Source organism: Algoriphagus sp. AGSA1, from assembly GCF_021390545.1.
Classification (GTDB): domain Bacteria; phylum Bacteroidota; class Bacteroidia; order Cytophagales; family Cyclobacteriaceae; genus Algoriphagus.
Genome location: NZ_JAJUWR010000032.1, coordinates 1 through 57671, shown reverse-complemented (window position 1 = coordinate 57671; position 57671 = coordinate 1). Strand labels below are relative to the sequence as shown.

Here is a 57671-nt window from a genome sequence, read left to right as displayed (position 1 = left end):
GTCTCCTTCAACAGAAAGGGAGATTACATTATGCATATTATCCACTTTTCGAAGGGTAGATTGATGCAAAGCAACGTAGTCACCTGTATTGAAGGCGTTGGCTTCCTCTTCGCCATTTAGGAAACTTGCCATGGTAACTTTATTTAATTTATAAAGCGATTCCATTCTTGGGTGTGGCGAATATTGCTTCCCATAAGTGTCAACAAAAAGTCTAGCTAAGTCAATCTTTAAATTGTCGTTAATCTGAACTGGTGTACCTCCTAAAACCCTGTATCTATGGTTAATTGCTTCGAAACCAAAGTTTATATTTCGCATGTTTATGTGAATCCATTTGTACTCAAGATGACTACCAACAAATGTGAAATACTCGTCCAACATGTCTTTTTCTAGTTGGTTGTAGTGCTGATTAATCTGGGTAGGAAGAATGCCTTTCAATTCTGCCATTTTATGAATAGAGAAAGAATGTGTTTGCGCATTCCGAACATATCTTACAGCAATAGATGTAATTCTGGGAGTATTTCCTTGAGGTAAGTTGAAAAAGCTCTCACATGAATAGTGAATAACCAAATATTCAGCAGGGTTGTCACTTATATGCTTAAGCACCTCCTTTGCCTTTTTCCTTTTCTTATTTCTTTCAGATGCCTTCGACATGTTACTTTTTAATTATTCTTGACCTAACAGCTCTATGATTCAGCCCTGATTTAATTGTCAGTTCCAAAAATGAGTTCATCAAATTGTCAAGTCTTTTCATCTTTTCTTCATCTTCTATCCATACGTCAACTACAGAACCTGCACCTCCTAGAAGTTCTGCCGAAACCACTTTTGCTTTGAACATATCCTTATCCTCTCTTTGGACAGCCGACAGTATTTGTATCACCCAATGCGCCTGGGTTGTATATGCCGAATCACGAAGAATTTCATATATCTCAGTCAAGAGAGTAGTAAATCCTTCTATATTCTCCTTTTTGAAATCTATGTTATATGTTTTCTTAAATAATCCGAACATGTTTTTTAATTAACCCCAATCGGGTCAGGCAAGGGAATTTCACCCTCACCTTCCCACAGAACTCCCGAATAGCGGGACAGGCTGTGCGTGAGACTCTCATCCGCCGCGGCGGACTCTTCATGCCTGCCTGGTCGGCAGACAGGTTTATAAATCGCTTGGTACTAAAAGTACTTAAGGTTGAACCAATTTCCAATGCTTAAACAAGCCTTGCATTAGATTTCTCCATAGATCCAAATTTGCAATTTGTTTGGTCTTGGGCTAACTGCTCCTGCACATAAGCGGACGATCATCCGTTGGAAAAGACATCATTTTGACCTTTATTCACCATTCAAGGCACACAGCGGTTTCATGGTTGGCTTTGCAATCCGCACGAAAACCTAGCTGTTAGGCTTTGTTTTGTATTCATTTATTATTGCATCATCCCATACCTGGGCTTCTATGTATTTATCATACTTGAATCTTTCCTCAGCTTGGCATTTTTTCTCCGATGGCATTCCATATTCATCTATAAGATCATTTATTTCACTTAGTAGAAAGATTTGTCCATTACAAGCTTTTCTATAGGTTGCAAGTTTTGGTTCGCCATGAAATTGAAAAGAGACCATACTGTCCGGATACGTAAAACTTAAGTGCTCAGCTTTAAAAGCAGACAGAGGAATTTTAACTACACCAGGATTCATATACCAAGATTTTGCCCATTCACATTCTCCCAACATAAAGTAGAATGGGTCGTCTCTATTAGGTTTTCCGCCCTTTGAAACAAACTGTTCTTTTAGTTTTTCTTCCAGACCAAACCTTAGTTCGATGTAGTTTGGTGGTCTTTTGCTATTAAACCCATTCGAAATTCTGCTTTGAATAGCCAAAGCTTTCTCAATTCCCTGTTCGGTAATATTTCGGAAAGGGCCATTTTCTAGTTCATAATAGTGGTATAAGTACGCTGGTATTGCCATCCAATATGATCTCTGTTTGTTTTGTTAGTATATTAAATAAAGCCTAACGGTCAAGTATAAACGTAGTGCGGGATTTCGAAGCACAAAACTGTCTGCCAGTACTGAACTTGATAGGAAGCACAAAGCTTCATTTAAGCACTGAATCCGCTTTTTTGCCAAACGCCTGTTAGCGGTTCGGCTTTCTTTTATCGTGTTAGTTTTTGTCATCGTCCAATAGTTTTATGTCGCCAAACTGCAATCACGTTTGTGTCTGCATGATGTTCGTCAGGGTTGTTTTCTAAAAGTAGTTTCTTTATTTCATAAGCTTTTGTAAAGTCGTCAATTAATCCTTTGTCATTAAGGTCTTTCGGCAAAAATGTTTCGTCAAATCCGCCGCAATTTGTTAAGGCACTTATGCTGAAATCTTGGTCTAACAAGTCATATCCTATAAATTCAAAATCTACGACATTTACATTTTTACAGTCTTGGTTAGGCTCTAAAGCAACTGTCAAAAGGTTAAATTTATCTTTTTCCTTAAGTCGTGTAAAAACAAAGTCGAGAGATGTATAAAAGTCAGTTTGAAGAATACCATCACAATAAATATAATTCCAATCTTCAGCATTGTCATAGTCAGGTTCAACTAAATTTTCATTTAGCATTCCGTCAAGTGAAACAAGTTCTGTTAAATGTGTCAATTTAGACCATTCAATATATTTTTCCCAAGACATTCCGTCTTCACCGTAATTTTTGTTGTACACTCCCCGAGCTGTATATAAAAATGTCATTTCTTATTTCTGTTGTTTCGTTTTAAGCTGACCGCTAACGTGTTATAACCGCAATTACGGTTATTTCTTCAATATCCTTAAAGACAATTTTCATTAAACCTGTCTCTACTCTTTTATTTTGAGGGTTATCCGACATTAATCGCTTACAAATATTTACTATCGCTTTTTACGGTTTAGTATCTTTTGGACTTTTTTTCTACGTGATCCAGCTTAATTCCCATGCTGCCAGCAATAACTACTTCCGGCAGGAGATTTCCTTGAGCATCTGGAAACTACCTCACCCCGCCCCTCTCCTTTAGGAGAGGGAGCATGGCCCTGCTCCAGATGGGCTGAAAAGTAAGAAGTAGGTTGGTCGTTTTCAAAAACTAAAAGGCTTGAGCAAGAAACGGAAAAAAATGATACCAGCACATACCCTATACAGGGTGTTTTTTGGGAAAATGGGAGGAAATTCCGGGGAATTGCGGTGTATTTTGATCGATCTGCAGAATTATCTGCATCCATCTTTACCCTTTTCACGAGAAAATAGAAAGTGAGTCATAGGGTACTGTTCCTGATCTGGTCAGTCGCCCAAAGTCAGATTCTGATCACTACAATTACTTTGTCCCGTCTAAGAAGAAAAGGCTACGAATCGATGCTTTGATGTGTTTATTTTTCTTAATGGTCACATCGAATCTTGCATTTTTGCCACTACGGCCTCCGGAAGACAATTTAGGATGCTCGATTTCTTATTACCTCAAAACTCAACCTACGATCCAGTGAACCGCCGTATACAGCCTGTCCCGAGAATCGGGATACGGTGGCGTGAGACCTGTGCGCCGTGGCGTAGGCGCACCTCGTCAACTTAAAGGTTGGCGAGGTCGTCTACTCGATTGTGCACAGTTTTTATTTTTTCTTCAATTATTTTCTCAGTCAAATCACGGAATGTCTTTATGTCGCCAGTCAATGTTTCGTATCTGTCAGGGTCGAAAATGTTAATCGCATTCCAAAATCCCTTTTTCTTCCTTCGTGTTTCGATTTTGTCAATCGGTTTTGTTCCTGTCAGTGTGATTTCTACTAGTATTGGCGAGAAATACTTGTCCATATAAGCTGCCAATGAAGAAGAAGGTCGGAGTTCAGATACATCTACTCCTTTGTCCTTTAGGTTCTTTTTGATTGTGAGGAATAGTCCTGCCTTTAAGCACGGTTTACCAAACAGAGTCTTTGGTTCATAAGTGTCTTTATTAGAGTAGTTTGAAAGCAGTTGGCAAACTTCAATGAGTTTTCTTGTCCTTGCAGGTTCTAAAACATTATACCATTCTTCTTGACTTATCTGAACTCGAAATTCTTGATTTAAAAATTCGCTCAACTTTTTCCATCCGAGTAAGTCGTTAGCCCATCTCCACTCACGAACTGTCATTTCAGCTGTAATTTCCGCCCACAGGTCAGCTTCTGAGTCAAGTGGGCTGCAAAGTCGGTGTTGCTCCTTGAATATTTCAAGAATTTCTTCTTCCGTGTATTTGACTTTCGTTTCGGTCATTTTTTAATTGGGCACAACGTGTTATAACTGCAATTGCGGTTATTTCTTCTATATCCTTAAAGACAATATTTCATTAAACCTGTCTCTATTCTTTTATTTTGAGGGTTATCCGACATTAGTCGCTTACAACTATTTACTATCGCTTTTACGGTTTACTATCTTTTGCCTTTTTTTCTACGTGATCCAGCTTAATTCCCATGGTTCCAGCAAAAACTACTTCCGGTAGCAGATTTCCTTGAGCATCTGGAACTACCTCTCCCCGCCCCTCTTCCCGAATCGCTTTGCTTTTCGGGACAGGCACTGAAGAGAGAGGGTGCTTGGCTCTGCTCTAGATGGGCTAAAGAGTACGAAGTAGGTTGGTCGTTCCCGAATCGCTTCGCTTATCGGGATCTTCGAAAACTCTATTTTAGATTTACATCTATACTGAAGCCAAGACTTGCCTCGACCATTATCCCAATTATTTCACTTTTTTTAAAACCCATTCATCTTTTCCTTTATTCAGTGAATACAATTTATTTTTTTTGATCAGATAAAACCGGCTTATCAAATTTTGATCTCCGGTTATGCGTAAAGTATCATTAGATATTATCCAGTATCCTTCTTGGTTAGTATCAAAAGTCCCACACTCCCCACCGACATAATAATAACTAAAAGTAGAGTCATCAAAGAGCACAAGTTCTTCTTCAAAAAGCAATGAGGTGCCAATGATGTCGTAATACCATCTAGTGATGAAGTTGCCCATTCTTTCAGTCCTTTTATATTTTGATACCACCTTGGCGTGTTCTTGACTGACAGCTAAGGCGGATAAAAATATTGTCAAAATCAAAAGTGTCAGTTTCATGTGATTATATTTTTGGAAGTGATTGCTGTTATTTAGCCATTTAGCTGATACATATGGGATGCACGTTCAAATTTCTCTTTCAATCGGTCCCTTAATGTCTGTGGTTTGAGTATTTCAATAGAATCGGCAAACCCTAAAAGCAATCTTTCTATTTCAAAGTTGTGATGAACTTTAAAACTGATTAGTATCGATCCGTCCTCGTATGCTTCCAGTAATTTCTGTGAGGCATGAAAAGGCTTTGTAAGCACATAGGGCGCATTCTCACGATCTATCCTCATCTCTATTTCAACGAGTTGCTCATCGGTCAAGACGCTAATGCCGTATGTATTGGCATAATATTGATCTGCACTGAAATCTTCTTGTTGGTAATCTTTGGACAGCTCAATGTCGACCTTAAGTATTCTATCCAGAGCCAGTGTCCGAATATTTGGCAATCCATCCCGTCTGCCTACCAAAAACCATCTATTGTTAAATTCTTTTAGAATGTATCCATGGAAGTCGAAGGTGGCAGGAGAGTCCGATATAAATGATTGGTAGGTGATCTTTAAGACTATTTGTTTTGAAATAGCATGACATAGCTTATCAATGTGCCGTAGCCCTTTAAGGCTTTCATTTTTGTCAATGTGTATGATGGGCTGTCTGTTTTTGGACTCATTATAGACCTTGTCTTCAAGTTTTTGAATCACACCATTCAGTTCTTGAAACAAAGAAAATTCCTTAAACTGTTTGAGCATCTCCACGGATTCCGTCAAGATATCCATGTCCACTTTTGTCAGAGGTATGTCTGTAATAGAAAAATCCGGATCAGAATAGCAATAGTATTTTCTTTCGTAAACCTGAATCGGTGCATTATATCCCAATTTATCGCTACGCATCAGTTGGATATCCAACTGAATAGTTCTTTTGCTGATTTGCAAATCCTTCCCTTCCAATTCGTATAGAACCTCAGAACAGGCCTCGATTAAATCTTCAAGCGTCCATTTCCTTGAGTGATTCTGAAGGCATTTGTCTATTGTCCTATACCTGATCAATGCATTCTTATTCCAGGCCATAAAATAAACTTAAGCTATTTATTTATCTACGCAAAATCATTGCGCAGTTGTTACGTAGGATTGTAAAGTCAAATAGATTCAAGTTAATCATGAAAATCACGGGAAAAACATTAATTGAATTAGGTTTTAAACCGAGCAAGTGGTTCAGTGAGGCCATTTCTTACGCAAATTCAAATCTCCTCGAAGGTCAAGCGCTGAAGGATTATCTCCAAAGTATGGCTCCTTATGTCCATGAACCACACAAAGTTGCGGTCGATTTCTATAAGAATATCAGAGCAGAGTCGGAAGAAGAGACCCGCAATGTCATCAATGTTCTGGCCACAATGAAGGAACTTATGAAGACTCCCACAATAAGCAAAGGTGCTGTGATGCCGGATGCATGTCCGACAGGCGCTATGGGACAGATTCCGGTCGGAGGAGTTGTGGCAGCGGAAGATGCAATTCATCCGTCAATGCATAGTGCAGATATATGCTGTTCGGTCATGATGACTTCTTTTGGTTTTTGTGATCCAAAAAAGGTATTGGATTCTGCCCACTATATAACTCATTTTGGGGGAGGCGGCAGGCAAGACCTCTTTGAATTACCCAAGGGTTTTGAAGAAAAAATGTCGTGTGATTCCTTTCTGGGTGATGAAAAGAGCGCAATGCTAGCCAAAACCCAACTAGGTACTCAAGGAGACGGCAATCACTTTCTTTTTGTAGGTCAATCCAGAAACACCGGAGAAACTATTATGGTTACCCATCACGGAAGTAGAGGATTTGGGGCTAATCTTTTTACGAAAGGCATGAAGGTAGCTGAGTCGTTCAGAAAAGAAATATCACCCAAGACCATTAGTAGCAATGCCTGGATTCCTTATTCAGAAGAAGTCGGCAAGAAGTATTGGGAGTCTTTACAGTTGGTACGGGAATGGACGAAACTTAATCACGAAGTGTTACATCAGGCGACTTGTGATCTGCTTAAGATAGATCCGTTTGTTCGGTTTTGGAATGAACATAATTTTGTTTTTAAAGATGGGAATACATTTTATCACGCAAAAGGAGCAACCCCATTGGATGACAAATTTGTACCCGATAGCCATGAGGGTCTACGGTTGATTCCTTTAAATATGAGTGAGCCTGTATTGATAGTGAAAGGCGGAACTACAGCAAACAATATGGGATTTGCTCCGCATGGAGCAGGCCGAAACATTAGCAGAACGCAGCACATCAGAAATAAGTCCGGCAAAACAATCCAAGAGCTATTTGCGGAGGAGACCAAAGGATTAGATATCCGCTTCTTTTCTAAACATATCGATATTTCAGAGCTTCCATCCGCTTACAAAAATGCTCAAAACGTCCAGGATCAGATGAAGGAATTCGGATTGGGAGAAGTTGTTGATGAAATAATCCCTTACGGATGTATTATGGCTGGCGACTGGAAGGTTGATGCCCCTTGGAAGAAAAAGAAAGTCAAACTGATAAAATGAGACTAGAGATGCTCCACTATATTTTAGCCGAGGACTATACTCCATTATTTGTGCAGCCGGTAATTTATTCAGAACCGCAGCCCAAATTGGGGCTGGATTCCTCTCGGGTAGTCACATCACTTATGGGATGGGGTGAAGCTTTCCCACCCCCCTGCTGAGCGTAGTCACATCGTTAGTCGGAACTGGGTGAAGTTTGCCTCCCCTACAATCCGGGTCAAGACTAAAATCTTTTCCAAAAGATTTCTTAACGCCTTGTCCTACCCTAATATCCTTACCAATTTGTCATTGGCTTCCCTACCTCACCCATTACCCTCTCCTTAAAGAGAGGGCGATTGGCTCTGCTATCATTTTACTATCAGATTCAGAATAAAGTGGGTTACCGGGTTTATGCCCGGACGGGTGATAAAAGTTGGCGTAGTCCCCAGATCCTGTCAGTCTCGGTACTTGAGAGCCGCAGGAGATAAAGAACAGGGACACGAAAGGAAAAAAAATGATATAAAAACATACCATGTACAGGGTATTTTTTGTACCTCACCCCTCCCTCTCCTTAAAGAGAGGGCGATCGGCACTGCTAAAATGAAACTCATGTGTTCCACATAAGGTGAGATGGTGTCGTAGGAACAACTGAATCACTGCCTAGCAATCAGTATTCTGATCTAATACTTGATATATAGCTTCGTACATATTCCAGTACCTTAGGTAACTCGTGCAGTATCTCTTCGTTCTTGATTCTCAGAATGTGGATAGCATACTCCTTTATGACGGCATCTCTGTTGATGTCATGCTCCCGCTGCTCTTCGTCATTATGAACTTCGCCATCTAGTTCTACCACCAGCCGCAGCTCATGGCAGTAGAAATCTGCAATGTATCTGAAGAACTTGTGCGCCGTGGCGTATCGGATGCTGACGCCGAAATTTGTAGCCGTCTAGTTGTTTGTTTTGAAGCACTTCCCAGAGTTTTCGCTCGGCGGGAGTAAGCATTTTTCTTAGCTCTTTTGCTTTTAGGTGTGTGGCTGCTGAAGCTCCGTAGAATAGATTTGAAGAATAGGTCATTTACTAGTCAATATAAGCAAAAGGCTGATTTGAAATAGATACTTTAATGCTAGCAGTGCCTAGTGCCCTCTCCTCAAGGAGAGGGTTAGGGTGAGGTTGATTTAAATCCGTATGGGTGCTAAAAGTTGGCTATTCATCCTCTAATAAAAGGTCATTACAAGAAAAGGGAAAAATCTGAACTTTCCCATCACGCAGGCTGGCTACTTCGCTAAAATGATTCGCCGCGGCGAATCATTTTTTAACGCTCATCCCTCCCGCCCTGCAAGCTGGCCTCTCCTTAAAAATGTCCCCCGGACATTTTCATATGATTTTATTTTATTTTTCAATGGCCATATGGAATCTCGCACCGTAGATAATCATCCCGTTGTGTGCCAACTTCAATATGCTCGATTTCTTAACAGTCGATCCTAGGGTATTTTTTGGGGAAATGGGAGGAAATACGAAGGAAATACGGTGTTTTTCGGTTAGTCAGCGGAATTATCTGCATCCTTCTGTGCCATTTTGCAGATAAAAACACAAAGTGAGTCATATGATCCTGTTCCGGGTCTGCAATGTGGTCGATTGGTTTGGGTCTTTTTCCTATCTGGCAAATACTATCAGTTGATTTATCGGACTCAGAGGTTTAGATTTTCTAGCCGTGGGATTATAGTTAGTGGTTATCGAAAATGTCCGCTAAAAAACAAAAGCATCGATGAGAGTACTCAATTGCTCCGGAATATCCACCTTCAGTTTTAAGATATCCAGAGTTGATGTTTTGTCTTAAGTTTCCAGGTTCCGTCAGTTCGTTCGACGAAAACCAAATAGCCATATCCACAATTGGGTCCACAGTGTTCCATGTAATAGTAGCACGCCTTTGTCCCATCTTGGTTGAAAACGACTCTTGAAAATGTTAAGCTGGCAACCACTCTATCATTTTCTGTTGATTCGAAGTTCACAGGTCTGAGTTGGTAATCTCCTACGTTTGTAAGGTTTTTAAAATTCAGATGCTCACTTCTTAAACCAGACTCAACAAGCTTGATGACCAGCTGTCTCCAAGAATCTTCTAGTTGGATATTTTCACGAAATCCTTTTTCAGTTAACCTGTGAGACAAGTCTAGATAATCAAGTCTTGGAGCAAGTAATGAATCATTAACGAGCAGAATAAGGTTCCGTTTGTCTTTTTTGGGATTGTTCAGGAAAGTCTGCCATTCGACTGAGTCCTGTCTATAGTTCTCCCAATCGAACTTGTTGAACTCGTTTATTAGGCTATCGCGTTCAAGCTCCAACTCATTCGCTTTTGTCAAACTATCCTTTGGTTCGTTTTTCTCTCCATCCAATTCAATTGTCAATTCGATTAAATCTTCAGTTTCGCCGTAAACGGAATCGGGATGAATAGGTCTGTAGGGTGCTGGTGGGGCAGGTTCATTGTAGTAATGGGTTCCTACCATGTCAAGGAAAGTTGAATTAATCACCTCCAATTCAAGTGACTTTTGTTTGGTACAGCTTGTTAAAATAGCGGCAATAAATAGTAAGAGGACAGGTTTGTTGCTATTCGTCATCAAGCAATTTGTTCAGTTCGTTCTCAAGTTGCTTTTTGTCGGGCAGATATAGCTGATATTTGCTGATGAATAATTGATTGCTTATACTTTCTGTCGCGTATTCAACTAAAACATGGTCTTTGTCTGCTCCCAAGACTATTCCAATGGGCTCATTGTCGCCATCTGTGCTTACCTCCTTCTTGAAATAGTTGAGATACAGATTCATTTGTCCTACGTCCTGATGTGTTACTTCGCCACGTTTCAGGTCAATCAAAACAAAACACTTCAAAATACGGTGATAGAAAACCAAGTCAACGTAAAAATGCTTCCCGCTTATTGAAATACGGTATTGCCGTTTTTCAAACGTGAAGCCTTTGCCCAATTCCAGCAGAAAGTTTTGTAGGTTGGAAATCAGTTTTTCCTCCAATTCACTTTCAAAATATTGATGTTTTTCAGGCATCCCCAGAAATTCCAAAACGTAGGGATCTTTCAAAATGTCTTCTGCTTTTTGAATTTCCTGGCCTTGTCCAGAAAGCTCCAAAACACCCTTTTTGTCTTTGCTCAATGCCAAACGGTGGAACAACATACTTTTCATTTGGCGTTTCAACTCCCGCACACTCCAATTTTCCTTTTCGGCTTGCTTAGCGTAAAAACTGATCTCAAGTTCGCTATCAGAGCGTAAAATCTCAAAATAATGGCTCCAACTCAAAACGTTAGACAGCGTCTCACTTTTTGGGAAATTAAGATACAACTTCCTCATATACAATAGGTTTGACCTACTAAACCCTTTTCCATAAAGCTTTGTCAAGTCTTTTGAAAGTTGTTCAAAAAGAAAACTTCCGTATTCGGCCTTTTCTTTACCGCCTTGCTCATACTCCACAATATGTCTGCCTATCATCCAATAGGTATTTACCAAAATGGTATTTACCGACCTGGCAACCTGTTCTCTGCCTTGTTGCAATAGATCGCCGATTTGATTGATTAAGCTGCTATATTTTGATTGCTCTAATTCCATCTTACAAGTAAATAATAAACAATCTTCAGAGATAGCAAAAAGAGACGAAGGTATTTTTAAAACAAATCACTCTCAGTTTTGTAGCATTGTTGTGGTTCTACTCTCAGTGTAGTCAGTTCATCGTGGTGACTGGAAGAAATTTGCAATTGGTTTTATTACCATCGCCGAATGTTTAGTGGTTTTCGGATTTAAGCCCGGATGGGTGTGATAAAAGTTGGCGTAGTCTACCTACCTCATCCCAGCCCTCTTCCCGATATCGCGCTGCTCATCGGGACAGGCACTTTAGGAGAAGGTGATCATCTCTGCTCCAGATGGGCTGAAGGGTAAGAAGGAGGTTGGTTGTTCCCGAATCGCTTTGCTCTCGGGATCTTCGATTTCAAAAACTAAAAGGCTTATGCAATAAAAGGAAAAAAATGATAGGAAGCCAGCCCGCAACCTGGCCCCTTCACTAAATCTCTTCACCGAAGAGATTTTTAACGCTCGGCCCTAGGGTATTTTTTGAGTGAAAGCCAGAAAGTTATCCACATTTTAGGCTGGATAGCCAGGGAGTTGCTTGGATTTGGGGGTGGGTGGTTGCGGATCAGCTCCATCATTACTCACCTATAGGAATCGATGTTCCCGTTTTTCCTTAGCCGCTCACCACATCAGTGTTTCCACTAGATGCAGCGTAAGGTGGTTTACAGATGTAGTGATTTTATTTATTGGCATCTGTGATTCGCTACGCTTAATTGATAGCTGCTCCGGCAAGCCGCCATCGGAGGGCCTAGCTATTGATTTCTCAATAGTCCTCCATCCATTTCAAAGCATTAGACCTACTTTTAAGGTCGATTCAAGTCACACCACGTTCCCACGCTTTGCTTTCGTGCGGGTTTTCGGAGCACCAAACTGTCAACCTACCACTAATGCCCAACTTGAAAACTGAACTTGAATGTAAGCACGTCATCCCGCATGACGCAAAACGTGTGTTGGCGGTTCGTGCTTCTTTTTTATCGTTATTTAAATCAATGAACACTGGAATTTGATGTCCAACTCGTCAATAAACTGGAAGTCATTAATCCATCTTATTCCAATGTTGTCGCAAACGTTTGGTATTTTTATTTTCTTTGAGTTTAAAGCAGTCACCTTTTCTTCTTTGGTAACTACAGTAGCATTTTCACTTAAAGCATGAGCAATTACCCATGGATCAGCCAAAGAACGTGCTTTTGTATTGTCAACCAATAACGGATAATCTTTTAAAATTTTGCGAATATGTATAGTAATAGGTTCGCTTATTTTAGCTATTGGAATTTTGCTTGCTTTCAACCATTTCGAAAGGTCATCTTCAGTTCTAACAATTTCTTCGTAAACTAACTCAGGAATAAAAATCTTTCCGTTTTTGCCGAGTTCGATTAAGATTTTCCAATAATCAGGGCAGAATTTTGGGTTGTAATATTTTTGCCATGCTTGAATTAACACATTGGCATCCAAACAGTATTTATTTGCCTTTGTGCTCATTTAATTAATTGAGATTCGAGTTTCGGAAATTTGTTTACTTGAACATTTAACAGATTACTAGCTAATGTCGGTTCAATAAAGCCGCCACGAAATGCATCTAAAACCGTTTGAGTAAAAAGTCTGCTGTTTCTATTTAGTTGCAGTAAAAAGTAATTCGGTCCGCCTGGTTTATCCTTTTCTTTTTGTTTAGCTTTTTTCTCTGCTTCTCTTTTTAAATATTCAGCAAAATCAATATCCGCCTGCTTTTTTAACTTCTGATATGTTGGTGTCGAAATAATATTAAGATTCAATGCACGAACTAAAAGAGCAAACGAGCTTACACCTAATTGCTTTGCAACCTTGAAAACATCTTTAGAAGTCAGAAAAGAAGTTGAATCAAAACTCAAAACAATTTCTTTTGGCATTAAAGCATTTGCTGCAACTTCATTGCAGAATAGTTCTACCGGATGAAATTTGTCTTTGTGTTTTATGTCGGGTTCAACTTCATTTGAGATACCTGTTTCAGCGATCCAAATATGAGCTAACTCATGAACAAGTGTAAATAATTGTGGTGCATTCCAATCGTCCGAGTTTACAAAAACGAATGGTGCATGTGGGTCAGCAATTGCAAAACCTTGCAACTCTTCCGAATCTAGTTTAAGTCGGGAGTGAATAAAACTTGTTCTTGAAACAAAAATGCCATTCGTTTCTGCTGCATCAATCCACTCTTTAATGGGGTTTTCTGTCTTGTAGGATGCAGGATTTATTTTTAATGTGTCAAGAATGTCTTTTGCTACAGATTGAGGGTTGTCTTTTATTGAAAAGCGACCTACAAAAGCTAATTTGTCTTCTTGATTTTCTGAATATACATCACTTATCCATGCTTGCTTTTGTTGGATTTCTCTGATGATAAAAATTGAAGATGTTGTCAGATTTTTTGCGCCTGATTTTCTAAAGTCTTGAAGGGGCTGGAAGTCTCTAGGAACTTCTGGCAAAAAGAACAAAGCAAAAGGTCTTTTGTAGGCTTTGGCAAGAGTTTGTGCTTGTCTTATTGTCGGTTGATTTGTCCCTGCTTCCCACTCTTTTAATTTGTCAACTTTCACAGAAACTTTGGCAGCAGCAGTTTCTTCGGTCATTCTAGCCGATTCTCTTGCCCATTTAAGAACATTTGGTGTTATGTATGCTTTGTCTGCCATTTAGGTCTCAAAAATACAAATTTTAAGGTCGGTTTTGTCAAAATACTAATGTTTTGTCGGTAGCTGTCGTTTTTTTAGCATTCTGACTAACGGCACCCAAAACCCTTAAATTTCAGCGATTTTGAGGCCTAGATCGTCTTCGGTGAGACCGAATTTCTCGATTTGCTTCTTTATACGTTTAACTAAGCTCCCCCTACGTAGTTTCTTCTCAGTACCCTCTGAAGTTCAATTGGACGCTGGGTGAAGTTTGCCTGCCCTGCAATCTGGCCCAAGGCTAAAATCATTCTCAGAATGATTTATTAACGCCTTTACCTACCCTCAAATCCTTACCAATTTGCAATTGGCTTATTTGCCTCACCCCTGTCCCGATACACTGCGCTATCGGGACAGGCTCTCTCCTTGAAGAGAGGGAGCCTGGCTCTGCTATCATTTTACTATCGGATTCAGAATATAAGTGGGTTCCGGGTTTAAGCCAGGGTGGATGATAAAAGTTGGCTGTTCTACCTACCTCACCCCAGCCCTCTCCTTTAGGAGAGGGAGCATGGCTCTGCTCCAGATGGAGATTGAGGATAAGAAGTAGGTTGGTCGTTCTCAAAAACTAAAATCCATATGCAAGAAAAGTAATTTCGATTTAAAAAGCAACGCAGCAAGCTGGCTTCCCGATACGCTGCGCTATGCAGGACAGGATCTCGCTAAAACAGCCCGCCGCGGCGGGCTGTTTCTTGACGCCTGCCTTGCCGGTAGGCAGGCTCGTCCCTCCTGCCCTGCAAGCTGGCCCCTCCTTAAAAATGTCCACAGGACATTTTCTTAACAGTCGATCCTAGGGTATATTTGGGGGAAATTAGGGAAAATGTGAAGGAAATGCAGTGTTTTGTAAAGGAAATGCATTGTTTTTTAGTCGATTCGCAGAATTTTCCGCATCCTGCAGTATCCTTTTTCAGACAAAAATGGAAAGTGAGGTTCGTAGTTATGCCAAGATCTGGAATGGAGGTGATTGGTGTGGCTACTTTTTTCTAACAATGAAGTAGTATCGTTTGCTTTATCGGACTCAGAGGTCTAGGTATTCCAGACATTGGATAATTAACCTTATCGAAAACATCTGTCAAAAAAACAGGAATTAATAAGATCACCTTATTTTTGATTATTCGTCTCGATTTAAATGTAATCTTTGTTGAGTTTTATATCAACTACTATTACTGTTAAGAGTCATTTCCATCTCAGTCAAAAAAATTAAGACCAAATCCTTTAATGATGAAAGAAAAGCAACTCACCCTATTTGATTGGGAAGAACAATATTCCTTGTATTTCCAAATAGAAGAAGAATTTGATCTTAAGGAAAATGAGGAGGTAGAATACAAATCGGCTATTGATGGTTTTCCGAGTAAAGAATTATGGAAAACCTATTCAGCATTTGCTAACACAAATTCCGGAATAATCATCCTTGGTGTAAAAGAGAAAAAAGGTGTCCTGTCAATCGAGGGACTTGAAGAGGAACAGATTGAGCAGTATAAGAATCAGTTCTGGAATGAGTGCAATAATCCTAACGCAATCAGTAGAAATCTTCTACGAAATGAAGACGTGAAGGTCATCTCCTTCCAGGAGAAAAGCCTTTTATGCTTTAGAATTCCATTTGCTAACAGAACAGAGAGACCTGTTTATTTGACAAGAAATCCTCTGGGAAATACTTATAAAAGGAACCATGAAGGAGACTATAGATGTACTGATGAGGAAGTAAAACGTATGCTGGCTGACTCTAGCGGAGAACTTAAACGCGACAGTCTGATTTTGGAGGATTTCACGGTGGCGGACTTTGACCAGACTTCAGTCAAACAGTTTCGTCAGTTATTTCTGTCATCGAAACCGAACCATCCCTGGCATGCTTCAGAAGACTTGGAACTTTTCAAGAAAATAGGAGCATATCGAGTTGACAGAAAATCCAGAACGGAAGGCATTACGCTTGCCGGTTTATTGATGTTTGGAAAGGAAGACAGCATCAAAGAGCAGACCGCACTTCCGAATTATTTTCCTGATTTCAGAGAGCGGCTTTCATCGGATGAAAAAATCAGATGGACTGATCGGATTAGCCCAGACGGGACTTGGGAATCCAACCTTCTCCAATTTTATCTTAAGGTGTGGCCGAAACTCTCATCTACTCTCCCCAAACCATTTCGACTTGAAAATGACAAAAGGGTCGATGAAACTCCAACCCATATTGCTTTGCGTGAAGCTTTTGTCAATGCGCTGGTACATACGGATTATTCCCTCAGCGGAAATATTATCGTTGAATTGGATACTGAGAAGTTTGTTTTTTCCAATCCAGGAACTCTCTTGGTTTCCATTCACCAATATTATTCGGGAGGAATCAGTGAATGTAGAAACCCTTCCTTGCAACAAATGTTTATGTTAATTGGACGGGCAGAAAAAGCGGGAAGTGGTGTAGACAAAATCATGTCAGGGTGGCAAGAATCACATTGGAGGAAACCTTTTCTGGAATTGGAGTCACAACCCGATCGAATTAAGTTGACACTACCCATGTTTAATGTAATTCCAGATGCCATCTTGGATGAATTAAATTCTACAATTGGAGACGTTAGCCAATTGACCCCTGATGAACTTACCGCATTATCTTTTTGCCTCATAGAAGAGTCCATTTCCAACCAGCGACTTCAATATGTGCTGAACCTCCACCGTTCCGATATCACACATCTCTTAAAAAAATTGTGCTTGGAGGATTACCTTGAATCTGACAATAATGGTCGGTGGACAACCTACAAAATAAAAGCGAAGCAAGGCGCAACAGAAAAGGTTGCAACCTCTACAAAAAAGGTTGCAACCTCTATAAATCAGTCCGGGAAGGCCATTTTTGAGGAGAATAAGGTTGCAACCACGACAGAAAAGGTTGCAACCTCAGCAAAAAAGGTTGCAACCTCCACTTCCAATACCCATTCTGATAAGGATGACGCCCAATATCATGGAAAAAACCTTAAACGGGAAGAACTTGAAAAAATCATACTACAACTTTGCAAGGAAAACTTTATGAAAAAGGAGGAATTGGCTAAAGCTTTAGGCAAGTCGGAAAGTTATATCCGAAATAAGATTTTGCCTGATTTGCTAAAGAGAGGTAAACTTATAAAAAGGTTCCCATTTACGCATAATCACCCCGAACAAGGATACAAAACAAACGAAGACTAACAGGAGACGTCTCAACCCAAAAGTAGTCTTATTGCTTATGAAACTACTCAGGGAGGGATGTACCTGCCTACAGTTTGATTTCCCGGATTGCAATACTATCTGAAATGATTTGTGAAGTATCTCCTCATGCATTTATTTTCTCAGGGTCTGTTAAGATATGGGGCTATTCTGTCCTAACTTACTTGAAAGTCATAAGATAGTAGCCTCATACATCTCTTTATTTATTCCATGTTAATCAAGTTCAAACTCCTCAATTTCTAAGAATAAAAGGGAATTAGCCCAGATTTTCAGTCCAAATTTGTCCACTTTTTTACACTTAAGGCTTGTTATTAAAATCCAGTATCTGAAGCTAAAAAGCACTCCCCTCCAATTTGTCCTTTCGGGAACCAAGGGAATCCATTCCTTTGAAGTCTGATCAAAAACTGCATTGAGAGCTTAGGAAGATTCATTTTCATTGTCCTCTGACATGAAAAATACACGTCCTAAACTTACCCAGCGGATTGATATAGGTTTCTGGCAAATAAGAAAGGTTATGGAAGAGCAAATCATTTTAGATATTATAAACTACTTCGAAGGAGGGGTAAGAATACCTGTTATCATTTCCCTCGTTTTCCTTTTCCTAAAAATATTACACCCCTACTATGAAACTTTTAAGAACAACTACACCAAACTTAAGGAAATAGCATCAAATGAAAGGATAGAGAAAAAGAAGCTTAAAGCTAATCGACCAAAGAAAAAAACCACCTAGTTAAAATTCTTTCAGCTCTACCTTAATACTTGGATCTTGCTATAAAGCCAATTTCTCTGCCAATTAATGTCAAAACAAACCAAGGATAAACCCATAAATCGCACATATAAAGCAAATTACCCTATGTTTACACCTCACTAAAACCAAAATAAAATGCCAAATTTCGTAGTAAACAATGTCGCCCAACCCAATGGAGACCATGAAGTTCATCAAACAGGATGCCCTTACTTCCCAAGTAATTACCGGGATCTTGGATGGCATCCAATATGCAGAACAGCAGTCGCCGAAGCAAAAAAAATCTATAGTAAAAGCAATGGGTGTTTTCATTGCAGTAATGATTGTCACACCACCTAAAAGAAAAGACTGGCTGATATGATTTATCGGTCAGCCTTTTAATTATTAAACTTAAATCTCCCCCTGCGTAGTCATTTAGCTCGCGGCACTGGGTGAGTTTATAACCTCACCTAATATCTTGACCAATTTGCAATTGGCTTCCCTACCTCCTGCCATCTTCCTCCTGAAAGAGGAGGCAATCGGCTCTGCTATCATTTTACTATCGGATTCAGAATTAAATGGGTTTCCGGATTTATGCCCGGATGGGTGCTATAAAAGTTGGCTGTTCTACCTACCTCACCCCAGCCCTCTCCTTTAGGAGAGGGAGCATGGCTCTGCTCCAGATGGGCTAAAGAGCTAGAAGTAAGTTGGTTGTTCCCGAATCGCTTTGCTCTCGGGATCTTCGATTTCAAAAACTAAAAGGCTTGTGCAATAAAAGGAAAAAAATGATAGGAAGCCAGCCCGCAACCTGGCCCCTTCGCTAAATCTCTTCACCGAAGAGATTTTTAACGCTCGGTCCTAGGGTATTTTTTGGGTGAAATCCAGAAAGTTATCCACATTTTAGGCTGGATAGCCAGGGAGTTGCTTGGATTTGGGGGTGGGTGGTTGCGGATCAGCTCCATCATTACTCACCTACAGGAATCGATGTCCCCATTTTTCCTTAACCGCTCACCACATCCCTGTTTCCACTGGATGCAGCGTAAGGTAGTTTACAGATGTAGTGATTTTATTTATTGGCATCTGTGATTCGCTACGCTTAATTGATGTCTGCTCCGGCAAGCCGCCATCGGAGGGTCTAGCTATTGATTGCCCAATAGTCCTCCATCCATTTCAAAGCATTCGAGCTACTTATCGAGCTACTTATAAGGCCAATTCAAGTCACACACGGTTTGCAGTTAAGAAACGTGGGGCTTTCGAAGCTCTTACTTGTCCGCCCGTGACAAATATAGCCACGGGGAACGAACCTTGCGGAAACCACTGTACGCCCCATGTTTTCTTAGGTGCTGTATGTGCAGGATTTTCCGTATTCTAATATTTCAATAAAATTCTTTATAAATTCTATAGTATATTTTCCATCTGTATCCAATTTCGGGTCGAGAATTGTGATTTCAATTCCAACAGCGTTTTTGCTCGAAAATAATGGTATTAATAATTCCGAAAACTCTTTATAGGTTAGTCCGTCAATTTCCCGGCTGTCAACCGCAGGCATAATTGTATCATTCAAAACATCGACGTCAAGATGAATGAAGAAACCGTCTAAATTATTTTTACGAACTAATTCTAAAAATTGATTGACAGTCTTTGTAAGTCCGTTCTTTCGCAATCTTTTTAAATCGAAATAGTTTATTTCCGATTCCAGAATTGGTCGTACATATTCTTTATCATATTCTCTGTTCCCAACGCAAAAGACATATTTTTCTTCAAAATATGGCTTTTGATTAAGGATATTAGTTAATTTTTTGTGTCCGAGGCCTGTAGCAATTGCCAGAACCATTCCCCCTACACCTCCTGTTTGGGAAATTTCAGGCAAAATATAATCTGTATGTCCATCTAAGTAAAAAAGCCCAAAATTTCCTTTCTGTTTGAGTGCAATGGCACTACCAATCAAAATACTACAATCGCCTCCAATGATTATTTTAAAAGAATCTTTTTCTAATTGTTCAGATGTTAATTTTGATTGTGCAACAGCATATTCAATAATTTTGTCTGCATTTCGTACACTTGACTCATTGTCAAAGTCCATTGAGTATTCGGGCGGTTCAAGACGAAAAACAAGTTCGGGTTTTATTTGTTCGTGAAAGCTGTGTTTGTTCAACCAATCTGGAAGTTTTTTCACCCCAGGTTCAGTTTCAAAATCAGTTTTCTTTAATCCCAAATTTGAAGGAAATTCCAAAATGGTGATTTTGTTATTGTTCATCTCTTAAAGTCTGTTTTTTTAGTTGCACACAACATTTGTAGTTACACCACTCCCACTTCCCTATTGCGTCTATATCGCCATTGTCCACAGGTCTTAGGGATGATGCTGTGACCAAATTAAGGATTTCGTCGATCCAATCAAGCGGGCTTTGGGTATTTTTATTGGAAATCGGATTGTTAATTTAGCCCTTTCTTCCAATAATCGTTGCACCCGCTTCGCATAAATAATCATTCGCTCTACCCATGATTCCACCACTTCCATAAATAGGATAAGCCCCGTTCTCGTCTTTTACTTTACTTTGATTTCGTCCATTTTTAATGGTTAGCACTTCTTCCCACAATTTGAATTCCCAACTCATTTCAACAACGCCTCCAACGTTTCTACGTCTATATTGTATATATTCTTCATTCCTTTCATCTCTTAATTAGTTTACTTTTTCTACCAATTCCTCCAACTTGCTATGATATTCTTCATTGCCGACTTTCACTTTTACTGTGGGTTTTTCCATGGAATGGGATTAGGATAGCCATGGGTCATGTAAGGATTTTGATAGACTAGCATTAATTAATTATCATTTGCCAAGGCATTGATTAAATAGGGATTGATGTAATAATTAGGGCGACCTTCTTTTTTTATCAGTACACCATCAGTTGCCAGTTGGTTTAAATAAGCTGCAGCAGTTTGTCGTGATTTGAGCATCAATGCTTGCTGTACATACTCGATCCGGGTATAGGGATGGTTGAAAAGATGATTGAGCAAGTCCTGGCTGTAGAATTTATAATTTTGGCGAAGGATATTTTTGAGATCCATCATTGCCTGTTTAATCTGCAGTACCCTTTGCTGGGTGTGCAGTGCGGTACTTTCCACTCCCTGGATCATGAAGAGGAGCCATCCTTCCCAATCTCCCTGATCTCTTACCGCTTGGAGATGATGGTAATACTCCTTTTTATTTTGGATAATATACCGACTTAGATAAAGAAAAGCTTGCATAATCTGTATGCTAACATTTACTGCTACCTCACTTCTTAAAACAGCCGAAAGCATGGCTACTCCTTGCTCGGTAAATACATATGGATTAGATGAACTGTGTTTCAGGCTCTCTAAGCGGTCACAATTTGTGACCGGTTCCATTTTCTCTTCTTTTGTTAGCTGAAAGCGAAAAGGTTCTGGAAAGCGGTTGCTGTTTCTTTTAACAGCTTGGTTTAAAACTTTGGTATCTACCTGATACAAATCCGATAAATCTCTGTCAACCATCACCTGATTTCCTCTTATTGTGAAAATCCTATTTTCTATATCACTAATGGTCAGCTCCATGCAACTCCTGTTTTTTTACATTTATCATCTAATATTACATCAAGAATTTGCTTGCCGATACCAAAGGTAAACTTCCACCCAGACTTTGTTTGGATGCTATCGCATTTTGCGATACCATGTTGTCCACCTCATTTTCATTTAACTGAAAAAAATCCCCCTTTTCCTTTCTGCAATAGGTCTAGTTTTCCAGAATCACGTGCCGATAGTCTTTTCTGGAAAAAACATCCGCCCAGCCTACGACCTGAAAGGTCTAGAAATAGGGCATCTCTTGGTCTCTGATTTGATACACTTCTCCCATAACTCAAGATAATCTGCGAAAAATGAATTACAAATTCTTAGTGACAGAAAGACAGGATCGAGGGTAAGAAAAGCTTTTGCATAGCTTTTAAGCGAGAGGCCAGAGATTGCAGGGCAGGCAAACTACGCCTGGTCAGACGCCTTCTCTACGCCCAGACAGGGAAGGCAGAAAGGAGGCTGGTCAGTAGCCCAAAGTCGAATTCTGATCACTACAATTACTTTGTCCCGCCTAAGAAGAAAAGGCTACGAATCGATGCTTTGATGTGTTTATTTTTTTAATGGTCACATCGAATCTCGCATTTTTGCCAGTACGGCCTCCGGAAGACAATTTAGGATGCTCGATTTCTCATTACCTCAAAACGCAACCTACAATCCCCCCTACTCTTATGGTTTCTTCTCAGTACCTCTGAAGTTCAATTGGACGCTGGGTGAAGTTTGCCTGCCCTACAATCTGGCCCAAGGCTAAAATCATTCTCAGAATGATTTATTAACGCCTTGTCCTACCCTCATATCCTTACCAATTTACAATTGGCTTATTTGCCTCCCCCTCTCCCGATATCGCTTTGCTTCCCGAATCATAAATCAATACCAGCATTTAATCTGTAAACTTTTTTTAGGACGAGTCACAGATTTCTCGATAGTCCTCCATCCATTTCAAAGCACTCGACCTGCTTTTAAGGTCGATAAAGTCACACACGACTTAAATGTATGAATTGTAGCCCCATTCCTAAACGCCCCGTCCAAATTCAATCTACTTTAACCTCCCAAATAATCTAGTCTATCAGCCAAAATTTTCATAGAAGACAATACATCCTGTGGTAATGGAAAGTCTCCATAAACCAATCCACTAAAATCTCTGGAGTAAGTAGGCTCCAATTCTTTCCAGACTCCGCCAAGATCCGCAAAAATCAAAGCTTCTTTAGGGTGAAGATTCAGCCAAGAATTGTTACTTCTATATCCTATCACATCGTCCTGCCCTACCCTATTAATCATCACTTCAAAGTCCGAGGACATTATAAAAGCCCTGAAATTTTCCTTCCCCAATATTCTATGTAAATCATAAAGATGACGGATCTTCATTTTCAGATCAGCTATGGGGTTTTCAGAATGGCTAAAGCGAACTAAACTCAATATTTTTTCGCACACGGTCCTTTTCACATCCAGCACTTGAACAGTATGTGGCTCCAAATTATACTGAGTAGCCAATTCATTTTGATTAGTACTCCTCATCATATTATAGATAAAAGAGTTTATTGTCTTCTCGTGAAATGGTTCATAGTGCCCTAGGGTAGAAGACTCCAAAATCACTTTGTCTCTGACCTGCCCAAATTTTCCTGAAAAAATCATCGGATATTCATGGGCGGTCTTTCTGATCATCCCCAGCTTGTTGGTTACTCCCACTATCTCAACTTCAGGCATTACCCTCTCCACAACATTATAAATAGCTTTCAATTTGCCTTTCAACTTACTGCCCGACTCCTCTTCTCTAGAAAGAACCACCAAATCTATATCCTCAGAAAATCGCTCTATCAACCCATAACATTTTGAAAGTGCAGTACCTCCTTTAAAAACCACCTCTGTGCCAATGGGATCAGAAAAAATAAGGCTCAGTGCTTTAGTCACCCAGTAGTCTTTTTCCACATAGATATCCAATATCCCCATTTGCTCTGCTGTAAACCGAACAGCCTCTCGGAATAATGACGGATTTTCATGAAGATTCATATAATATTCCAATTTTGAGAAGTGGACAAAACATTTCCTGCACCAGGAAGCTGATATTGAGTAACCGGGTTGAGCGATTTCTTTAGCATATTCAAATATTCAATACGTTTGAGCTGTTCCAAAATGGCCCCCAATAGCGCCCGGCAAGAGGGAGGATATTTTTGGGACAAGCGAACCAGCGTTTTCACTTCCGATTCATTCAATTGCGAAATCAATTCAATAAATCTGAAACAGGATCCAGAAATGGTGGCATCAGGGATTTTCTTGACATAGCGCATGGCATCCAATATCTGTAAAAGAGGGATGTTTTCCTTCGTAATGGTATTGCGCTGGCGTACAAAGGAAATTTTATATCTCCCTCTTTTGAATTCAGGCCTCACCTCATTCTTCCCGATCTGAATAAGATTTCCAATCTGGGTGGACAATCCGAGTTTCGCATAAATACTATACCCCGTCAGATACCCTGTAACCTTTCCGTCTTCCTCCAATAAATCTTTGACAATCTGATACTGAGGAGGTGCCAATTCCCCAAAAGCTGTTTTCTCCGGCTTGAAGTATTTCCCTTTCGATAGTTTGTTAATTCTTCCTGCAGACACCATCCGATTCAATGCTTTGATGACCGCCTCTTTACTTTTCACCTCCCCCATAAAATCAGCATAGGTGAACACATATCCTTTCGGGAGTCTATCGATTCTATCTGCTATGTATTCAGTGATTTTCATATTTTTTTTAGATTCTCAAAAATACAAAAATGTCCAGTTTTTTAATTAAAAAACTGGACATTTTTGCTCATTTTTAAAAAGAAAAAACTTTTCCGGAACTTTTTTAGTAGTGATCCCTAGGATGCTGATCTTTGATCAGCATCCTTATAGAAAACAGTATTCTTCTTCAAATAACAACCTATCATTTTATCTTTCTGTTCATTATCAATTCAGTAAAAGGGATACTGAAATATTGCATTAAGTGATTTTACAATAACCCCAGCTTATGGGACTGTCATTGGTAGAATATTGCTGAGTTCTTGGCTGAAAGTCAACTATTATTCCTTCACAAACCAACTGGCCACAAATGCCCCCTGCTCGGCATAGTCATATAGCTCGTAGCACTGGGTTGAATTTGTAATTAACCCCTCATATCCTTACCAATTTACAATTGGCTTATTTGCCTCCCCCTCTCCCGATATCGCTTTGCTTCCCGAATCATAAATCAATACCAGCATTTAATCTGTAAACTTTTTTTAGGACGAGTGCAAGCCGCACGAAAACCTAGTTGTTAGCGGCTGCCCTTTTTCGTTCCTTACTCCCAAGCCATAAATCCTTCGTAGGCAAAGTATAACACTATTGCATATAAGCTATACTTCAAAATTTTCTTAGTTATTTTATAGCCTTTGAATAGTATCGGCTCCATTTTTAATTAATTTTAAGTGTGAACAAAAAATTGATATTAAAATGTCTCTTTGAGCTGTTTTGTCCATCGCTCAATGGTATCGGCATTTATTCTGTCGGCTTTGTCGAAAAAGAAATGACGTTTTATTTCTAAACCACAATAGATGTAAATACCCTTATCTGACGTAAGCGATAAGGCTTTGTCCATTCCAATTTCATTATATTCCGTATGTGATTTTCCGTGCGTGTTGACAATAACTGTCTGTTTATCGGTCAATAGCCCTTTTTGAACGCCTTGGTCGTATCGGTAGGCAAAACCATAACTGAAAACCCTGTCAATGTAGCCTTTCAAAATAGCGGGCAAACCTGTCCACCAAATCGGGTGGATAATTGTAATGCAGTCTGCCCACGTAATAAATGCCTGTTCCTGCTTCACATCTTCGGCTACTTGCCCTTTTCGCTGCCCCACCATATCTTCTATTGAAAGAACGGGATTGAAGTTCAGTTGATATAAATCTCTAACTTCCACTTCGTGTCCGCTCTCCCACAAATGTTCAGTTAGCACCTGTTTCAGATGATGGTTTAAACTACCTGGGTTCGGATGTGCGTAAATGATCAAATGTTTCATTTTTCTACTTTTTTTAAATTTGATAATACAAAAGTAGAATACTGCTATCCGCTAAAATTGTAAGAAAACGAAAGTCATTTTGAAGGATTGCAAATGTCTTGCTGGAATTTCAGGTATTTTGTAGGGCTAAGGTTGATGTAATGCTTAAAATCATTGATAAGCTGGCTTTGGTCGTAATAACCACATTCGTTGATGATAGTAAACCAATCTTCTTTTGATGCTTTTGAAGCAATAGTTTCGATATATTCAACTGCTTTTAAGAAGCGTTGATAACGGTTGATTTCTTTGGCAGAATATCCGAAATGTTTTTTATAGTTGATTTGAATGTTCCGCTCGGATTGGTTATTATCACTTGCAATGGCTTTGATAGGGTTTAACGATTGCTCTTTGAAATTCGTTATTTGTTCCGCTATTGTGTTTCGTTGTCGCAAATAGGGTTTGCAAAATTCAAGAATGTAATTTACCTGCTGATTTACGTTGCTAATCTTACCAAGCTCATGCCATAATGCCGTGAAACAATTTTCGTTCAAAAGTTCATCAGGATTTATGGGTAAATTTTCTGCAAGCAATGCATTGCCGAAGAAACGGTAGAAAGCATCATCTTTAAAATTAGCTACCAATATTTTTGATTGTGGCGGTAACGAATAATCAAATGCTTTTTTTATCGTTCCTAACACAAGGCATTTGTCAATTTCTATTTGCGTGTTTTGTTTGGAATGCAGCAATGCTTTCGTTCCGAAATTGAAAATCAGAATGGTTTGGTAAGACGGAAACAATGTTTTTACAACGGTTTTGTCTGATTGGTTTTCGGCAAAATAAAAATGCGAAAATACGTCTTCATAGTCTGTCGGAACAGCTATTCGGAAGTTGTTGTATGTTCCATTGCTACTTGGCATTTTTAGACTGTCATTTTTTTGCACGGTCGCATGTCAGGGTTGCCGCTAATCGGATCAGGCAAGGGAATCTCACCTTCGCACAGCCTGTCCCGAAGATCGGGACAGGCTGTGCGTGAGACTGTGTGCGTGGCGTAGGCGCACCTCGTCAGAGATCCTGGCGGGCCATCTACCCGATTGGGCGTAGTTTTAACTATTCGTTTAATTTCTGATAAAACATATTTCTGACCTCTGAATTTGATATTTTCTCAAGTTCGTTCAGCATTTCTTCTGTATTGGAAACTTCCACTTCATTCAGATTACTCAATAAGAGCATAAATTTTTCTTTGCCTAAGACTTCCTCTAATTGATATAGTAAGTATGGGCCTTTAACATATAAGATGTCACTCCAATTTTTACCAAACCGGTCAGATTTCAATAAAGATGGTAATCGTTGAGACTCTTTTTCTAGATGGTTCACTTTTTCCTGAAATTTCTCCAGTCCTTCTGTGTGTCTGACATACAAAAGTTCCGAATATTGTGCAAATGATTCGTCAAGCCACTTTTCCATGGTATAATCATTTCCTCTGTTCCACCAAAAATGTGATACTTCGTGAGCAAGGGTATGAATCAGATCATGATTATGGGTAAACATGATCAGTCTGTCGTTGGTAAGGTTTCGCATTGTCCGAAAAATGGAATCCGGCATAGGCCTATACAGGACGGAAAAACTATTTACCTTCTTTTTTTCTCCAATTGTATTGTTGAAAAACTTCAATATCTCTAAACTTTTATTCCCTAAATAATTCACTACACTATCTGCTTTATTAGAGATAATGTTGACCGTATAACTACCCTCTGTGAATTGATTAAAATTCATTTCGCTGCCTGCCACTATTGAAGAAAAGTAGTTAGCGGAAGTTGCCTCAACATTCAAACGCGAGGTCATTTGTTGATTTTTCGCATCTACAAATTTATAATCCGAATCATTGACTCTAGCTTTTATTTCATAGTCGAACGTATGATAGTCCGTAAACGAAGGTAATATCATAAAATCAGGATCGATATCTATCCATTTATATTTATTTGGCCAAAAACCTTTAGTGGACCTGCCGGAATACGATAAGGTAAATTCAATTGCTTGGCCTATCTCTAACTGCTCTTTAAATTCAACTGTAAGAATACCAAAGGGAATTTGGGCATTTTCCTTTGAAAAAGAATAATCTTTAATACCGTGACCATGCAATTCATCGATTTCAACATCATTTGTGAGGTAAAAAGAAACCTCTGAAATCCCAGCCTCTATAGGAACATATTTATATTCCAACTTAGCCTCTACGTGACGTTCAACTACTCCTAAATATAAATACCCTTTTATAGAAGTAGATTCATTTACCGTCTTACTATATCCAATATTAAATATACATAAGGTTAATAAAGGGAACATCAAAAGCAGATACCCCTTCTTTATATTATATATTTTCAAGCTATTTAAGTGTTTCATTATATCGACCTATAATTTCTTTTCAATATTTATAACATCACCCCACATTTCCAATTTATTTAGAACTTCCATGGTTTTAATATGATTTTCTAAATTAATCAATCAATTTATCAAAAATCAACTTTTGTGCATACGATTTATAATCTTTCTGTTGATTGTAGGATTGCTTGAGTGGATGGTTCGGAATTCCATTCCTGATAGAGGATTGGTCATTATTCCTGATTGATGTAAAGCACTTTCTAATCTAGGAATTTTTAAACCTTCCCAGCCCCACTCGGCATAGTCATTTAGCTCGTGACACTGGGTGAGTTTGCCTACCCTACAAACTGGCCCTTCGCTAGATTAGTCCTCCTACAAGCTGCCCAAGGCTCCCCTCCCTGCATGCTGGCTCCTAGCTAAATCATTTCAATGGAAAGATTCATAACGCTAGGCCCTCCTCTGGAAACTTTCTTCATGCCCTGTCCTGACCTACTATTCTTGCCCATTTGGAATTGGCCTCCCTACCTCATCCCCAAGCCCCTCCTTAGAGGGCGATCGGCTCTGCTCCACATGGAAATTAAGGATAAGAAGTAGGTTGGTTGTTCCCGAATCGCTTTGCTCTCGGGATCTTCGATTTCAATTATTAAAAGGCATGAGCAAGAAAAGGAATAAAATAATAGGAAGCCAGCCCGCAACCTGGCCCCTTCGCTAAATCCTACTCTACAGACTGGCCCCTCGCTAGATTAATCCACTGGATTAATCCTTCACGCTCAGTCCTACCGAAGAGATTTTTAACGCTCGTCCCTTGAGTATTTTGTGGGGAAAAGTGAGGGAATTGCGGCTTTTTTCGGTGGATCAGCAGAATTATCTGCATCGCCCTGTGCCATTTTGCAGATAAAAACAGAAAGTGAGCCATAAGATTCGGTTCCATAGCCACGTCTTGTTTAAATTTTTTACTTGTGACGGACTTTTCAAGTATCACCAAACTTTCCTGACCGATAAAACCCTATTCATTCATAGCTGATATTACAGGGTGTCTTATCTATTTTCATACAGTTCGATGGCTTTTAGGTAATTTGTAGCACCATCCATTGTTAAATCGTGAATAACTCCATCAAGTTCGGGATGATTCCTTTTCGTCTAGTTTACCAGTGAATCTCTTTCGGCTTGCCATACGTTCCAGTCAGCCTCTAAACACTCAAGTGATTCCAGTTTTGTTATTCCGTCCGAGTTAAAGGAGATTTCAAACTTACAAGTTAAAGGATCGCTTTTGAAATTTGTAGCGTTTAGAGCTTGATGCTACAGTTGCAATTATCCATTTCAGGTCAGTATTTTTTGTTAATTTAGGGGAATTACAATCTCTCAATCCCCAAATTGCTATTTATGAATAATTCTCTATTAAAAATTTTTGTTATTGTAGCTGCATTGATGATCAACTTTAATGCCTACTCTCAATCTAACTTCAGCAGTAATTTAATTGGCTCGGGTGTGGTGGTATCTGATCTGGACCGTTCCCTAGACTTCTATGTAGATGGAATTGGTATGGTCAAGGCCTATAACTTCACCATCAATGAAGAGTTTTCCAAACGTTCGGGTCTTTCGAACGGTGTTGCCGTTGAGGTAAGCGTCCTGAAATTAGAGAATAGTCCAAATGCCAATGAATGGAAGCTGATGAGCTTTGGTAATAAGCAAACCAAGCCTAAACCAAATTATATCCAGGATGGAACTGGTGTGCAGTATATCACCATCAATGTAAAAGCACTGAATCCGGTGATCAAACGATTAAAAGAAAAAGGCGTGAGATTCTTGGGGAGTACGCCTACAACATTGAATGAAAACTTACATTTTGTTCTGGTACAGGATCCTGACGGAATCTTTGTCGAATTGATAGGGCCTTTGGAATAGACCACCTCTGTACAGAGAAGCAATACAAAAAGTCAAATAGAATCCCATCCACTTTTCGGTGGATGGGATTCTTGCTGTTATGTGCGATACTTTTTTTGATACAAAAGGTTGATATCATTCTTTTTACATTCTAATTCTTGCCTGACTGGAGAAAATCGGAATCCCAAATCCCAATAAATGTACATCAAAATCAGATTGCGAGGCCTTTATTCATGGATTTTCATAATATGGAATCACATGCTTTTATGGAGGAAGATGCCTAAAAGGCTCATTTACGTGATATTGCCCCGTCCAGGTATAGTCAAATAGTTCGTGGCGCCTAGGTGGGATTTTCCGACCCTATAATCTGACCAAAGACTAAAATATTTTTCGATAATCTCAGGTTTCGGCAGCTCTGCTTCAGCACATGCGCTAACAATTTTCAATGTTCCTCTAGCCCATGTATCAATATAGCCCGACTTAAAACAGGCATCCACAATTATAGGATTCCTAGGCCTGGAATTATGCTCGGTATTCAAACTTGCGGCATCTAAGCCATAGGGCAAGACACCTTCATTCCAGATAGTTAACCGATCATCATAAACCCGAAGTTGAATAGCTGCTCCCAGATAGGTTCTATGTAGCTACACATGGATTCCCTCAAACGAAAGCTCAAGGAGATGGTGTTTTTTGATTGGTCATCAGAATTATTTGCATCCCACTGTGCCCTTTTACAGTCATACGATTATAGTTAGTGATTACTGAAAATGCCAGCTAAAATACCTAAACTATGCTTAAAAGTCATTTGACCGTTATAATCCTTTTTCTTTTTATCTTTTAAGGCGAGTACGTAAACGATCATTGCCGGAATTGCAAACAAAATGGTCAAGTACATATGTTTGTCAATGTATGTGCTTTGCAAACCAACAAGCTTTTCCACGAGCATCCAAAGCAAGGACATTATCACAAATATCAATGCCCATTTAATCTTGAGCCTACTTTCCTTCATATTTTGATTTTAAATAATTAATGGTTTCTTGCATTAATTTCTTTAGTTCGTCTTGGTTGATGTCTGCAAGCTTTTTGATATAAATACATGCCTTCCCTTTTTTGAATGTTCCAAGGTTTCGCAGCAAATGTTCGTGTTCGTCTAAACCCGTAAACACATAAAGCGAAATTTCTTTTTTTCTTGGCGAAAACCCAATAAATGGCGCATTTCCCTCGTGTCCGCTTTTATATTTGTAATGGTAAGAACCAAACCCAATGATGGTCGCCCCCCACATTTTTGGTTCAAAGCCTGTTAGTTCCTGCATCAGCGTTAACAGTTCAAAGCTGTCTTGCCGTTTTTGTTCTGTATCTGCAAATGAGTTTATAAATTCAACAACATTTTCGGTCGTTTCTTTCGTTTTAGTTTTTGCCATATCGTTTATTTTTTAAGTTACACACAACGGAAAATTGTATGTGTAGTGGCAGATTGCGTGGTAGTTTCCTGTTAGACCAATACGCAGTTAGAGCGGTTTGCAAACCTTGATATTAAGCACTTTCCCTGCGATTACTTATACAAAATATTAAAAACTAATAATTTATTTTATATTTTTAAGTTTGGTCAGCATTGTTTTTATCCTAAGATTGCTGTTGTCCAATTCCAATGATTTTGAATAATACTTTATAGCCAGTTCCTTGCTTCCATTAAACATGTATGCTTCTCCTAAGTCATCAAAAACTTTGGCCGAATTAGGAAAGGATACAGCATTCATTTTATAAATCTCAATAGCCTCGTCCATGTGTCCTGAGAGGAAAAGGCTATAACCTAATTGGCTAAATTCAAAGATGAATTCTCCTTCACCATATAGGTCAAGTTGTTCCTTCTTTAATTCTGAATATTTTGATTTTGCGGCTTCAATCCCTTCCTCTTTTAGAACTTCTGCAACTATATTTTTGACAGACTTTTCAGGAAGGTCGTAAGGACGCTCATAAAGAACGCTTCTGATCCTGTATTTAATGAAATTTAATTTTGCCTCGTTGGTATTTGATAATAATATAATGGTGTTTTTATCGTCCACGGAGCGAAGGATTTCTGTAACAAAACCCGCGTTTGCCCCACCATGTTCGACAAAAGTGAGCGGTTTTTTGGTAGTAGGGTTTTCCCATTGGGAGATCCAAAAACCAAATCCATATCCGTTTTTGTTGGGTTCCATCATTTTATTCCTTAATGTTTCAGGCACTAATATATCCGTATAAAGGGCTTGGTCCCATTTAAACAGGTCATCTACTGTAGAATAAATACCACCGCTTCCTTTGGATATTGAATTGTCAAAATAACCGGGATGAATATAGCCATCCAATGGAGCCCAGAGATAGGCGTTTGCCAAATTGGAAATCACAGAAATACTTGGGGCGTATCCCGTGTTTTTCATGTTCAGGGGTTCTGTGATGAACTCCTTTAATACTGCGCCATAGGTTTTACCGGTTGTTTCCTCAATGATAGCGGCCAGAACATTATATCCAGAGTTACTGTAATTGAACCGAGTGCCTGGCTCAAAATCAAGCGGCAAATCATCAAAATTGCCAAGTAATTCTTTTGTTGTGAAATGCTTAGCGGCATACTTCTCGTCAAAATCCGGTAAATTCATAATGTCAGGAATTCCCGATGTGTGATTGAGCAACTGACGAACGGTGATTTTACTGCCTGTATTTTTCGGGTAGTATGGGAGGTAAACAGAAATGGTTTTATTAAGCTCAATTAACCCTTTATCTACTAACTGTAAAACCAACATGGCGGTAAACTGCTTGCTTAAAGAACCAAGCATAAATTTTGTATCCGGTGCGTTGGGTATATTCCACTCCATACTGGCATTTCCGAAACCATTTTCATAAATAATTTTCCCATGCTCGGCCACCAATACAGTTCCGCTAAATTGTCCAACATCATGAAAGGCTCTCATGATTTTGTCTATTTGTTCGGTATGAGATTGAGCAAAAGACGAAACTCCTAAAATGTCGATTAAGAGAAGAATTAAAAGTTTTTTCATAATTCTTTTTTATAAAAAGGACGAGGTTTTTTATTTACTGTTACATTTTAATGAAAGCAATTTTATTGGATTATAGTTACCCAATATAGTCAAAAACCTTTTTTAAAACCTGATTCTCTTTGCCTGTTTGTTGCCAACGGTTCTCGGGTCAAGTACAAGCGCATTTCAGCGCAAGCCTCTCACAGAACCGTACATGAGCCTCTCCACTCACATGGCTCCTGACATACAATCATTCAGATTTTACTCATTGACCAATGTACAAACAGGTTGGGGTAGCTCTACCTGATGTCTCGCAACCAATCGAATGCTTTTTGGGTAACTTCGTAATCTCTTAAGCTTGTTCTTTATCCACTTTGCTATGCGATAGTCCCAATGTCGGAACAATTTCTCCAACATCCGTGTCCCCATCTTGCCAAAATAATTGACCAAGCCCTTTGATTGGGTGTTAATCATTTTAGCTATGTCCTGCAGTGCCCATGTGCTTTCTCTGTGAAAGTCCATTTGCCTCCAGGTTTCAATGATGCGGCTGCGTGACTTCATACTCATTTGGCAGTCAACCCCTAAGAAAATCCCTGTATCTCTATTGCCTTTCTTGATTATTGGCCTGAAGGTAGGCCCTTCGGGTAACTGACCAACCTATAATTGCCGGTCATTCACAGCACACCATGGCGCAGTGGCCGATTTGGGAGCACAAAGCTCAAAGTTTGCACGTCACCCCGCCTGACGCAAAACGCGTGTGAGTGGCTGTGGCTCTCAGTCGTTAGCTGTCAGCCGTGTCTGCTGAATAAATAAAAAAGGGGAAAGGAAGCTAACAGATATTTTTCCTGATTCTGCTCAACGAAGACTGTGTAACCCCCAAGTAGGAAGCCAAATAGGATAGCGGAATTCGATTGACAAGTTTCGGGTATTTCTCTATAAACGCCAAGTAGCGAGTTGTGGCATCTTCCGAAACCAAGGGACTTCTTCTCTCTATCTTTTGGATCAAGGATTTTTTGACGATTTTGTTTACAATACTTTCCCAACCAACAATGGTATTGGCTATTTCTTCCCAATTTTGTTTGGTAAACACAATTAGTTTGCAGTCCGTAACGGCTTGCACATATCCTGAAGATGGAATTTTGTTATCAAAACTGTCCAAGTCCACAACAAAATTGTTTTCGTCTATAAAATACGTGGTAATTTCTTCGCCTTTGTTGCTGTAATAGCAAACCCGAAGAATGCCGTCCACAATGAACCCAACTTGTTTTGCAATTTTGCCTGCTTCTGAAAAATAGTCTTCTTTGCGAAGTGCTAATTCCGTTGACTTGCTTGAAATGAAGTCAATTTGCTGTTTGTTCAAATTTCCGAATTGCAATAAATAATTGATAAGTGCTTCCATGGTTTTATTTCATGCGATTATAATTTGATTTTTTATTGCCACATGGAATCCCTGCCTGCGGCAGGCAGGTCGCATCACAGCTAATCATTCCTCCGTGTGAAGCTGGCTACATGCTCGATTTCATCTGGCTCATGATCAGTTTGTCAAATAGTTTATCGGAAAGGATTTTTCTGAAAAACAACATCATTTTTGCCCCTGAAGCACCAACATATCTTGTTTTCGGATGAGTTGCTTCAATGCCTTGTTTGATCAATTTAGCAATGACAATCGGGTCGGCAGCATCTTTTTCTACTGCTGCATACATGTTGATTACCCCTTTTGCCAACGCGCTGTATGCGGTATTGCCCGAAACTCTTGACATATATTCAGTTCCAAGTCCCGTCATTTCTGATTTTGTGCCCCCCGGCTCAATTACTATTACGTCAATTCCGAACTGCTTTACTTCTTTGCGAAGCGCATCACTCAATCCTTCTATAGCAAATTTGCTTGCGTGATACCATACGCCCATGGGCAAGGTTACTTTGCCGCCAATCGATGAAATGTTTACGATTTTACCGTAGTTGTTTTTTCGCATAGTGGGCAAGGCCAATTGGATCAAACGTGCCACACCAAAAACGTTTACTTCCAACTGATATTTTGCGTCAGACATGGGCATATCTTCCAATGCGCCGTAATAACCGGAACCTGCATTGTTGATCAAAATGTCTATGCTTCCTGCTTCTTTCAAAATTTGTTCAATACAAGCGACAAGGCTTTCTTCTTTGGTAACGTCCAAAGAAATTGGTTTTATGCCGTGTGTTTTTAAGTCTTGCATTTTCTCTGTTCTGCGTGCTGCACCGTAAACGTTGTAGCCGTTTTGTGCCAAATAAATTGCTGTTGCTCTTCCAATTCCTGCCGAAGCGCCTGTTACTAAAACTGTCTTTGCCATTATTCTATTTTTTTAAAGTATTAATGATGCAAAGCTGTCTCAATAAAAATGGAATTATTTGTCATTTGGCAAAAAGTGAGTTTTGGATGGGTGTACCTGGTTCTCTTGTCTTTTAAAATTTCCTGTGCGGTCGGCTTTTTTATTTTTTCTGTGTCAATTGGTCGGGTGTCTGCTGTCGGTTGGGTCGTCCTGCCATTGCCACTAACTTGTTTGTCTCTGCCACAATGTGGCGATTATCTATCGATAAATGGGTGGCTAACCACCATAAAACCTCATTTTTAATGACAGTTCATTTCATAGGTGATTGAATACTCCTCTGAATGAGAGGGGTATGTGCAGTGCTACCATTTGATTTCAGTATCAAAAGGTGATTGAAGGTTTCAGGATTTAAGCCGGATGGGTTTTCTACCTCACCCCACGCTTCTGTTCCGAATCATTTCGTTCTTGGGTTGAAATATCGGGACAGGCTCTTTAGGAAAGGGAGTTTGACGCTGCTAAAATAAAACGCATGTGTTCCAGACAAGGTGAGATGGTGTCGTAGAAACAACTGACTCCCCTGCCTAGCAATCAGTATTCTGATTTAGATTTGATATATAGCTTCGTACCCATTCCTGTATGTTGGGTAACTCATTCAATATCTCTTCGTTCTTAAATCTCAACGTGTGGATAGCGTACTCCTTTATGTCCGCATCTCTGTTGATGTCATGCTCCCGCTGGTCATCGTCATTTTGGACTTCGCCATCGAGCTCTATCACCGGCCGCATCTCCTGGCAGTAGAAATGCCCCCTTTACCCGCCATGGCTTCTCTAGACCTAGTGTCATCTCAAAAATCTGATTGCTGTTCATGAAACTAAATTGGATACTTTCCCAAAATTAGTTTTCAATTACCCATTATAGATCATCCTAGGCGTTAAAAAATAATTTTACCGAACGTTTGGTAAATTAAAAATTATTACTACCTTTGCATCATGAGACCACAGAAAGTATTAGATGGTGATTTGATGAATGGTTTGGCCAAAGTATTCCGATCACTGGGTTATGAAGGAGCTAGTTTACAGGAACTATCAGTAGAAACAGGGCTAAAGAAAGCAAGCCTTTATCACCGGTTTCCTAATGGAAAGCAGGAAATGGCGGAATCTGTCCTGTTGCATTTTGATCAATGGGTCAAAAACAATGTGTTTTCGGCACTGTCAGATGAAAAACATGATCCGATTATCCGGTTAAAACTAGGATTAGAGCAGATTAGACTGCTTTACGAGGGAGGAAATCAGATGTGTGTTTTCAGAACATTATCTATGGATAAGGGGCTACAACTTTTTGAGAATAATCTTCAAGAAGGTATTCAACAATGGATTAATGCCTTTGTAAACATTGGGTTGGCATTTCATCTATCCCTTGAAAAAGCAGAACAATTGGCTATTCAAAATATGATAGACATCCAGGGAAGTTTGGTTCTCTCTAGGATAATGAAGGATAAAACTATTTTCGAAAATGCTCTGAAAAATATTGAAGAGAGGTACATCACCTAAAAAAATTTAAACAAAAAAATTACCGATCGTTCGGTAAATAAATGATCATTAAAAAAAAACATTATGAAACACGTAACAATTGCCCTTTTCGCATTAAGCCTGTTGCTATCCAGTTGTAAAAACACAGACAAAGGCTCACCAGAAACAAATGATTATTCAACAAACAATGTAGATATGAAAACGACAAAATTCAGAAAACTAGCGGTAAATGGTATTAATATCGCTTACCGGGAAGCAGGAAACCCGGAAAAACCAACACTTGTATTGTTGCACGGCTACCCAGCCTCTTCGCACCAATACAGAAAAGTCCTTGACCAATTGTCCAACGACTTCCATTTGGTAGCTCCCGATTATCCTGGCTTTGGGGATAGTGACTTTCCTACACCAGAGCAATATGAATATACTTTTGATAATTTAGCCAATACTATAGATGCATTTTTGGAGAAAAAACGATTGAGTTCTTATGCAATCGTAATGCAGGATTATGGAGCTCCTGTAGGTTTTAGAATTGCTACTAAGCATCCTGAGAGAGTTACTGCTATTATTACCCAAAACGGAAATGCTTATGAAGAAGGTCTTGGTGAAGGATGGAAACTCATCAGAGAACTATGGGCAGACAGGAACGAGAAAACAGAATCTGTACTATTACCCGCATTTTCTTTGGAAGGTCTGAAAAATGAATACACCCATGGTACTAGAAACGAAGAAAATGTAAATCCTGACACATGGCACCTGGACTATCTGAGAATGTCACGTCCCAATGCTCACCAGATAAATCTTGACCTTTGGTATGACTACCAAAATAATGTCAAGCTATACCCCATATGGCAAAAATATCTTCGTGATAATCAGCCTCCACTGTTGGTTGTTTGGGGTAAAAACGATGTGTACTTCCCTGAAAGTGGTGCAGCAGCGTTTAAGAAAGATGTTAAAAATATCGATTATAACATCTACGACACAGGGCACTTTGCCATGGAAGAAGAAGGAGAAGCTATAATAGAAAAAATCCGGACTTTCATGAAAGCACAGAAAAAGTAAACTAATTAAAGACTTATCTTTCTTATTAAAAATCGGCAGTAGGTAATGAAACCATTCAAAACCTACTGCTGATTTTTTTTGAGCAAAATGGATATAATGGTTCGATTTGTGCCGATGAACTTGGCTTATTTCGGTTCGATTTACGCCATCGTCCCTCCCTGTTTACTTTGAAAGATCAAGCAAATAATTCCCCTACCGTTTTAAACAGAAAACGATAGGGCCAATGTACTTGAGATCCTATGGATATAAAACAGATTTTTAGTTTACACAGAGACGGCCCAGCAACAGGAAGATTGCCGGAACCTTGGGTATATCCTGCAATACAGCCAACCAATATATATCCTGGCTTTTGGCAACTGATTATCAAGCAGAGGAACTCCTCAGTTTGAACGGGCACGAACCCAGAGAGTTTTTCTGGTCAAAAACAACCCTAAATAGGGCGTGCTGAAAAACGCCAAAAAAGATTAAAGGCTATCATTATGACTGATTAGCCCTTTTTTCATCCGAAAGGTTTTTCAGCAAGTGCAAGCTTTTTTACTACAATAGGTCTATACCCATGCACCCAAAAAAGACAAAAACCGGAATTTTCAGGCTAGCCTCAGTCATACCATCTTCTGTGTGGACCTCATTCGAAGTATAAGCATACATCTTCACTCGGCCGCCTTGAAGCTGGCATAGCTGAGACTTTTTCGGCAAACCCTAAATAACGACAGATATGAGGTCATGACACGATATTTTGAGAACCACAACGGTTCAGGAAGCCACTCCAGATTCACTTTTCAGCACCACTATGGGGGGGATAGGCTACTCCTCTCACAGAATAAACCTCAGCGGTGAATCTCTGAGGAAAGGAATTTGGATAAATGAATAAAAACTAACCTACTTTAAACGTTTTTTCAAAGTGACTAAGCCTGACCTAAATTCCTGGCATGCTTAGACCAAATTAATCAAACATCTCTAAATGGCAATCTATAATGACCTAGACCTATTTTTATACCGAATTAATAGTACTATTTTTAATACAAAAGTCGGGATGACATCCATATTTCTCACCGTATTTCTCACCGGATGATACAGTGAAATTATAACGGTTGTAAGTAAGGCCAGCCAAAATAATCCAGTGAAAATTTCCATATTGGCAAGAAGGATTGCCTGTGTGTTTATTTTTTCTTTAAAAACTCCTGCTGTCATTGATAAAGACTCATTAACAGGAATTTTTGAAATATTAGCTCCTAAAATCTGGCTCCATTGAGAATAGAAAACAGGATTGGTATCTATAAAATTGGAACTTAATGTATCCGAATGTTTTAACGTTAAGAACAACATTAAATTTTGCATCAAAGCATAACCAATCGCAGTTGTCCAAAATCTTGTTGCCATCCCGACTGCGTTTGCATTGGAAACGTACTGGTCCGGCATTCCTGCAATTAAGAAAAAGGCAAGAGGTGTAAACAGTAATCCCTGCCCTACTCCCTGAAGAAATAACGGTGGGCCAATTATTTGAAGTGTTGTATCTGGATAGAAGGTATAGGTAAACCACGCGCTGTCAATGGCTAGAATCATAAATCCGGTAAAAAAAACAAATCTTGCAGGAACTCTTTTTATGATACAAAGGACTGAAAGAAGAACCCCAAAAAGGCTTCCAGCGACATTCCAGTATTGGATTTCAACGATATAATCCCAAGGCCATTTCCAAACGGTTGCCATTACGCTGTACACATTATTAATGGACGCTCTCAGGATATAGAAAATAAAAAAAAGAATGACACCGGCAATCAAATTTTTTGAACGGAAAACCTCAAAATGAAAAAACGGGCGTGGTTGATTTCTCTGTTTTAACATAAATAATCCTCCAAAAAACAGAAATACTAAAAAACAAAGAATGATAATATCGGATTCAAACCACATGAGTCTTTTCCCATAAATCAGAGCATAACCACCCGACTGAAGACAGACCCAAAGCAAAAACCAACTTGTAATATCCATCTGATAGAGTGGTTTTCTAGGAAAAAATCTGTTTTTATTAAAAATCGAAATGGCAATAATTAAAACAAATACATGAAAATAGGCCATTGTTAAAATCATATGCTTAAAGTCGTAATCTTCAATGCTGGTCTTCAAGAGAGAGGTTGTTATAGTTCCCCCCGTCAGGATAATCGTGTATAAAAATGTATAGGCAATTTCTTTAGCATGTTTTGTTTTGAGTTCGGCTACAATTAATGGTATCAAAATAGCACCTTGCATCACTCCGAAAATACCTTCCAGAAAGCGAAAGACTAAAATAATATGATAATCGCTGGTTTCCGAGAGACCGTAAAGAATAAGTATGGAAGCCGAAGACATCAGCAAGATATAATATTTTACACTGAAATACGCCATAAACCTTTGCATCACTAGAAGAGTAGTCACAAACGTCCCGTACATCAAAATCATAGTGTATTGGATATCGTCAGAATCTACATCCATAAAAGAAGAGGTGAAGGCGATATTGGAGTGCAAAAGCGAAAACAACATCAGATGGGGAAACAGCCCAAGAATAAGAAGCGGCAGTTTCAGCCATTGTGGCACCCATTTATAATAAATTGAATTGTTTTGCATAACTACTATGTACAAAATTCTTATAACTCATTTGCCAAAAAAACTTTGCTTTATTAGCTAAAAATAATTTAATTTGAAAATGAGGTAATTTGAAATTATTACGCTAAATATTTTATTCTAAAGCTGTGCAATTCTAAAACTCTATAACTTTTTCGCACTTACCAAAACATTCATTCCTGCAAGTAATTTTTCGTCGTTTTGGTTTTTATCGAGAATAATTCTTACAGGGAATCTTTGTTCGATTTTTACGAAATTTCCTGTCGCATTATCTGGTTTCACTAATGAAAACTGGGAACCTGAAGCCGGGGAAACGGAAACAATTTTTCCTTTGAATTGTATATCAGGATAAGCATCGGCGGTGATGATAACCTCTTTATTGCGATTGATTTTACCCAGTTGAGTTTCTTTGTAATTTGCTGTAATCCATTTTTCTTTACTTACAATATGAACTAGCGTCTGACCTTCTTTAATCAACTGGCCTTCCTGAATGGTTTTCTTACCCACCCAACCGTCGTAAGGCGCTTTAACGACCGTGTAAGAGAGAAAAAGTTTAGCGTTATCCAAATTCGCAGCACTTTGTTGAATCTGGCTTTTTACAGGAGCAACTCTTGTTTCCTGTTCATTCACACTTGCTATCATTGCATTTTTTTGTTGTTCTAAAGCTAAAAGACTAGCTTTTGCCTGTTCATAAGAAGCTTTTACGTTTTCAAATTGCTGCTCAGTTGCCGCATCTTCAGAAACCAGATTTTTATATCTTTTGAAATCCTGTTCATTTCTACTGATGTCAATTTTCGCAGAAGCAATTTTAGCATCGAGGATTTTGGTTTCGTTTTCCTTTGTGTTGACTCCACTTTCAATTGTGTTGAGATGTTGGGTATTCGCATTTAAATTAGCTATAGCCATTTTTACCCGGTTGACAAATTCACGATTATCGATAACAATCAAAGTATCTCCTTTACGTACAAATTGATTATCCTCAAACTTGATATTTTTAATAAATCCTGAAACTTTACTTGAAACAGGTGTAATATATTGTTCGATCTGCGCATCGTTGGTTGTCACATTTTCTCTTGAAAAGAGATAGAAGCTTAGCATCCCCGTGATCCCACTGATAATAAGGATCCAGGCCAATAAAGTAATCGTTTTGTTGATTCTCTTTTCCTTTTCTGTTAATTGTTTCTTTACCATAGCCTCTATAAGTTTCCAATTGTATAATGGAGTTGGTAATATTTAAGTTGTCTGTTGATTTTTATGGAAATAAGATGGGATTGTGCTGAAGATAGGCGTTATCAGAATCAATTAATTCAGTGATTAAGCTTAATTTATTCACATATTTTACACTTACAATTCTATAGTTTTCCTTTGCCTGATTAATAGCTTCTTCCACAATTTTTACTTTTTGACTGCTTTTTTAAACTTTTAATCCATAGCTTGTGATTTTAAGCTAACGCTCATCAATAATAAACACAACACCGTGAACTGATATTTGCAGGCGCTAAATATCATATTCATAATTTATTTTTTTATAAAATCAGAGTGAAGTTAACAGAGTGCTTTTGATTCTCTCAACTACTATACTTATTAAATAAAGCAGGGAAAAGCCCAAAGAAGCAATTCGCTTTACTTTATCCTATAGTTCTATTTAGAGCCTGCTGAACAACGCCAGTAATAGATCAAAAGCCTTCATTTTGAATGATTAAGCCATTTTTTATGCGAGCGGTTTTTCAGCAAGTGCAAGCTTATTGACCACAATATACCTTTATCCATACATCAGAAAATCTCAAAATCGAGATTTTCAAGCTAGCCTCAGCCATGCCAGGCCTGGCATGGCTGAGATTTTTCAGCAAGCCCTATTTATTCTCCTGATAACAAGGATAATCAGTATATCCCAATTCATTTCCACCGTATAATGTTTTAGCATCAAGCTCGTTCATAGGCCAACCATTGGCAATGCGCTCTGGTAGATCGGGATTGGCAATATACGGTCTCCCAAACGCTATAAGATCTGCCAAATTTGCTTTGATAAGTTTCTCTCCTTTTTCTGGTGTATAACGTCCTGCATAAATGATCTTACCACTAAAAGTTTCCCGTAAAGCCAGTCGGAAAGATTTTGGTAATTCAGGAGCATTCTCCCAGTCTGCTTCAGCAATCGAAACATAAGCAATACCAGCTTCTTCAAGTATTTTCACCGCTTCTATGTAAGTCTCATGTGGATTCTCTTCCACCAGGCCGATATAAATACGATCCTGATCGGTGCTCGTAAACAATGGTGTAAAACGTACTCCAAGACGTTCTGGCCCCGTTACTTTAGCGACAGCCTCTATGATCTCTCGCAAGAAGCGTAGTCTGTTCTGCAATGAACCTCCATATTGATCTTCTCTAGTATTGGAGTGAGTGGATATAAATTGGTTAACGAGATAACCATTGGCACAATGAATTTCAACGCCATCAAAACCTGCCGCCAAAGCATTGCGTGCAGCTTGGGCATAGAGCTCAACTATTTCTTTTATCTCTTTAACCGTCAATTGCCTAGGTGCGGACGGTTCTGCTAATTCACCAACACCTGGTGAAGTTTCAATGAATGCTTTGACTTTTTGCACTTTAATGGCAGAAGGTGCTACAGGAGCTTCTCCATTGGGTTGCAGTGACTTATGGGATACACGACCCACATGCCAAAGTTGAGCAAATATTATCCCATCTCTTTCATGCACGGCATCAGTCACCTTTTTCCAGCCTGCTATTTGTTTTTCCGAATAAATCCCGGGGGTCCAGGAATACCCTTTTCCTCGTGGTTCAATTTGTGTACCTTCACTAATTATAAATCCAGCAGATGCCCGTTGCTGATAATATTTAGCCATTAGGTCCGTCGCCACGTCTCCCGGCTGACCACTCCGCTGTCGAGTCAAAGGTGGCAGAACAATACGGTTTCTTAAAATACGTTTCCCCAATTCAGTTTGGGTGAATAAAGAAGAATATTCCATATATATAAGTCTTTTTTTATGAAAGATTATATACAAACGGCTCTTAAGTTTTTATTTAAGAGCCGTTTATATACTTATTTTTTAATTAATACAGTCTTAGGGTTAGTAAATAAAAGCCTTCCCTCATGACCTTGCTCAGTACCCAAACCAGATTGTTTGTGTCCTCCAAATGGAATATCCACTCCCTGGGTGTGTATCTCATTAACCCAAACCATTCCTGTTTCAAGCTGATTGGCTACTTCTACCGCAGCTTTCGTATTTTGTCCCCAAACCGAGCCGCCAAGACCAAACGGACTATTGTTAGCTCGATTTATCACATCATCTACGTCATCATACTCAATTATAGGAACAATAGGGCCGAACTGCTCTTCCTGAACAATTTTGGATTGTTCGGATGGATTATCCACTACTGTAACAGGGATGAAATAACCTGGCTGATTGTCATCTACGTCACCTCCCAAAACAATATTTTGACCATTAGCTTTAATGTCTGCTAAAAAGGTCTTAACCTTTTCATATTGCATCTTATTCTGTACCGGTCCGAGAACTACGTCAGCGTCCATTCCATTACCAAGCTTTTGTTTTTTTGCGTAGTCAACAAATTCAGCTACGAACTCTTTACGGAAAGAGCTATGCACATAGAGACGTTTTATTCCGACACACCATTGTCCCAAATTTCCTACTGCACCCCAAAATAGCTGAGGAACAATAGTTTTCCAGTCCGCATCCGGTAATACTATAGCCGCATCATTTCCTCCCATTTCCAAGGTCAAACGCTTAACGGTCGATGCAGCAGAGCGAATTACGTGCTTACCTGTCTCGGTAGAGCCGGTAAAACTAATCTTAGCAAGATCCGGATGTTCCGTCATTTGAGGGCCTAGTTCATTACCTCCCGTAATTATTGAGAGTACACCTGCAGGCAATACAGATTGTGCAATCTGGCCTGCACGTAAAAGTGTAAGTGGTGTAAAAGGAGAAGGCTTAACAACCATTGTATTTCCCGTTATAAGTGCAGGAGCGACTTTCCATAAAGTTAGGAGAACCGGAAAATTCCATGGAGTTATAGCTCCAACGACTCCTAGGGGAGTGTGATGAAGTTCAACGATATGGCTTTCGTTTTCCTCTACGATTTCCACAGGAATACGTCTTTCAGCAATTTCACGTATGTATCTGATTGCTTGATCGACCTCAGGCACCGCTTCGGTAGCAAAAGGTTTTCCCTGTTCCAGCGTTAGCAATCTTGCAAGCTCGTCACGGTGAGCATCCAATTCAGCGGCATAGGCTTTTAAGTATTGCTCACGCTCGTCATAACTAAATTTTGACCAACTCTTAAAAGCGGTTTTAGCTGCGCTAATTGCTTTTTCCAATTGCTCGGGACTTGCTGATGGAGCTTGAGCAAAGACTTCTCCTGTTGCTGGATTTTCAACACCAAAGCTTTCAGCTGTTTGGACTAACTGCCCATCAATGTTTAAGTAATAAGGGCCATCAAAAATATTGGTAGCCGATTTTTTTGTTACATCCACTTTCATAGTGTTTTTAATTTATTTCCAATTCAAATTGCGCATATCCGAATCAGAGATTTGTTTGTATCACCGTGATTTTCACCGTGACAATATTAGACCGGTCGTCTAGTATTTTGTTGGTGCAAATTTATACGGATTTTTTTTGTATTCAGAAATTTATATTATATTTAACAAATTTTAACATTTCAATTTCAGTCAAACCACTAGGACAGCGTAGATCACTCTTCTTTCATCCCTAGCTGCTGCTACAAGAGGTAGCTATGCCTTTTTTTAGGAGGTCTCGTCAATTCCGAAAACAGTGATCCAACACTGGCAATCGTTTTGATGAGCCTTTCAATCCAGTAGGAAAACACATTCCATATACACTGAGGATACACATCCATGATATCTGCCGCTTTACTTACAGGCATTTTCGACTCGATCAATAGCATACTGAATGCTTCAAACAGCAACCCGACTGCTGGACGAACCCAGGAGACAATGACCATTCGGGTGCTTCCTTCTGAAGTCTGAACCCGTGGGACTCAGGCATGAAGGAAAAATATCGAGCTATCCCTGCCCGCCAGGCTCTGGCTTAGCCATATCAATCTTTGTAATGTACCAAGGCTTTTCCAATCCCAAAGCCATCCCGAAAATCTGTGTACTCTTCATCTAGCAAAACCAAATCATCACTTTATCAGTTTATGTGCCGCCCCCTATAACCCATTTAGAACCTGTAGATTCAATCACTGATATAATTATAGCCGACTAGTCTATTTTTTTATTAACTTTGCACGCATGAAAAATAAAAATGAAGCCGTGAATGTTCGCGAAAATATACTGACCGTGGGACGTGATATAATATCCCAAAAAGGATTTTCCGCTGTTGGACTGAACGAAATCTTAAAGGCTGCCAATGTTCCAAAAGGATCATTTTACCATTACTTCGAGTCCAAGGATTTCTTTGGAAAAGAAGTCTTAGATGATTATTTCGAAGAATATCTAGCTGAAATGGATATGATCTTTAACCAAAATGAGCTTAGTATTGTCGATCGTCTGATGAAATTCTTTGAACGCTGGCAAGAAAGACAAGCATTTCTTGAATGTCAAGGAAAATGTCTGGTTGTAAAAGTGGCCGCTGATGTGTCGGATTTATCTGAGGCAATGAGACAATCTCTTCAAATAGGTACCTCTGAGATCATTAAACGATTATCTGCAGCAATTGAAGCAGCTAGTGAGGACGGTTCTCTTAAGATATCCAGTGATTCCACTACTACTGCAGAGAGTGCTTTTCATTTATGGTTAGGAGCAAGCGTAATGGTCAAAATTATTAAAAACACTAAACCTTTTGAATTAGCTATGAATACCACACGACAATTGTTTGGTTTACAGCCGAACTAAATATGTTCTCAAAGAGAGACCGTTTTAACTTTAAAAGTTGGCTGTGCCACCTCATTCTTTCCTCCTTCCCGTTTCTCTCCGTTCTTGGGACAGGCTCCCCGCAATACTGCGGGGTAGGCATTTGGGGAAAGGCGATTGTGAGATTAAACCATTCTCCGGATTTAAGCCCGGAAGGATGATAAAAGTTGACCGAGCTTTTTGATGGTAAATAGATAGAGGAAAAGCACAAGTTGACCATGCTAAAATCCATTTTTCACCCTCACACCAAAGGCAATTGAAATTTGGGAAAGCAGTAGGGGTGAAACTCTTTAACAAATTGAAAGAGAGCCAAAATTGTATTAAGCGGTAATTTACTCCCGATCGAACTCTACTCCCCCATCAGCTTTCAGAATTTCCCTACTTTTCTTTAAAACTAAAACAATAAAAATATTTCCGGTTGCTTTCCAGAGGAGATCAAACGCAATTTTTAGACAGATAAAAGCAGAATAGGTGGAGATACTTCACAAATCGGATAGGTTGCAAATACTCAAAAAGCAAGCTAAATTCAACTATCTAATACAACAACTATGCAAGACGAAAACCTATTAAAGCCTATAAAAGCGCTAATGGAAGCTATGGAAGTCGAAGATGCAAAGCTGATTAGAGCACAATTTGCACCTTCCGCAACCCAAGCTTATGGAGCAGAGGGCAAAATGAAAACAGCTAAAGAAACGGCCAAGTGGATAGAAAGCGATATCATCAGCCGCCAAGGCAAGGTTGAAAAACCTGAATATGCCATCATTGACAGAAACCAGGTTGTAGTGAAAGGACAATATTCTAGCCGTGGATACACAAATAAAGCTGATTTTTTATTCACCGTTGAAAACGGACTGATTACAAGCTGGAGAATGCGGTATTGAGTATCAATGGTTAACATGTTACCTATGGTGTATGGAATCCCCCGTTCTCAACTATCAATTAAAAAAAATGGCAAAGTGGCTATTTACAATTGATTGTAGGTATTTTGCTGGTGGCATTGCTGTTTGTTATGGTAGGGCAAAGCTAGTGTGAAGATCTTACTAATACTTTTTCCGCGATGTTGAGTTCTGGACTGTTTACTCATTCGATGATTGTAAATCAGATGGGACACATTTGGTGGTCCATGGTCATGGGGACACCAAATCGATGGTTAATCCCAATGGGACTCACTCCCAGATTATTGGTAATGAAAACACCAGAATCATTGTAAATCCAAACGGAACCCATTCTATTCTAAGCACACAAGACAATTTCTCGCAACTGCAGATCCATCGGAACCTAGGATATAACCCCTTTTCGTCAGAAAGAGGGGAAACAAAATGATTGTCCTTCCCGATGGTTCAGTTATTTATTTTAACCCGAAATATGCATTAGCAATTCTACGCCTCGGCGCACAAGTTATTACAGCCATTAATTGCTTCAAAATCAGCCATTACATTGCTGTTTGGAGAGTTCACGGTAGCGTCGCTATGGTGAACTCTCCAAACAGTCTGATTTTATTGCAATTAATGCCCTCATGACGAAACCTAATGCATAATCCGGGTTTAAGAAAAAGACAAAGTCAAAATCTAAAATATCTTTGAAGTTAATCGAATAACTTTTCAGCCTCCAGAGTTTATGTTCTTCTAATCTATCCTGTGTCTAGGCACTTGCCACGCTAATGTGAAGTCACTCCCACTGAGATTGCCACACTCCTTCGTCGTTGCCGATGACGTGTTTGGGAACTAGCTACAACGTCATCCCGATTTGGGGCGGTTGGCATCCAGATGTTAAGTCTAGCAATGACGCAAACTTCTTATCCCTTGGTCCTGGTCTCTCCTATCTTGATACTGATGTCTTGATACTTGCTACTTGATACCAATCATTCACTTTTCAATGAGTCCACCGGATTTGCAGAAGCGGCACTATAGGCCTGGGTGCCCACAGTAATCAGGGCAATGCTTACCAGCAATACTCCAGAGCCTGCAAATATCCACCAGCTCAGACTTGTCTGGTACGCATAGGTTTTCAGCCAATTATCAGCAAAATACCAAGCCAACGGTACAGCTATTGCGATGGAAAGCAGTATCAGCTGCACAAAATCCCGGGACACCAATTTCAATATTCCGAAAGTAGAGGCTCCCATTACTTTGCGGACACCGATTTCCTTCTTACGCTTTTCAGCAGTGAATGCAGCCAATCCAAACAATCCTAAGCAAGATAAGAAAATCGCCAGCACACCGAAGTATTTTGCAAGCTTGGAAACCCGCTGCTCGGAAACATACAACGACTGATAATCGGCATCCATAAAGGAATAATCCATTGGTTGGGCCGTTCGCTTCACAAAAAGCTCCTCAATTCCCGCAATGGTCCCCTGTTGATTTTCAGAGTTGATTCTCACCATGACCTTCTCGGCAAAACCCGGATCATACTTCAGGAATGCGGGTTTGACGCTCTCTTTCAGTGACTCAAAATTAAAATCCTTGAGCACACCGATCACCTCTTTGTCCTCTCCCCAGAGATTTACAATCTGCCCAACAGGATTTTCAAAGCCAATCGTACGGACAGCTGCTTCATTTAAGATTATCTTTGACTTTTCCTCTCCAAAGTCCGGAGAAAAAGCTCTTCCATCGACCAGTTCCAGTCCCATAGTCTCTACCAAGCCCATGTTGACGGTTATGTTTTCGAATTTCACCTGTTCATCGGGATTCTTCCCTTCCCAGGTAAGCCCGATCGTGGAGCTTCTCAATCCGACCAATGGATGACTTAAACTGGAAGCGTCTTGTACTCCCGGGCTATTTCTCAACTCTGCCAAAAATGAATCCAACTGATTGGGGTGGATCCCAGAGGCGTTGATCTGAAGGAGATGACTCTGGTCGTAGCCGAGGTTTTGGTTTTGGATAAAGGACATCTGTTTGCCGATCACGGAAATTCCAATGATCAGCAAAAGAGAAATTGTAAACTGGAATACAACCAGTCCCTTTCTGGCCAGCAATTCCCCTAAACTTCCTTTCACTGATGATTTCATCACGTCCAAGGGCTTAAACTTGGATAGGTATGCTGCCGGATAAATACCCGCCAAGAAGCCAGTCACAATCCCTATTGCCAATAAAATCAAGATCAGTTCAGGCTCTAAAGCCAAACTTAGCGTCTTGGATGTAACCTGATTGAAAAAGGGTTGTAAAATATAGACCAGTACCACCGCCAGTATCAGTGCCAAAAAAGTGAGCACAAGCGACTCGACCATAAACTGGCTGAATAAACCTCCACGGCTTGCTCCCATGGATTTTTTGACACCGATTTCCTTCACCCTACTCATCGATCTCGCCGTGGTCAGATTCATAAAATTGATGCAGGCAATGATCAGAATAAAGAGTGCGATCACTGAAAAAAGTTTGACATAGCTGATCCTTCCTCCCGCTACTTTCCCATCTTCATAAGTACCGTACAGATAGGTATCTCCATATGCCTGAACAAAAGCTGACACGTTACTTCCCTCATCTTTGGCTTTGATGAAGCCTGCAATCTGTTCATTGAAAGCTTCCACATCTGTATCCGGGCGGAGCAGCACATAGGTGGAAGCATTGAAATTGCCCCAGTGTACGCCGTCTCCAAGCATCTGTTTGAAATAGGAAAAGGACAAGAAATAATCAGACTTATCGATGTCCATAGCTCCAAGATCCTTGTAAACCCCTGTCACTTCTACCTCATTCTGAAAATCGTAAACCTGCCATTTTACTGATTGACCAATCGCATCCTTTGGTGAACCAAAGAGCTTTGTGGCCATCGTCTCAGAAATCGCCAAGGAATTGATCCCGGTCATCACCTGACTTGGATTTCCTTCCACAAAATCAACAGAAAAAATATCAAAATAGCTTTGGTCCACAAACAAACCCGCCCCCGACAACTTGGTATCACCCTGTTCAAAAGAAACTCCCTCTATAAACGGAGAGGTCCCGGCAGACAATTCCACCTGAGACAACTCTGCTTTCATTGCTTCTGCCATATCGCCGGGCGTCACTCCTATGGTCACTATTCCACCGCTGTTATCGTGATTGGTCATCACTGCATAGATCCGATCTATCCTTTCATGATACCGTCCGATACTCAGCTCATCCTTCACCCACAGCAGGATCAAAACCACTGTAGTAAGACCTATTGCCAATCCAAACAGATTGATCGCGAAGATCTTCTTGAACTTCATAAAGCTGCGGAACGCGAGGGTAAGTTGATGGCGGAGCATTGTGCGTGGGGGTTGGAAGTAGGTAAGTTTGGAGGTGGGAAGTTATTTAGCAGTTGATACTAAGGTGTTTCTGAAGGCTGCGATACTATTCATCAAATCAAAAGCCTGTTTATGGCTAATTTGGAAAGACTCTTCTTCAATGTATCCTCGAAGTTTTGCTTTGTGAAGACATGTGACTACTTCTGCAGGTGAACGTAAAGAATAGCCAATAAATTTTCTGAATTCAGCTTGAGAGTTTCCTGTAGCACCTTCAGCTATATTCAATGCAATAGAGTCAACTGCTCTACGGATTTGAGATGTCAGGCTGTATAGTTCTTCTTTTGGAAAAGCCTTTGATAGCTCAAAAACCTCTTCACCAAACGACATGGAAGTTTGCCAGATTCGAAGTTTTTCAAATTTAAAATCCATAATTTTTAGTATTCAATGATCAAATTATTCCAAACCTCCTACCTCCTACTTCCAACTTTAGACATGAAACTGCTCCCTGATATTCTCTGTCACCACTTTACCATCAAATAAGTTGATGATTCGGTGTGCGTAATTCGCGTCATGCGGAGAGTGGGTCACCATGACTATCGTGGTTCCTTCGTTATTGAGTTCTTCCAGAAGACGCATTACCTCTTCACCATTGGTAGAGTCCAGGTTACCTGTAGGTTCATCGGCAAGGATCACAGAAGGCTTGGCCACGATGGCTCTGGCGATGGCCACACGCTGCTGCTGACCGCCTGAAAGCTGCTGGGGGAAATGGTTTCTTCTGTGCATGATATTCATGCGGGTCAATACCTCTTCTACTCTTGTCTTACGCTCATCTGAAGGGATTTTCAGGTAAAGGAGTGGGAGCTCCACATTTTCGAATACCGTAAGTTCATCGATCAGGTTGAAGCTCTGGAACACAAATCCGATATTTCCTTTTCTCAAAGAAGAGCGTTGTCTCTCAGAGAACTTTGCCACTTCATGATCCAGGAAGTGGTATTCCCCATCATCCGGGTTGTCCAATAATCCCAGGATATTCAAGAGTGTGGATTTCCCACATCCTGAAGGCCCCATGATGGCGACGAATTCGCCTTTTTTGATTTCGATCTGTATGCTGTCCAAAGCGGTGGTCTCTACCTCTTCGGTAGCGTACATTTTGCGGAGATTGACTGTTTTGATTACGTTCATGGTTTTGAGTTTGAAGACCGAAGACCGAAGACCGAAGCCTCTTGATCCTCCATCCTTATTGATAGATTTTTTTTAAGACTGAAGACCGAAGACCGAAGACCGAAGCCTCTTGATCCTCCATCCTTATTGATAGATTTTTTTTAAGACTGAAGACGGGAGACCGAAGACCGAAGCCTCTTGATCCTCCATCCTTATTGATAGATTTTTTTTAAGACTGAAGACGGGAGACCGAAGACCGAAGCCTCTTGATCCTCCATCCTTATTGATAGATTTTAAGTTTGAAGACCGGAGACCGAATGACGTTGGATATCTTAATCTTGTTTTTAAGACCTCTTCGGTCTCCCGTCTTCGATCTTCCGCCTTACTAGCTTATTTAATAGCTTTTTTAAACCCTATTATCATATTCATCAGATTGAAACATTCAGAATAAAATTTATCAAACACTGAATCTTCAATGTACTTTCTTCGCTTAGCTTTATGTAAACAGGTTACGAGTTCAGCCAAAGACCTTAAAGAATAGCCAATAAATCTTCCTTGCTCAGGGTTTGTCTGACCTATAGAACCTTCGGCAATATTAAGGGCAATAGAATCAGCAGCTCTGCGAATTTGACTTGTCAAATTATAAATCTCTTCTCTTGGAAAGTTTTTGGATAGCTCATGGATTTCTTCAGCTAAATCCATCGCCTTTTGCCAAATGATCAATTTTTCAAATTTGAAACTCATTTCCAATCAATTTAAATTTGACTACTATCACTCTCATTTAATTCACAGTTTCTTCGGTCTTCAGTCTTCGGTCTCCCGTCTCCCGTCACTTCAACTCCAACACCTCATTCTTCCCGAAATTCTCGTAGCCGGAGATGATTACTTTCTCACCTTCCACCAATCCTTCCAAGACTTCATAATATTCAGGGTTTTTGTTTCCAAGTCTGATATTTCTCTTTTCGGCATTGCCTGAGGAATTGATCACAAACACCCAGTTTCCTCCGGTATCCTTAAAGAATCCTCCCGTAGGCAATAGCAAACTCTGCTCGCTATCACTCAACTGCAATCTGATTCTCACACTCTGTCCTCTTCTGATTCCCTTGGGGCTTTCGCCTGTAAATCTCATATCCACCTCAAATCTACCGTTGGTGATGGTGGGGAAGATTTTGGTGATCTCCAGTTCATGGTCCACGCCACTGAGAGTAAACTTTCCCTGTAGGCCCTGACCTATCCTGGGCAAATACAATTCATCTATAGGCACCCGTACCTTGAATTCGTCCAGCACATCTATCTGACCATAGCGGGCACCTGAGTTGATGGACTGTCCTACCTCGATCTGCTCCATGGCCAACTGACCCGCTATAGGCGCTTTGATCACCAGGTTATCCAAAATCTGGCCTACTCCCTCCAAAGAAGCATTCATCCTGCCTTCCGACTGGCGAAGCTGGGCCAACTGGTATGCCCTGGCAACAGAATCACTTCTATAGGATTTATAAGTCAATTCCCTTCTTTTCAGATTATATTCATATTGCTCTGCCACCTCTTCAAATTCACGGTCAGAAACCAGCTTCTTCTCATGAAGTTCTTTGAACCTCTTGTACTGAGGCTCCAACAAGCTGATCTGATAATCTATTTCAGCAAGCTGTCCCTGTTGGTTCAGGTCATTTTGATCCAGAAAAAGTCGGGTTTGACGCAGGTTGTTGATTTGCTCATACAGCATGGTTTCCCGTTGCATGACGTCCAGCTGCAAATTGGAATTGGCCATCACCAGAATAGTATCTCCTACTTCCACCAAGGCGCCGGATTCCCGTACGATCTCCCCTACCATCCCACCTTCTACCGCATCCAGGAAAAAAGTCTGAGCGGGCTCTATCTGTCCGGAGACCAAAATGTAGTCTGTAAATTCCCCCTTGGTGACAGTAGCGATGCTCAGGCGGTCTCTCTGTACGTTCATTGTAGATCTGTGATCTGCAAATGCAATCTGATAAACAATCCCGGCGACTAAAATAACACCGCCTGTTATCCAGGCAATTCTCTTAGGGGTCCAGGTTTTCTTAGCTATTTTTCTATCCATTGTGTGTTAATGCCATTTTCGGGCTGCTACCCATATGCCAAATGGTATGCCATGCAAAAAATCGGCTGTACAGGCTAGTTTCGTTGATTTTGATCTAAGGCCGATCTAGAATCGCGAACATTATCGTCCGCAAGCGAACAAAATAATTCAAAGTCGTATAGTCCTAACCTGGCGAATAGCAAAAGTACAATTCTTAAAAACATGCGTAGATTGTCCGAAATCAAACGTTTTTTGGCAAATTTAGCATGCCATACGTTTCGGTATGCTTTTGGAACAAGAGCATGACACAAGCAGGATAGGTTTCCAGGCTTTTTAAATTCCCTTTTACTATGAGCGAGCAAAGAACAGGCAAAATTCTTATTGTAGATGACAATGAAGACCTTCTTAAGGCAGCAAAAATTTTTCTCAAACGGCATTTTTCCCAAGTGGACACCGAGACCAATCCCGATCTACTCCCCATCCTCACCCACAATGAATCCTATGATGTGATTCTCCTGGACATGAACTTCACCAAAGATGTGAGTTCGGGCCAGGAAGGGTTCTATTGGCTAGACAGGATTCTGGAACTTGACCCTTCCGCTGTGGTGGTCTTGATCACTGCCTATGGGGATGTGAATCTTGCGGTGAAAGCAATCAAGGAGGGGGCCACTGATTTTGTACTGAAGCCATGGGAAAACGAGCGCCTGCTCGCGACATTGAATTCTGCCTTGCAGCTCCGCAAAAAGAAAATGGAGATAGATCTACTCCGCGACCAGAAGCAGACCATGCAGCAGGACATAGACAATAAGTTCAAGGACATTATTGGCCAAAGCGAGACTATGCAGAAGGTGTTTGAGACTATAGAGCGGGTAGCTGTGACTGATGCCAACGTACTGATTCTGGGAGAAAACGGAACAGGAAAAGAGCTGGTAGCCCGTGCGATACACCGTCATTCCAAAAGGAACAGGGAAGCATTCGTAGGCGTGGATCTGGGCTCCATCACCCAGACGCTTTTTGAATCAGAGCTTTTCGGACATAAAAAAGGATCCTTTACAGATGCCAAGGAGGATCGGGCAGGAAGATTTGAGCAGGCGCATAAGGGAACGCTTTTCTTGGATGAAATAGGAAATCTACCCCTTGCGCTACAATCTAAGCTTCTGGCCGCACTTCAAAACCGGCAGGTAACACGTGTGGGAGCAAACAGACCTGTGGACGTGAATATCCGGCTGATCTCTGCCACCAATATGCCAATTCACAACATGATCTATGAAAATGGTTTCCGGCAAGATTTGCTTTACCGTATCAATACCATAGAAATCCAACTTCCACCGTTGAGGGAGCGTGTGGAAGACATTCCGCTTTTGGCAGATCATTTCATTGCGTTTTACTCCAAAAAGTACAATAAGGACATCAGAAAAGCCTCTGAACCACTGGTAAAACGGATGACCAAGTACCACTGGCCAGGCAATATTCGCGAACTACAACACAGCATAGAACGCGCGGTGATCATGTCAAATCATAATGTGCTTCAGCCAGAGGACCTGTTTTTGCAAAAAATGGCTCAGCCTGAGCGTCAGGATGAGTCGGTAAGCTTAGAGCATCTGAATATTGAAGATGTGGAACGTATCCTTATCCGCAAAGCCTTACAAAAACACAACGGACACATTACCAGAGCGGCTGAAGAACTAGGGCTTACCAGATCCTCGCTTTATCGCAGATTGGAAAAATATGGTTTATAAACGGTTTTCTTTTGGCGTAAGCCTAAGAATCATAGGAATCATCCTTAATCTATACCTAGGGCTATGGTTGTATTATAGCCAGGACTTGTGGCTGGCTCCTGCTATTTTGGCCTTGATAGCCCTCATACAGATCGGAGAAATGATCTACTATGTAAACTCCATCAACCATAAACTTGCCCGGTTCCTGGACTCCATCCGATATGCGGATTTTTCAAGCTCCTTCACTTCCGACAGCAAAATGGGAAATTCCTTCAGGGAAGTAAATACTTCTTTCAATGAAGTAATGGAGGTATTCAAACAAACCCGGGCTGAGAAGGAAGAGCAGATGCTGTTTCTCCAAATCATTATCCAACATATCAATACCGGAATCATCTCATTCAACGATGCCGGGAAAATCGGCGTGATCAACAACGCCGCAAAGCACTTGCTTCAGATCCCTCAGTTTCGGGACATCACTGATTTGGGAAAACTCTCTCCCACGCTTCTCAACGAGGTGATGGAAATGAAGCCTGGACAGCGAATCTCAAAAAAAGTAAATCCCTCCCTTCACCTGATCATACAATCCACTTCCCTTAAAATGGGTGGACAAAGCTGGACCTTGCTCTCACTCCAAAACATCAATGCGGAACTCCAGTCAAATGAACTGGAAGCCTGGCAAAACCTGACCAAGGTGCTCAGGCATGAAATCATGAATTCCATTACTCCGATTTCAAGTTTGGTAGAGTCACTCCGTACTATTCTTGATGAGGATAGTTATGTACAGCAAGAGGGTATTCTGATCAAAAAAGATGGGTTTATGGACATGCAGGAAGGACTTGACACGATTGCCAATCGCAGCAGAGGGCTGGTGAATTTCGTAAACGCCTACCGGGATTACACTAATATTCCGGCTCCGAAGAAAGTTACCATGCCAGTCAGGCAGCTGTTTGAAAATGTGCTAAACCTGATGAAGGAGGACTTAAAAACCGCCGAGGTAAAAGTTGAGACTAAGGTACATCCCGGAGACCTGGATATCCATTGCGACCCGGATCAGATCACCATGATCTTGATCAATTTGGTGAAAAATGCCTCCGAATCCTTACAGAATCAGGCTGACCGTACCATTTGGCTATCTGCCATTGGACAGGGTGATCTAGGCTTGATGATACAGGTAGAAGACTCTGGCCCGGGAATAATCCCTGAAGCTTTAGAGCGGATTTTTGTGCCATTTTATTCTACCAAAAAGACCGGTAGTGGCATTGGGCTGGCCATATCCAGGCAGATCATGAACCTGCACAAGGGCAGTCTCGAAGTGACTTCCATCCCAAATGAGCGGACTGTCTTTACGATGAATTTCAGGTAACGGTTTTTTAACAGCAATGGGCACGGAGAGGTACGCGGAGATCGCAGTGTAGTGCTATAGCTTAGGTCTGATCGGGATTTGTATTTCTGGCCGTCTTGAGTGTCACACTCACGACATTTTGGTAGTATGTGAGTGAGGCACTCACATGGGCGGACCTTCAATAAAATAGTCCGAACCTTCTTACTTGATATACTTTTTCTTCAAGAAGGCCGATATCTTCTTTTCGAGTTCGTGCCACTTGCTAACTGGGGCTATTGTACTTTGCGATAGTAAAGTCATTAAAGATGAAATAAGAATGTTTGGAAATGACCCGTCAATCATGATTTCGTTGCCATGCACTGTTATTTGAACACCAACCCAAGCAGACTTTCGAACTAAGATGCTTTTTTGAGATCCAAGACCGAAAATCTTAAAGGTATAACGATCAGAAAATTCATTTTTCAGTTCCTGAATTATCTCGTTTAAGTTTGGGGATTCACATGTTGCTTGAACTATCATAGTATTCTGTTTCGAACCTAAAAATTCAAGTTACGATAAAAATGGGAAATAATTAGATTAGCTTGGTTCAAGTCTCATGACTTGGACCCTAAATATTGCAGTCTTTAGACTGCCCTTCTCTCCACTAGAATAGTTCAAAAGTATAACTGCTCCTGCAATCAAGGATATAATATAAGCTCAGACTTGCCTCTTTTGCAATCGGGAGACTGCATTATGATTAGTCCAAGTCCGAAGACTTGAACTAATAAAGCTTGTAATTCCGCTAGGAGCTCTGAAAGAGCGAAATCCTGCTTGGTTCAAGTCTCATGACTTGGACCCTAAATATTGCAGTCTTTAGACTGCCCTTCTCTCCACTAGCATAATTCAAAGGTATAACTGCTCCTGCAATCAAGGATATAATATAAGCTCAAACTTGCCTCTTTTGCAATCGGGAAATTGCATTATGATTAGTCCAAGTCCGAAGACTTGAACTAATAAAGCTTGTAATTCTGCTAGGAGCTTTGAAAGAGCGAAATCCTGCTTGGTTCAAGTCTCATGACTTGGACCCTAAATATTGCAGTCTTTAGACTGCCCTTCTCTCCACTAGAATAGTTCAAAAGTATAACTGCTCCTGCAATCAAGGATATAATATAAGCTCAGACTTGC

49 protein-coding genes and 1 pseudogene (1 of these 50 running past the window's edge) are annotated in these 57671 nt (G+C 40.1%); 11 read left to right on the top strand and 39 right to left on the bottom strand.

Annotation, left to right across the window (positions count from 1 at the left end; all coding sequences use genetic code 11):
• The 7 genes from LZF95_RS21430 to LZF95_RS21400 all read right to left on the bottom strand — a co-directional run.
• Positions 1–651 carry the 5' portion of a hypothetical protein gene (locus tag LZF95_RS21430; protein WP_233757267.1) on the bottom strand. The gene continues 195 nt to the left of window position 1, outside the view, so only the first 651 of its 846 coding nucleotides appear in the window; its start codon is at positions 649–651; its stop codon lies off the left edge, out of view.
• A 1-nt stretch (position 652) separates the two neighbouring features.
• Positions 653–1006, bottom strand: coding sequence for a hypothetical protein (locus tag LZF95_RS21425; protein WP_233757266.1), 354 nt, complete (start codon positions 1004–1006; stop codon positions 653–655).
• Between the two features lie 377 nt (positions 1007–1383).
• Positions 1384–1869 (bottom strand): hypothetical protein, encoded by a 486-nt coding sequence (locus tag LZF95_RS21420; protein WP_233757265.1) that lies wholly within the window; start codon positions 1867–1869, stop codon positions 1384–1386.
• Between the two features lie 290 nt (positions 1870–2159).
• Complete coding sequence (locus tag LZF95_RS21415) at positions 2160–2720, bottom strand: hypothetical protein (protein WP_233757264.1); 561 nt, start codon at positions 2718–2720, stop codon at positions 2160–2162.
• A gap of 841 nt (positions 2721–3561) precedes the next feature.
• Positions 3562–4236 (bottom strand): hypothetical protein, encoded by a 675-nt coding sequence (locus LZF95_RS21410; protein ID WP_233757263.1) that lies wholly within the window; start codon positions 4234–4236, stop codon positions 3562–3564.
• A 457-nt stretch (positions 4237–4693) separates the two neighbouring features.
• Positions 4694–5077 carry a hypothetical protein gene (locus LZF95_RS21405; RefSeq protein WP_233757262.1) on the bottom strand — a complete coding sequence of 128 codons (384 nt, stop codon included), beginning with the start codon at positions 5075–5077 and terminating at the stop codon, positions 4694–4696.
• Positions 5078–5109: 32 nt separating this feature from the next.
• On the bottom strand, positions 5110–6129 hold the full coding sequence (locus LZF95_RS21400; RefSeq protein WP_233757261.1) for a YafY family protein: 1020 nt from the start codon (positions 6127–6129) through the stop codon (positions 5110–5112).
• 89 nt (positions 6130–6218) lie between these two features.
• On the opposite strand from LZF95_RS21400, the gene LZF95_RS21395 reads away from it, so the two are divergent.
• Positions 6219–7595 (top strand): RtcB family protein, encoded by a 1377-nt coding sequence (locus tag LZF95_RS21395; RefSeq protein ID WP_233757260.1) that lies wholly within the window; start codon positions 6219–6221, stop codon positions 7593–7595.
• A 643-nt stretch (positions 7596–8238) separates the two neighbouring features.
• On the opposite strand, the gene LZF95_RS27615 is transcribed toward LZF95_RS21395, so the two are convergent.
• The 7 genes from LZF95_RS27615 to LZF95_RS21365 all read right to left on the bottom strand — a co-directional run bounded on the left by LZF95_RS27615 (position 8239) and on the right by LZF95_RS21365 (position 14443).
• On the bottom strand, positions 8239–8436 hold the full coding sequence (locus LZF95_RS27615; RefSeq protein ID WP_262912302.1) for an endonuclease domain-containing protein: 198 nt from the start codon (positions 8434–8436) through the stop codon (positions 8239–8241).
• A 1-nt stretch (position 8437) separates the two neighbouring features.
• A complete protein-coding gene (locus LZF95_RS27610) occupies positions 8438–8575 on the bottom strand; it encodes an endonuclease domain-containing protein (RefSeq protein ID WP_262912301.1) in 138 nt (45 codons plus the stop codon).
• 803 nt (positions 8576–9378) lie between these two features.
• On the bottom strand, positions 9379–10185 hold the full coding sequence (locus tag LZF95_RS21385) for a hypothetical protein (RefSeq protein ID WP_233757259.1): 807 nt from the start codon (positions 10183–10185) through the stop codon (positions 9379–9381).
• Positions 10175–11179 (bottom strand): YhcG family protein, encoded by a 1005-nt coding sequence (locus LZF95_RS21380; RefSeq protein ID WP_233757257.1) that lies wholly within the window; start codon positions 11177–11179, stop codon positions 10175–10177. Before LZF95_RS21380 ends, LZF95_RS21385 begins: the two co-directional genes overlap by 11 nt.
• 996 nt (positions 11180–12175) lie before the next feature.
• Positions 12176–12673 (bottom strand): DUF4411 family protein, encoded by a 498-nt coding sequence (locus LZF95_RS21375; protein WP_233757255.1) that lies wholly within the window; start codon positions 12671–12673, stop codon positions 12176–12178.
• Positions 12670–13848, bottom strand: coding sequence for an XRE family transcriptional regulator (locus LZF95_RS21370; RefSeq protein ID WP_233757254.1), 1179 nt, complete (start codon positions 13846–13848; stop codon positions 12670–12672). Before LZF95_RS21370 ends, LZF95_RS21375 begins: the two co-directional genes overlap by 4 nt.
• A gap of 286 nt (positions 13849–14134) precedes the next feature.
• Positions 14135–14443, bottom strand: a complete 309-nt coding sequence (locus LZF95_RS21365; RefSeq protein WP_233757252.1) for a hypothetical protein — start codon at positions 14441–14443, stop codon at positions 14135–14137.
• Positions 14444–15096: 653 nt separating this feature from the next.
• Between LZF95_RS21365 and LZF95_RS21360 the strand changes: the two genes are divergently transcribed.
• The 3 genes from LZF95_RS21360 (at position 15097) to LZF95_RS21350 (ending at position 18164) form a co-directional block, all read left to right on the top strand.
• On the top strand, positions 15097–17040 hold the full coding sequence (locus tag LZF95_RS21360) for an RNA-binding domain-containing protein (RefSeq protein WP_233757250.1): 1944 nt from the start codon (positions 15097–15099) through the stop codon (positions 17038–17040).
• A gap of 532 nt (positions 17041–17572) precedes the next feature.
• Positions 17573–17788, top strand: coding sequence for a hypothetical protein (locus LZF95_RS21355; protein ID WP_233757249.1), 216 nt, complete (start codon positions 17573–17575; stop codon positions 17786–17788).
• Between the two features lie 199 nt (positions 17789–17987).
• The gene (locus LZF95_RS21350) at positions 17988–18164 is read left to right on the top strand and encodes a hypothetical protein (RefSeq protein ID WP_233757247.1); all 177 of its coding nucleotides are present in this window, start codon (positions 17988–17990) and stop codon (positions 18162–18164) included.
• Between the two features lie 169 nt (positions 18165–18333).
• On the opposite strand, the gene LZF95_RS21345 is transcribed toward LZF95_RS21350, so the two are convergent.
• The 8 genes from LZF95_RS21345 to LZF95_RS21310 form a co-directional block, all read right to left on the bottom strand.
• The gene (locus tag LZF95_RS21345) at positions 18334–18534 is read right to left on the bottom strand and encodes a hypothetical protein (RefSeq protein WP_233757245.1); all 201 of its coding nucleotides are present in this window, start codon (positions 18532–18534) and stop codon (positions 18334–18336) included.
• 584 nt (positions 18535–19118) lie between these two features.
• Positions 19119–20039 carry an arginase family protein gene (locus tag LZF95_RS21340; RefSeq protein ID WP_233757243.1) on the bottom strand — a complete coding sequence of 307 codons (921 nt, stop codon included), beginning with the start codon at positions 20037–20039 and terminating at the stop codon, positions 19119–19121.
• 564 nt (positions 20040–20603) lie between these two features.
• Positions 20604–21353 (bottom strand): ORF6N domain-containing protein, encoded by a 750-nt coding sequence (locus LZF95_RS21335; protein ID WP_233757241.1) that lies wholly within the window; start codon positions 21351–21353, stop codon positions 20604–20606.
• Positions 21354–22406: 1053 nt separating this feature from the next.
• On the bottom strand, positions 22407–23372 hold the full coding sequence (locus LZF95_RS21330; protein WP_233757239.1) for a nucleotidyl transferase AbiEii/AbiGii toxin family protein: 966 nt from the start codon (positions 23370–23372) through the stop codon (positions 22407–22409).
• On the bottom strand, positions 23369–24094 hold the full coding sequence (locus LZF95_RS21325) for a DUF6088 family protein (RefSeq protein WP_233757238.1): 726 nt from the start codon (positions 24092–24094) through the stop codon (positions 23369–23371). Before LZF95_RS21325 ends, LZF95_RS21330 begins: the two co-directional genes overlap by 4 nt.
• Before the next feature lie 721 nt (positions 24095–24815).
• Positions 24816–25385, bottom strand: a complete 570-nt coding sequence (locus LZF95_RS21320) for an NAD(P)H-dependent oxidoreductase (protein ID WP_233757237.1) — start codon at positions 25383–25385, stop codon at positions 24816–24818.
• 74 nt (positions 25386–25459) lie between these two features.
• Complete coding sequence (locus tag LZF95_RS21315; protein WP_233757236.1) at positions 25460–26305, bottom strand: AraC family transcriptional regulator; 846 nt, start codon at positions 26303–26305, stop codon at positions 25460–25462.
• 166 nt (positions 26306–26471) lie between these two features.
• Positions 26472–27743 carry a M1 family aminopeptidase gene (locus LZF95_RS21310; RefSeq protein WP_233757235.1) on the bottom strand — a complete coding sequence of 424 codons (1272 nt, stop codon included), beginning with the start codon at positions 27741–27743 and terminating at the stop codon, positions 26472–26474.
• Positions 27744–29123: 1380 nt separating this feature from the next.
• Here LZF95_RS21310 and LZF95_RS21305 point away from each other — a divergent pair.
• Positions 29124–29645, top strand: coding sequence for a VOC family protein (locus LZF95_RS21305; RefSeq protein ID WP_233757234.1), 522 nt, complete (start codon positions 29124–29126; stop codon positions 29643–29645).
• 272 nt (positions 29646–29917) lie between these two features.
• On the opposite strand, the gene LZF95_RS21300 is transcribed toward LZF95_RS21305, so the two are convergent.
• The 8 genes and pseudogenes from LZF95_RS21300 to LZF95_RS21265 form a co-directional block, all read right to left on the bottom strand.
• Positions 29918–30241: an ATP-binding protein gene (locus LZF95_RS21300; RefSeq protein ID WP_368670795.1), complete on the bottom strand. Its 324-nt coding sequence runs from the start codon at positions 30239–30241 to the stop codon at positions 29918–29920.
• A gap of 134 nt (positions 30242–30375) precedes the next feature.
• Complete coding sequence (locus tag LZF95_RS21295) at positions 30376–30633, bottom strand: DUF4199 family protein (RefSeq protein WP_233757232.1); 258 nt, start codon at positions 30631–30633, stop codon at positions 30376–30378.
• On the bottom strand, positions 30620–31045 hold the full coding sequence (locus LZF95_RS21290; protein WP_233757230.1) for a DUF1801 domain-containing protein: 426 nt from the start codon (positions 31043–31045) through the stop codon (positions 30620–30622). The genes LZF95_RS21295 and LZF95_RS21290 overlap by 14 nt, the downstream gene beginning before the upstream one ends.
• A gap of 162 nt (positions 31046–31207) precedes the next feature.
• Positions 31208–32656 carry a serine hydrolase gene (locus LZF95_RS21285; protein WP_233757228.1) on the bottom strand — a complete coding sequence of 483 codons (1449 nt, stop codon included), beginning with the start codon at positions 32654–32656 and terminating at the stop codon, positions 31208–31210.
• A gap of 240 nt (positions 32657–32896) precedes the next feature.
• Positions 32897–33157 carry a group II intron maturase-specific domain-containing protein gene (locus LZF95_RS21280; protein WP_233757226.1) on the bottom strand — a complete coding sequence of 87 codons (261 nt, stop codon included), beginning with the start codon at positions 33155–33157 and terminating at the stop codon, positions 32897–32899.
• A 307-nt stretch (positions 33158–33464) separates the two neighbouring features.
• Positions 33465–34034 (bottom strand): Crp/Fnr family transcriptional regulator, encoded by a 570-nt coding sequence (locus LZF95_RS21275; RefSeq protein ID WP_233757224.1) that lies wholly within the window; start codon positions 34032–34034, stop codon positions 33465–33467.
• A gap of 106 nt (positions 34035–34140) precedes the next feature.
• Positions 34141–34962, bottom strand: a complete 822-nt coding sequence (locus LZF95_RS21270; protein ID WP_233757223.1) for an oxidoreductase — start codon at positions 34960–34962, stop codon at positions 34141–34143.
• Positions 34963–35522: 560 nt separating this feature from the next.
• Positions 35523–35729: pseudogene (locus LZF95_RS21265) on the bottom strand (DUF559 domain-containing protein); the annotation flags it as partial.
• A 201-nt stretch (positions 35730–35930) separates the two neighbouring features.
• On the opposite strand from LZF95_RS21265, the gene LZF95_RS21260 reads away from it, so the two are divergent.
• Positions 35931–36491 (top strand): TetR/AcrR family transcriptional regulator, encoded by a 561-nt coding sequence (locus LZF95_RS21260; RefSeq protein ID WP_233757221.1) that lies wholly within the window; start codon positions 35931–35933, stop codon positions 36489–36491.
• Positions 36492–36665: 174 nt separating this feature from the next.
• The gene (locus LZF95_RS21255; RefSeq protein WP_233757220.1) at positions 36666–37529 is read left to right on the top strand and encodes an alpha/beta fold hydrolase; all 864 of its coding nucleotides are present in this window, start codon (positions 36666–36668) and stop codon (positions 37527–37529) included.
• 969 nt (positions 37530–38498) lie between these two features.
• Here LZF95_RS21255 and LZF95_RS21250 read toward each other — a convergent pair.
• From LZF95_RS21250 to LZF95_RS21235, 4 genes are all read right to left on the bottom strand, one after another.
• The gene (locus tag LZF95_RS21250) at positions 38499–40127 is read right to left on the bottom strand and encodes a hypothetical protein (RefSeq protein ID WP_233757219.1); all 1629 of its coding nucleotides are present in this window, start codon (positions 40125–40127) and stop codon (positions 38499–38501) included.
• A gap of 141 nt (positions 40128–40268) precedes the next feature.
• Positions 40269–41315 carry an HlyD family secretion protein gene (locus LZF95_RS21245; protein ID WP_233757218.1) on the bottom strand — a complete coding sequence of 349 codons (1047 nt, stop codon included), beginning with the start codon at positions 41313–41315 and terminating at the stop codon, positions 40269–40271.
• Between the two features lie 662 nt (positions 41316–41977).
• Positions 41978–43108, bottom strand: coding sequence for an alkene reductase (locus LZF95_RS21240; RefSeq protein WP_233757216.1), 1131 nt, complete (start codon positions 43106–43108; stop codon positions 41978–41980).
• A 74-nt stretch (positions 43109–43182) separates the two neighbouring features.
• On the bottom strand, positions 43183–44637 hold the full coding sequence (locus tag LZF95_RS21235; protein WP_233757214.1) for an aldehyde dehydrogenase family protein: 1455 nt from the start codon (positions 44635–44637) through the stop codon (positions 43183–43185).
• 771 nt (positions 44638–45408) lie between these two features.
• On the opposite strand from LZF95_RS21235, the gene LZF95_RS21230 reads away from it, so the two are divergent.
• Together LZF95_RS21230 and LZF95_RS21225 are read left to right on the top strand one after the other, a co-directional pair.
• Positions 45409–46011 carry a TetR/AcrR family transcriptional regulator gene (locus LZF95_RS21230; RefSeq protein ID WP_233757212.1) on the top strand — a complete coding sequence of 201 codons (603 nt, stop codon included), beginning with the start codon at positions 45409–45411 and terminating at the stop codon, positions 46009–46011.
• Between the two features lie 605 nt (positions 46012–46616).
• Entirely contained in the window at positions 46617–46910 is a 294-nt protein-coding gene (locus LZF95_RS21225) for a hypothetical protein (RefSeq protein ID WP_233757210.1), read from the top strand.
• Between the two features lie 980 nt (positions 46911–47890).
• Here LZF95_RS21225 and LZF95_RS21220 read toward each other — a convergent pair.
• The 5 genes from LZF95_RS21220 to LZF95_RS21200 all read right to left on the bottom strand — a co-directional run bounded on the left by LZF95_RS21220 (position 47891) and on the right by LZF95_RS21200 (position 53468).
• Positions 47891–50251, bottom strand: a complete 2361-nt coding sequence (locus LZF95_RS21220) for an ABC transporter permease (RefSeq protein WP_233757208.1) — start codon at positions 50249–50251, stop codon at positions 47891–47893.
• 42 nt (positions 50252–50293) lie between these two features.
• Complete coding sequence (locus LZF95_RS21215; RefSeq protein ID WP_233757207.1) at positions 50294–50659, bottom strand: four helix bundle protein; 366 nt, start codon at positions 50657–50659, stop codon at positions 50294–50296.
• Between the two features lie 57 nt (positions 50660–50716).
• Positions 50717–51412, bottom strand: coding sequence for an ABC transporter ATP-binding protein (locus tag LZF95_RS21210; RefSeq protein WP_233757205.1), 696 nt, complete (start codon positions 51410–51412; stop codon positions 50717–50719).
• 369 nt (positions 51413–51781) lie between these two features.
• On the bottom strand, positions 51782–52135 hold the full coding sequence (locus LZF95_RS21205; protein WP_233757203.1) for a four helix bundle protein: 354 nt from the start codon (positions 52133–52135) through the stop codon (positions 51782–51784).
• Positions 52136–52220: 85 nt separating this feature from the next.
• Entirely contained in the window at positions 52221–53468 is a 1248-nt protein-coding gene (locus LZF95_RS21200; protein WP_233757201.1) for an efflux RND transporter periplasmic adaptor subunit, read from the bottom strand.
• 329 nt (positions 53469–53797) lie between these two features.
• Between LZF95_RS21200 and LZF95_RS21195 the strand changes: the two genes are divergently transcribed.
• Positions 53798–55186, top strand: a complete 1389-nt coding sequence (locus LZF95_RS21195) for a sigma-54 dependent transcriptional regulator (protein ID WP_233757200.1) — start codon at positions 53798–53800, stop codon at positions 55184–55186.
• On the top strand, positions 55176–56528 hold the full coding sequence (locus tag LZF95_RS21190) for a PAS domain-containing sensor histidine kinase (protein WP_233757198.1): 1353 nt from the start codon (positions 55176–55178) through the stop codon (positions 56526–56528). The genes LZF95_RS21195 and LZF95_RS21190 overlap by 11 nt, the downstream gene beginning before the upstream one ends.
• Positions 56529–57671: the final 1143 nt, after the last annotated feature.

What these genes read in the sequence shown, in the direction of transcription:
- LZF95_RS21415 (WP_233757264.1), bottom strand. Translation starts at nt 2,720, where the DNA reads ATGACATTTTTATATACAGCTCGGGGAGTGTACAACAAAAATTACGGT.
- LZF95_RS21350 (WP_233757247.1), top strand. Translation starts at nt 17,988, where the DNA reads ATGAAGTTCATCAAACAGGATGCCCTTACTTCCCAAGTAATTACCGGG.
- LZF95_RS21200 (WP_233757201.1), bottom strand. Translation starts at nt 53,468, where the DNA reads ATGGATAGAAAAATAGCTAAGAAAACCTGGACCCCTAAGAGAATTGCC.
- LZF95_RS21275 (WP_233757224.1), bottom strand. Translation starts at nt 34,034, where the DNA reads ATGGAAGCACTTATCAATTATTTATTGCAATTCGGAAATTTGAACAAA.
- LZF95_RS21400 (WP_233757261.1), bottom strand. Translation starts at nt 6,129, where the DNA reads ATGGCCTGGAATAAGAATGCATTGATCAGGTATAGGACAATAGACAAA.
- LZF95_RS21375 (WP_233757255.1), bottom strand. Translation starts at nt 12,673, where the DNA reads ATGAGCACAAAGGCAAATAAATACTGTTTGGATGCCAATGTGTTAATT.
- LZF95_RS21245 (WP_233757218.1), bottom strand. Translation starts at nt 41,315, where the DNA reads ATGGTAAAGAAACAATTAACAGAAAAGGAAAAGAGAATCAACAAAACG.
- LZF95_RS21335 (WP_233757241.1), bottom strand. Translation starts at nt 21,353, where the DNA reads ATGGAGCTGACCATTAGTGATATAGAAAATAGGATTTTCACAATAAGA.
- LZF95_RS21225 (WP_233757210.1), top strand. Translation starts at nt 46,617, where the DNA reads ATGGAAGCTATGGAAGTCGAAGATGCAAAGCTGATTAGAGCACAATTT.
- LZF95_RS21250 (WP_233757219.1), bottom strand. Translation starts at nt 40,127, where the DNA reads ATGCAAAACAATTCAATTTATTATAAATGGGTGCCACAATGGCTGAAA.
- LZF95_RS21270 (WP_233757223.1), bottom strand. Translation starts at nt 34,962, where the DNA reads ATGGCAAAGACAGTTTTAGTAACAGGCGCTTCGGCAGGAATTGGAAGA.
- LZF95_RS21230 (WP_233757212.1), top strand. Translation starts at nt 45,409, where the DNA reads ATGAAAAATAAAAATGAAGCCGTGAATGTTCGCGAAAATATACTGACC.
- LZF95_RS21215 (WP_233757207.1), bottom strand. Translation starts at nt 50,659, where the DNA reads ATGGATTTTAAATTTGAAAAACTTCGAATCTGGCAAACTTCCATGTCG.
- LZF95_RS21405 (WP_233757262.1), bottom strand. Translation starts at nt 5,077, where the DNA reads ATGAAACTGACACTTTTGATTTTGACAATATTTTTATCCGCCTTAGCT.
- LZF95_RS21355 (WP_233757249.1), top strand. Translation starts at nt 17,573, where the DNA reads ATGGAAGAGCAAATCATTTTAGATATTATAAACTACTTCGAAGGAGGG.
- LZF95_RS21205 (WP_233757203.1), bottom strand. Translation starts at nt 52,135, where the DNA reads ATGAGTTTCAAATTTGAAAAATTGATCATTTGGCAAAAGGCGATGGAT.
- LZF95_RS21210 (WP_233757205.1), bottom strand. Translation starts at nt 51,412, where the DNA reads ATGAACGTAATCAAAACAGTCAATCTCCGCAAAATGTACGCTACCGAA.
- LZF95_RS21380 (WP_233757257.1), bottom strand. Translation starts at nt 11,179, where the DNA reads ATGGAATTAGAGCAATCAAAATATAGCAGCTTAATCAATCAAATCGGC.
- LZF95_RS21260 (WP_233757221.1), top strand. Translation starts at nt 35,931, where the DNA reads ATGAGACCACAGAAAGTATTAGATGGTGATTTGATGAATGGTTTGGCC.
- LZF95_RS27610 (WP_262912301.1), bottom strand. Translation starts at nt 8,575, where the DNA reads ATGCTTACTCCCGCCGAGCGAAAACTCTGGGAAGTGCTTCAAAACAAA.
- LZF95_RS21280 (WP_233757226.1), bottom strand. Translation starts at nt 33,157, where the DNA reads ATGGACTTTCACAGAGAAAGCACATGGGCACTGCAGGACATAGCTAAA.
- LZF95_RS21360 (WP_233757250.1), top strand. Translation starts at nt 15,097, where the DNA reads ATGATGAAAGAAAAGCAACTCACCCTATTTGATTGGGAAGAACAATAT.
- LZF95_RS21290 (WP_233757230.1), bottom strand. Translation starts at nt 31,045, where the DNA reads ATGGCAAAAACTAAAACGAAAGAAACGACCGAAAATGTTGTTGAATTT.
- LZF95_RS21195 (WP_233757200.1), top strand. Translation starts at nt 53,798, where the DNA reads ATGAGCGAGCAAAGAACAGGCAAAATTCTTATTGTAGATGACAATGAA.
- LZF95_RS21190 (WP_233757198.1), top strand. Translation starts at nt 55,176, where the DNA reads ATGGTTTATAAACGGTTTTCTTTTGGCGTAAGCCTAAGAATCATAGGA.
- LZF95_RS21305 (WP_233757234.1), top strand. Translation starts at nt 29,124, where the DNA reads ATGAATAATTCTCTATTAAAAATTTTTGTTATTGTAGCTGCATTGATG.
- LZF95_RS21425 (WP_233757266.1), bottom strand. Translation starts at nt 1,006, where the DNA reads ATGTTCGGATTATTTAAGAAAACATATAACATAGATTTCAAAAAGGAG.
- LZF95_RS21410 (WP_233757263.1), bottom strand. Translation starts at nt 4,236, where the DNA reads ATGACCGAAACGAAAGTCAAATACACGGAAGAAGAAATTCTTGAAATA.
- LZF95_RS21395 (WP_233757260.1), top strand. Translation starts at nt 6,219, where the DNA reads ATGAAAATCACGGGAAAAACATTAATTGAATTAGGTTTTAAACCGAGC.
- LZF95_RS21285 (WP_233757228.1), bottom strand. Translation starts at nt 32,656, where the DNA reads ATGAAAAAACTTTTAATTCTTCTCTTAATCGACATTTTAGGAGTTTCG.
- LZF95_RS21340 (WP_233757243.1), bottom strand. Translation starts at nt 20,039, where the DNA reads ATGAACAATAACAAAATCACCATTTTGGAATTTCCTTCAAATTTGGGA.
- LZF95_RS21325 (WP_233757238.1), bottom strand. Translation starts at nt 24,094, where the DNA reads ATGAAAATCACTGAATACATAGCAGATAGAATCGATAGACTCCCGAAA.
- LZF95_RS21295 (WP_233757232.1), bottom strand. Translation starts at nt 30,633, where the DNA reads ATGAAGGAAAGTAGGCTCAAGATTAAATGGGCATTGATATTTGTGATA.
- LZF95_RS21235 (WP_233757214.1), bottom strand. Translation starts at nt 44,637, where the DNA reads ATGAAAGTGGATGTAACAAAAAAATCGGCTACCAATATTTTTGATGGC.
- LZF95_RS21385 (WP_233757259.1), bottom strand. Translation starts at nt 10,185, where the DNA reads ATGACGAATAGCAACAAACCTGTCCTCTTACTATTTATTGCCGCTATT.
- LZF95_RS21320 (WP_233757237.1), bottom strand. Translation starts at nt 25,385, where the DNA reads ATGAAACATTTGATCATTTACGCACATCCGAACCCAGGTAGTTTAAAC.
- LZF95_RS21255 (WP_233757220.1), top strand. Translation starts at nt 36,666, where the DNA reads ATGAAAACGACAAAATTCAGAAAACTAGCGGTAAATGGTATTAATATC.
- LZF95_RS21370 (WP_233757254.1), bottom strand. Translation starts at nt 13,848, where the DNA reads ATGGCAGACAAAGCATACATAACACCAAATGTTCTTAAATGGGCAAGA.
- LZF95_RS21240 (WP_233757216.1), bottom strand. Translation starts at nt 43,108, where the DNA reads ATGGAATATTCTTCTTTATTCACCCAAACTGAATTGGGGAAACGTATT.
- LZF95_RS21330 (WP_233757239.1), bottom strand. Translation starts at nt 23,372, where the DNA reads ATGAATCTTCATGAAAATCCGTCATTATTCCGAGAGGCTGTTCGGTTT.
- LZF95_RS21220 (WP_233757208.1), bottom strand. Translation starts at nt 50,251, where the DNA reads ATGCTCCGCCATCAACTTACCCTCGCGTTCCGCAGCTTTATGAAGTTC.